This window comes from Actinacidiphila epipremni (assembly GCF_012034175.1).
GTDB lineage: Bacteria > Actinomycetota > Actinomycetes > Streptomycetales > Streptomycetaceae > Actinacidiphila > Actinacidiphila epipremni.
On sequence record NZ_JAATEJ010000022.1, the window covers coordinates 1 to 57,671 of the forward strand.

Below are 57,671 nucleotides of genomic sequence, written 5' to 3' on the forward strand. Positions count from 1 at the left end.
CCCGCCGTCACCCCCAGCGCCGCCAGTACGGACGCGATCTGCTCGGCATACGACGGCGACGTGGCCGCCGGGCCCGCACCCAGTTCCGTCACGGAAGGCTGCCGGGCCGCCAGTAGCACATAGCACGCGAGCGGCAGACGGCAACCCGAAGGTGCACGGTCCGCGCGACTCGACGTCTCTTCATGCGACGCCACGACCCGCTCCTCCCGACTGCCGTCCGAGCAACGCGTCCCGCTGCTCCAGATGTGCATTACTGACTCTGAGCAAATTTTGCACATGCCAAACATGCCCAGCTCACAGCTCGGAACCTGTCGCGCCCCGCTCCCCGCGCCGAAGAGGCTTGCTCGGAACCGATCTCTCCGCGCAAGCCGGCCCGCACGGCACGTGGGTCCTTGTGGTTGCACCGTCACGACGGGTTCCGGAGGACCCCGATCCGTGCCGCCGCTACAGTCGTGAGGACGGTACGGTCCAGGGAGGGCGCGCTCGTGATCGAGCTGGCGAAGGTCATCGAGGAACTCAGAGGCGAGTTGGACGCCGCGGTCCTGGCGGGGGCGGGAAAGGCACTGCGGTTTGACCTGGGCCCGATCGAGCTGGAGGTCGCAGTCGCCATCACCAGGGAAGCCGGTGCTGGTGCCAAGGTCCGTTTCTGGGTGGTCGACGGTGGCGCGGAAGGCAAGGTGTCCGGCTCTTCTACGCAGCGGATCAAGCTGACGCTGGAGCCCAAGGTCGCGGCCACCGGCAGGCGACCCGAAGTCTCGGGAGGTGCCGTTCACGGTGAGCGATAGCGCGGCGATCGGGATACGGCCGTAGGCCGGGCGCACGGATATGGGCCGGTGGGAGAACGACGAGTCCGGATTGGACCCGGACCGGGTTGCGGAAGTCATCGTGGAGGGCTCGGAGGAAGCGATCGGCCGGCGCGGAAGCGGGTATTTGGTGCGCGCAGGCGTCGTTCTGACAGCAGCTCATGTCGTACGCGGCCAGGAGGCGGTACGGGTCCGTTTCAAAGCGGACCGCCCAGGGGAGTGGACGGCAGGCGCAACCGTGGCGTGGAGTGAGCTCTCACTCGATGTGGCAGTACTGGTGATCGCCCGGACCGACCGTCCTGAGGAACGCGTGGCGCCGGTGCGGTATGCGCGGGTGGGCGGACGCGACGGCGGGTTGCCGTGCACGGCGATGGGGTTCCCCCGCCACAAGATCAGGCAGGACCCTCCCGATGCCGCCGGATCGCCGGCCACGTCCTTCTACCGCGATTCCGCCCACGTCCTGGCTGTCGCAAGCCCGTGGTCCAACCTGCGCGAGGGGACGTTGTCGCTGCGCGTGAGGGCCCCGGACCACGACCCGGATCCGTCTGCCTCTCCGTGGGAAGGCATGTCCGGCGCCGCTGTGTGGAGCAACGGGTATGTGATCGGGCTGATCCTCCGCCATCACGCCACCGACGGACCCGGCGAACTGGCCGCCGGCCGGGTGGACCGCTGGTACGCGGAACTCAGCGAGGCGCGCCTCCACGAACTCGCAGCGTTCATCGGTCTGCCCAGCCGTGGGGGGCTCGCCACGGTCGGGCCGCCGCCGGACCCGGATCTGCGGTGGCGGGAGGGCCTGCGCGCTCTGCGGGCGGCTGAACGGGCCGCCGCAGGGACCAGCCCGTACCGTCTCGGCCGTCCGCGCTCCGGGCGGCATCAGGTCCACGTCGAGCAGACGGTCACCATGGCGGTGGCGGACGGGAGCGGCACCACACATGCCGGATCCGAACGGCTGCCCGCGGCCCGGGCGCTCCTCTCCTGCCGTCACCTGGTGCTCGAAGGCACCTCCGGCGCGGGTAAGTCCACCTTCGCCCGCCACCTGGCGGGGTCGCTCGCCGACGACTCGCCGCACGACCGCTCGCGAAGCAGGGCGTTCGCAGACATACCAGGAGTCGGCGTCGTTGTGCCCGCAGCGCACCTGCTGGGTGACGCTCCGCTGCCGTCACTCCTGCGCGGATCGGTGTACCGGCGTCTGGGCGTCCGGCTCGCGCGTGAGCTGCCCACCGACTTCTTCGAACGGTCGCCGGGTGCCGACCCCTGGCTGCTCCTGGTCGACGGGCTCGACGAGATCCCGGACCAGGCCGACCGTGCGCGAGTGGTGGACACGGTGGCCGCGGACGCGGCCCGCCCGGACAGCCCGTTCCGCTGGATCGTCACCACGCGCCCGCCGGCGTCCGGGGAACTCGAACCACTGTGGGACGCGGGATTCGGCCGCTGCATACTGATGCCCTTCCGGGATGAGGAGTTGCGCCTTCTCGCGCAAGGCTGGCTCGCCGGGCCCGATCCCGGGAGCGGCACCCGAGCCACCGCGGACGAGCAGGTCGAGGAGTTCTTCAGGCAGACCGAGGCCAGTGGCCTGCGTCAACTGGTCAGGACTCCGCTGCTCGCGGCCATCGCCCTTGCCGTCTTCCGCCAGTCGGACGGGCGAGGTCTGCCCTCCGGGCGGCCCGGGCTCTACCGGGAGTTCGTCTCCTACCTGCTCACCGGCAGGGACAGCGAGGGCGAGCGCCGGGCAGCGTTCCGCGTGGCAGCCCTCGCCGTGGGCGTCAACGGCCCCGCGGCCGACTGGCTGTACGGCCACCGCGGCCTACTGCTCCAGCATCTCGCGAGCCGGACGCCGACGGGCAACGCCTCACTGCTGGACCTGGCCGAGTCCTGGACGCGCAACCACGTGCCGGAACTGCCCGCGTTCCTCGTCGGATGGACCGACCTCGTACGCACCCTGCTGACCGGCACCGGGCTGATCGGCAACGACGAGGCCACCGGCACCATCGAGTGGGCACACCGCAGCTTCGCCGACTACCTTGCCGCCCGTGAGGCGGCCGGGGAGCTACCGGACGACTGGACGGGCGGACTGCCGGGTGCCGATCCCCTGCTGCGGCAGGCACTGGAGAGCGAGGGCCAGGAACAGGCCGTCCTGACCATCGCCTGCTGGGCGGAGCGTCACGCCACTGCCGCCGAGAGGTTGTTGCGGCAGCTGCTCGCAGCCAGCGACGCCTTCGATCCCCTGGCTCTCAAAGCAGGAGACATCGCCATAGACGGTGACAGTACCCTCGTGGACCGCCACGCGGCGCTTGCCGGCAGGCTTCTCGCCGAGGGCGTCGGCACGACCGAGCTCCTGGCGGAACAGATCATGGACCGGCTTGTGGAAAGAGCCCGCTCGGTCTTCAACGGTGAGTCCTTCTGCCGGATCGTCGCCGCGCAGCCCCGGCGTGAGCGCGCCAGACAGGCACTGCTCGCCACCGCCCAGGACGGAGCACTTCCGCCTGCCGCCCGTACAGACGCCGCCGTCGCGCTCGGCCGCCTCTTCGGCCTCCGTCTGCTCCGCGAGATGACACGCCCTCTGCTCAGCACAGATGGATGGGCCCAGTACACCGAGGCCACGGCCCGGGGTTCGCTGTGGGTCCCCGTGTCCGACGTGCGTGTTCTGGTCGCCCACAAGCTCTCCCGGCTCGGCGCCGGTGCCCGTCCGCTGGTGAACGACTTCCTCGACCGGCTCGCTCTGCCTGCGAACGACGCCTGGGGCCGCTTCGTCGCCGCCGACGCCGCGGTTGCGGTGGGCGATTCCGCCCGCGCGCTCTCCTTCGTCTCGCCTCCCGCGTACGGAAGCGAACGGCTCTACGCGCGAGAGATCTCGGTTCTGCTGCGGGTGGGCGCGCACACGCAGGCCACAGCGGCCATAGACGACCTGTTCGCCGCTTGCGCTCCGGACAACAGCCGAGGCGTGGACCAGTTGGGTCAGGAGATAGGGGGAATTGTCGCGAGCTATATGGAGGCGGGTCTCACGCACGACGCGAGGTCGATCGCCGACCGGGCCGTTGCCATGACGACGGGGCGCGCGAGGGTGACGGCTCTGCTCGCGTTGGCGAACGCCGGTGATCCCGCACCCGCGGTGCGGGATCTGGTGGCCCGCGCCGAGGGCGACGCCGGCCCGGAGGCCGATGGCATGGCGCTCGCCGCGTGGATCATGCTGGCCGACGGGCTCTGGGAACTGGGCAGGAAAAGCGAGGTATCCGGGGCCTGCCATACGCTTCTGGAAGGCCGGCTCTCGGTCGACGATCACACTGCGATGGCCCTGGCAAGGATCCTACAGCGTGTCGGCGACAAGCGTGCTCAGCAGATCATGCGGCTGCTCACGGCCTCCGGCTACCGGGAGATCCGCTACCGGGCGGCCAGGGAACTCCTTGATTCCGGTGACCGGCAAGCGGGCCTTGACGCGCTGCGTGAACTGTCGAAAGCCGACCCGGCCGATCTGTGGGATGTGCTGGGCGTGGCGCGCTCACTGCTTGAGGTGAACGCGGAGGAGGACGCCGTACGGCTGCTCGTGCGTCTGGTGCAGCAGACGCCCGCAGGCCGCTGGGAGTCGTGTTCCGGCGCGATCGAGCTCCTGTGCCGGCTCCGGCCCGCCGAAGCACGCAGAGTGTTGTTCGGCCCGGCGGTTGACCGCGGCCTTTTCGATGTTCCGAACAGCCGCGTTACAAACGCTCTGCGTCGTCTCCGGACGGAAACCGACGGTTAGGGCGCTCCGGTCGGCATCGTGGGAGGCAGGTGCGCCCACGCGTCGGCTCCCGGAGGCTGTAGAAATGGACCATGGTCGACTCAAGCGCCGGCTCCGAGCACGATGCGGACACCATGGTCAACGCGCTGCTGACCGCGTCGCGGCTGCTGGTCGCGGTTTCCGCGCGGTCCTTGGCATCGGTCGAGGAATCCCTGACCCTGCCGCAGTTCCGGATGCTCGTGGCACTGCACACACGCGGCTCCTTGAGCCTGTCACTGCTGGCCGCCGAGTTGGACGTCCAGCCCTCGACCGCCATGCGGATGATCGACCGGCTGGTGATCGCAGCCATGGTCACCCGCGCCCCTGCACCGAACGACCGGCGCACCAGCAGCATTTCACTGACCGACAAGGGCCGGGTGACCGTCACGCGGGCGACCGAGCGCCGGCGCGCCGAGATCGCGCGGATCGTGGACGCCATGGACCCACCTCGGCGTGAGGACCTGGTCCGGGCGCTGCGCGCGTTCACCGAGGCGGGGTCAGAGCCGTCCGTACGCGCTGCCGCACCCCGGCACCTCGGCTGGTGACCCTGGCCGGACGGGGCAGCTGGAAGAAGTCCCGCCCGACCGGTACGACGTCCTGGCCGGCTTCCCCACGAGCCCTCCTTCCAGCCGCATCCCCGGGACCGTCCCGTCCCTCGAAGCCCAGCCTAGGCAAAATTTGCTTAGGCCAAAAGTTTTGTAGCAGCTCTGTTATATGTCCGATGCCGCCGGACGAGCGGCGTCCGGCCGGGCCAGGCCGTCTGCTCCTTTCCACTCGCGGTGCCGCAGCAGCAGCATCGCGGCGTCGTCGTGGAGCGGCCGGCCCGCATGACGTACGAGGTCGGCCCGCAGCGCCTCCAGCGCGTCGTCGGCGTCGACCGCCAGCAGAAGGTGCGCCTTGTTCCCCAGCGGGTAGAAACCGCCGCTCTCATCGCGCGTCTCCGTAACCCCGTCGGTGTAGAGCAGCAGCTGGTCACCCGGCGCCATGGGCACCTCGAAGGGCACCGGGGCGTCGTCCGATCCGGTGCCCAGGCCCAGCGGTACCGCGTACTGGGCGGGTTCCGGGAAGGAGGCCCCGCCGTCCGCCGAGACCACCATGGGTGCCGGGTGGCCGTAGTTCATGACGCTCGCCGCGGCGCCGGGACGCATCTCGGCGATCACCGCGGTGACGAACTTCTCCTCGTCCACCACCCGCTCGGCCGTCCGCCGCACCCGCTCTCCCACACCCGGCAGGTCGGGCTCGTCGTACGCGGCCTCCCGGAACGCGCCGAGCACGGCCGCCGCGATCTCCACCGCGGCCAACCCCTTGCCCTGCACGTCGCCGATGATCACCCTGACACCGGCTGGAGACGCCACGACCTCGTAGAGATCACCACCGATCCGCGCCTCGGCCACCGCCGAGGTGTACGAGACCGCCACCCGCAGGTGACCGGCGCTGCGCGGCACCGGTCGCAGCAGCACTCGTTGCGCGACCTCGGCGATCGAGCGCACGCTTGCCAGTTCGGCCTCCCGCCGCTGCCGCGCCATCGCGGCGACCACCGCGGCCACGGTCACGCCCGCGACGGACGCGATCGCGGTGAAGCCGCGCTTCTCCTCGAAGAGTCCGTCGTAGATGCCCAGTGCGCAGCACGCCACGACGGCGAGCAGTCCCACGAACGCGGACCGCCGCCATCCGCTGGCAAGACCCGCGAACGCGGGTCCCAGCGCGGTCATGGGCAACAGGCCGACGCTCGGCCCCGCGGCGACGTCCGCCACCACCACGACGGCCATGACGACATAGGGGAGGGACACCAGGGCCGCCTGGGCGGCGCTCGCGATCCCGTCCGCCGAGCCCGCGTCGGCCGTTCGCCGCTCCCCGGCCTCCAGGGACGCCCGTCTGGACCCCACCCCTGCCGACATGCTCGCCCTCTCATTTGCCTTGTGCAAAGATTTACTGGAGGACGATCCTCCCATTCGAGGCTACCCAACAAGGCCGTCGCCCGAAGCCCCTGCTCCAAAGGAGGCAGACCATGTCACCGCAAGCCCTACCCCGTCCGCGCCGCAGACCTCCGACGGGGCTGACCCGCTTCGCCGCCCGCCTACCCGTCCATCTCTACCGACTGGGCATGGGGCCGCTCCTGGGGCGGAGGATGATGTTGCTCACCCACACGGGCCGGATCTCCGGACGCCGCCGGCAGGTCGTCGTCGAGGTGGTCGCCCACGACCCGCACAATCGTTGCTGGACCGTAGCCTCCGGCTACGGGCCCCAGGCCCAGTGGTACCGCAACCTGCGCCACGTCCCGGGCGCCACCATCCAGACCGGCCGGCACCGGCACCATGTCTCGGCCTACTTCCTGAGCCCCGACGAAGGCGCCGAGGTGATGGCCGAGTACGCCCCGCGCCACCCCCGTGCGGCCCGGCTGCTGTGCCGCTACCTCCGCCTGCCCTGTGACGGCACCGCGGACAGCTACCGGGCGGCGGGCCGGCAGATCCCGTTCGTCCGGCTGGTGGAGTTCGGGGTACGAAACGCCTGACCGGGAACACGCCGGAGGAGCCATGCCCGCCCAGCAAGGGAAAGGACGACCGTACGGTGCCACCGACCTGGCTGACCGCCGTTGCCTGGTGCTCTCTCGCCCTGGCCTTCGCCTGCGCGGGATGGATCCTGGTGGATGTCTACCTCCGTGGCTTCCGCCAGCCCATGGGGGTGATGGAGGCGGTGTGGCCCGTCACCGCGCTGTACTTCGGACCGGTGGCCGTATGGGCATACCGGCGGTGGGGCAGAGTGCGGTCCCCGCGTTGGCAGAAGCGGCATGGTCCTCCGGACGACCCACCGCGGTGGGTGACGACAGCGCTGGGAGTCTCCCACTGCGGGGCGGGCTGCACGCTGGGGGACGTCGCGGCGGAGTTCGCCGTGTTCGGCGCCGGTTTCACCCTCGCCGGCGTCGCCCTTTTGCCCGAGTACATCGGTGACTTCATCCTGGCGCTGGCCCTGGGCATCGTCTTCCAGTACTTCGCCATCGCCCCCATGAGGGGCCTTGGACTGCGCGAGGGACTGACCCAGGCGGCCAAGGCGGATGTGCTGTCGCTGACGGCTTTCGAAGTCGGGCTCTTCGGCTGGATGGCCCTGATGTTCTTCGTGTTCTTCCCCGGCCCCCACCTGCATCCGGACGAGGCGGCCTACTGGTTCCTCATGCAGATCGGCATGGTCGCCGGATTCTTCACCGCCTGGCCCGTGAACTCCTGGCTCATCCGGCGCGGGATCAAGGAGGAGATGTGACGCCCCCGGTACGAGTGTGGTGATGCAGGAGGTGCGATCGGGAAACCCCGGTTGTGCGGCTTTGCATGTTTTTCGTACACGCTCCACGGCATTCTGATAGAGGTTGTCACGCACGCGGGGGGCAGCGTGCGGTGACGGCGAGGGTGCAGGGGGGCGGATGAGTGGTGCTGACCGGGCTCAATTGCTGTTCGTACACGGCATCGGAGGTGTACGTGACACGGCCGAGTCGCGCCGGGAGTGGCTGGTCGCACTTGCGGAGGGCGCGCGGAGAGCGGGCCACGCGGATGCGGTGTCAGGGCTGACGCAGGACTGGCTGGCCGAGACGCGGTTCGCCGACTACAGCAGGCTGTTCCTGGACCCCGGTGCGCAGGGGGACAACGGCCGGCTCGAAGAGCAGAGCGACTTCCTCGTCGCCCTGGTGGCGGAGATGATTACGGAGTTATCGGCCCAAGCTCACGACTCCGGTGACCAGCAGACCTTGTCGGTCCTGGAGGCGGCGCGAAGGAAGCTGCCCGGGGCTACGGGAGAACCGCAGGGGGCTCCTGAGGTCGTCCGAGTGCTCGGCAGGGCCCTGACCACGTTCCTGCAGATCCCGGGGCTGCGGAAGTCCGCGCAGTGGGTCAGCGGCCGTCCCCTGCTCGGCCAACTCGCGCAAGTGGGGCGCTACCTGGGCCGTGGTGAGCCGGACGACGCGGGCATGGCACTGGACGCCAGGATCAGACGGTGTGTGCTGCATGGGGTCGACCCGTCCAGACCGCTCGTCGTGGTGGCGCACTCGCTGGGCACCGTCGTGGCCTATGAGGCACTGCACCAGTACCCCGGTCAGGTGGCCCTGCTGGTGACTCTGGGCTCGCCGCTGGCAACAGGAGCCGCCGTGCTGCAGCGAGTCCGGCCGCGGCCGGCCCGCACCCCTGAGGCAGTCGAACGCTGGATCAATTTCTGGGACCGGGACGACATCGTGGTGGCCCGGCCGAAGATGCACAAGTGGGTTCTGCCGAGCCGGACCGGTGTGGTCCCGGTGACGAGCAGGATCGACTCGGACGGGGTGTGGGTGCATACGGCAACCAAATACCTTTGCCAGCCGGCCGTGGCAGGGCCCATCGTGGAAGCGCTCAAGAAGTGACGGACGTGCCGGCAGCGCGGCATGTCCTGGTCGTCGGCGCGCAGTGCCGTGCGATGGGAGAGCTGTCACGGCTCGACGAGGCCGCCAGGAAATTACATGATGTCATGGTCGCGCCGGCGCTGGGCGGCTGTGCAGAGCGTTCGGGAGAGTACCCGTCGCTGCTGTTGGGCGATGATCTCAAGCCCGATGATGTCAAGAATGCCGTTCACAAGGCGGCACTCGTCGCCAAGGAGAGCAACGCGGTCCTCGTGATCGCACTGCTCGGCCACGGGTTCACGCCCACGCAGCAGACGAATCTGTACTACATGGTCGCGGACTCCACCACGCAGAGCACGGGTTCTGCCGTGGAGGTCGGCCCGCTTCTCGCCGACGCGGCGAACGAAGCCGGCGTGGACGGGGTGATCGCGATCATCGACACCTGTTGCGCGCTCGGAGCTCTGCCGGACGCGGCACGGCTGGTGGGCGGGACGCGGGAAGGGCGGTCGCGGCTGGCCGTGATCACAGCCGCCTCGGCCGACGAGCCGGCCCGGGACATGCGGCTGAGTTCGGCTGTGGTCGAGGTGCTCACCGGCGGGGTGATGGGCGCGGGACCGGACCTCTACGTCGACCCGATCTTCGTCAAGGCGCTCCGCGACCTGGTCCTCGGCCAGGACATCGGCTACCTCACGTACGACAACGACCCGTTCGCCATGGAACGGCTTTGGCTCGCCCGCAACAGCAGCCATGCGGGCAGCGGTGTGGACGAATGTGTCGGGCCGCTCGGCCGGGAGGAACTGGAAGACGTGGTCGGGGCATGGCGGGGGGAGCGCACCATGCCCCAGCGACTGTCGCGCTCCGCATTGGACGAGCTGAGCCGTTTCCTGGAGGAGGACGGCGAAGGAAGTGGAGCGGACGCGCTGTGGCGTGTGCGCGTGGTGGAGGTCGTGGAGGCGCTTCAGGAATGCACGACGACCGCGGATCTCCTCGTCCAGACTCTCCCTGAACTCATCACCGGTGAATTGCTGCGCTCGGCCGGACGTCTGGCCGGATACCCGGTGCGGGCCGTCGGTGCGGCCCTGTTGCGGGACCTGCTGGAGTATGCCGCGCTACGGGCCAGGCCACTCAGCGGGTCGCGTTGGGCGGGAACCGCGCGATTTCTGGCAGCCGTCCAGAGCTGCGCCGGGAGCACTGCCCTGGACGGACGACTGTCCGGGTGGGCCGTACAGCATGGGGCGCTCGTGGAGTTCAACGACGCGCTGGCGGAGTTCGACCAGGCTCGGCAACAGGATCGTGTCCGCCTGGTCATCAGCCTGGCGGGCGCATGGACCGACTGGCCCGAGGAGCTCGACGCCTGGCTGCTCGGCGGACAGTCCCCAGTGCCCTTGCACCACAGCTTCGGCTGTGAGAACGCGGACCGTGCCGGCGTGGGCAGGGCCATCGGCGAGGCACTGGCCTGGGCCCGCAGCCAGTTGCTCTCACCGGACATGCTGGTGAACGTGGATGTGGCAGCGCCCGCCCATCTGCTGGCGCAATGGCGTCCGGAAGAGGAGAAGATCGGTCGGTTCCTCTTGGGCGCGTACCACTCGGTCGTCATGCGCTGGAGCGGCAGGATGGACCCGGCCGAAGGCAGCGCCGAGATCAACGACGCCGCGCGCAAGGCGCTCAAGGCCGTTGCCGGCTGCTGGCCCGTCCCGGTGGACTGGATAGATTCCGTGCTGCTGAACGATCAAGCGCGGCTTGAACACAAACTGATGTCAGGCGGCTACCCGGCCGCGGTGGGGGTCGACCACCATCCGACGGGCCTGGATGACGCGCTGGAACTCCTGCTGCCCTACATACCGATCGTCCTGTGGCCGAGAGCGGACGCCGGCCGCGACAATGGCCGCCTACGTGAGCTCGTCAAGGAATCCTGGTACACGCTGCCCCACGCCTTCACCGACGCCTACCGTGCGCGCTGGGGCACCCATGAGGACTGCACTTTGTGCCTGGGAGATGTACGTGCCGTCTGGCACGACGAAGCATGGCTTGAGTTCTGCCGCCCGTTCGAGAACCGGATCGTGGCCGCCATCGAGGAGGAGCAGTGACGTGGAGCCCGTACTACCGCGGAGACGGTGAGCAGCGACGGACCCCGATCGCGAGCCCACCGCCGTGGCGGGTTTTCCCCCGCAGGTCGGAGCACGAGCAGTACCAGGCGCCGCCCGGGCTGGTCGACGCCGTCAATGCGGCGTTGCACCTGCGGCGCCCGCTGCTGATCACAGGTCCCGCCGGCTCGGGGAAGTCAACCGTCATCGAGCAGGTGGCCCACGAACTCGCGCTGGGTGACGTACTACGCTGGCACATCACCTCGCGCAGCACCCTGCACGAGGCTCTGTACCGCTACGACGCGCTCGGCCGTATCCACGCTCAGAACCTGCGCACCGCCCTCGGGCGCACAGGGGCACGAACACGAGGCCCTGGTCGGCGTCCCAGTCAGGATGACATCGCCCCCTTCCTGCAACTCGGCCCGCTGGGCACCGCGCTTCTGCCCGCGGACCGGCCACGTGCGCTGCTCATCGACGAGATCGACAAGAGCGACCTCGACCTGCCGAGTGACCTGCTGGAGGTCCTGGAACGCGGCGAGTACGAAATCCCGGAACTCGTCCGCTACTGGCGCCCCAAAGTCGGAATTCGGCAGTGGGCCGGCGCAGAGGGACATGTGATCGAGGACGGGAGGGTGCGGTGCACACAATTCCCGTTCATCGTGCTGACGAGCAACGGCGAACGTGATTTTCCCGCTGCCTTCTACCGGCGCTGCATCAGGTATGCGATGCCGCCCATCACCGTCAAAATGCTGGAGACAATCGTCCGCGCTCACCTTGGAAGCGCCGGCGACGGTGACGGTGCACGAGACCTGATCGAGGAGTTCGCCGACCGAGTGAGCCGGGGTGACCGTCTGGCGATCGACCAGCTCCTCAACGCGGTCGTCCTGCTGACAGGTGACGACGCTCCGCAAGGGGAGCAGCGCGACGGACTGCGTGAACTGTTGCTCCGTGAGCTCTCCCATGCCTGATTCCTTCACCGGTCTCCTTGCCGCGTGCCGCGCCGTCGCCCCGGACAGCACGGACCCGCGGGTCATCGCCGACGCACTGTGGCTGGCCACCGCCCGTTCAGCGGACGAGACCGCATCCGAAACCAGCGACGCCCCACCCACCGATCCCGAGGAAGAGGGCAGCTCACCGCCTGTCGACAACGGCGGTGCGGTGGAGCACGACAACCCGGTCACCGGGGGCTCCGGCATGCCGAGTTCCGTCGTCTCGGAGACACACCCGGACGGCAGTGCCCGAATCCGGGGCGTCCCGCTTTCGTTGGGCCGGGCCGACCCGCTCCCGGGGGCAGTGGCCGTCAGCCGAGCGCTTCAGCCCTTACGGCGTCCCTGGTTGCATGGGACCGCACAGCAACTCGACATCGACGCAACGGTCGAGCACTACGCTCGCGGAGGACCGTTGGTACCTGTCTTCGGCTCCGCCCCCGAACGATGGTTCGAAGCGGTGCTCGTGGTGGACGGCTCACTGTCGATGGCCGTGTGGGAGGAGACTGCCGACGCGCTGACCGGTGTGCTGGAAGGACTGGGTGCGTTCCGAAGCGTGCGCAAGTGGCGATTGGCGTGGGAAAGCGGGCAGCCCCGGCTGATCGACCACCAGGAGCGGGAGGTGCATCCCGATCGCGTCCCGCACAGCGGTGGCGGGGCCCACGGCCGACGGCTGGTCGTGGTCGTGTCCGACTGCGTGGCCCAGGGCTGGCTCCGACCCGGCCCATGGCAATTTCTCGCGGACTGGGGCCGGAAGGTCCCCGTGCTTCTGGTGAACCCGCTTCCCCAGCGGCTGTGGCGACGCTCGGCTCTCAACCTGCCGGCGGTTCGCGTCACGGCGGGGCGGCCGGGCGACTGCAACGCCTCCCTGCGGTTCCGGCCGCCGGCACGCCTGCGGAGGCGGATCAGCCACGAGGACACGAGCCGCTGGCAGGCGCTGCCGGTGGCGGCGTGCACTCCCCATGCGCTCGGCTCATGGGGACGGACCCTGATGCGTGCCGATCCACGCGGCTGCGACGCGGTCCTGATCCCTCCTTCGGGGCGTCTGCCGCAGCCCGGTGGCCGTACCGCCGTGCAAAGTGACCCGGCGGCACTCGCCGACGCATTCCTCCGCACCGCGCCCGCCGCCGCGGTGCGGCTTGCCGTCCTGTGCTCACAATTCCCCGAGATCACCATTCCCTTGCTCCACGTATTGCGTGACCGCTCCGTGCCCGAAGCACAGATCTCCGATATCGCCGAAGTCCTCACCAGCGGGCTCTTCACCGTCACGCGAAGGCCCGGGCACGACCCCTTCATGTCCTGGCGCCCGCCGGCCTCGGCCACTCTCCAGGCCCACCTGACGACGCACGACGCCTGGCAGACCCTGCGCAGCCTCGATCAGCACCTCGCCGTGCACCTGGACAGCCCGCGCGGTCTGGCCGCGGTCCTGCACGACCCACGCGCACCCGAGTCGCTGCCCGCCGCGCTTCAGCCCTTCGCCCGTGCGTCCGCCGCCACGCTCCGGCTGCTGGGCATCAGCAGCACGGACGTAGCCGCGGCGGCAGACCAGCCACCGGGACGGCAAGCGGACAGGCTCGAAGGCGAGGCTGAAGGCGGCATACCGGCGGGGGCGACAGGGCTGGACCCTGCGGACCCCGGTCAGCCGCCGACCGACGAACCGGCAGAGCTGCCGATACCAGGGCGGCGCCGACCCGCGTACCGGCTTGTCCACTTGACGCCCTTCGCGGACAACACCTCTCGGCCCGGAGCCTCACCTCTGCCGTCCACGCCCGCGCGGCTGCTTCATCCCCGGTATGGGGCCGTGCCGTTCACCGGGCGGCTGGCCGAGATGGCTATGCTCTCCGAATGGCGGCAAGGGGCGCCCGAAACAGCCATGTCGGTGTTGTTGATCAACGCACCAGGCGGGTACGGCAAGTCGCGACTGGCCGTGGAGTTCGCCCGCGACAGCGAGGCATCCGGCTGGACCGTGCGGCAAGCGTTTGAGCCGGACGCAACGGGCACTGCGGACGGCACCGCGGACCCGACACCGGCCGACCAGCTCCTTGTCATCCTGGACAACGCCGACGCATGGCCTGCGCAGACGCTGAACCTGCTGCTCCACCATCTCCGTTCGGGACGCCATGGCAGCCGAGTGAGAACGCTTCTCCTTGCCCGCGCCAAGGACCCCTGGTGGCAGCGGCTGAGCGACGAGGCCTCCGGGCTGCTCGGTGTCCCCGTCACGACCCATGCGCTCAAGCCACTGGCCAATACACCCGAGCAGCAACTCGCTCTGTTCCGCGAGGCAACGGAGAGCCTTGCCCGGATCCTGGACCTGCATCCCAGTGAGATCGCGACGCTCCCCGCCCCCAGGGATCTCGGCCACAGCCCCGCCTACTTGCGGGTTTCGACGATTCACACTGCGGCGCTCGCCGCCGTGCTCGCCTTCGTGAGAAACGACGTCCGGCCGGCCGATGCCCTGAAGGCTTCGATCTACGTGCGGCAAGCCGAATGGCGGCCACGGCGCTGGTTTGACAGCCAGACCGTCCTGGTTTTCCAGAGTGCGAAACAGCTGTTCGCCGGGAGTCGGCTTGGGCCGGTCGGAACCGGCATCCTGCTCGGACCGCGCCTGGTCCTCACCACCTCGCGCCGCGTTCCGGAGGGGGATTCGCGTGTGATCAGGGTCACGGCGAAGCGGGGCGTGCTGACAGCCGGCGACTGGATCGACTGCCGTGTGCTTTGGGCGCACAGGGACTTGGGGGCGGCACTCCTACAGACCGACACCGATGTCCACCCCGACCCGGCCGGTCCCCCCCAGCCCTGGACGGACTCGTCGGTTCGTCCACGCTGGGCGGAGACTTGGGGAAGACAAGCACTCCCGTGCGAGATCTTCCCAATCACGCGAGTACGGACCGCTTCTCAGCACCCGCTCATCGGTACCGTTCATCCGGCCAGGACGGGGCACCGGCTGGACCTCTCGGCCGATCTGGGGCGACGGGAGTTCTGGGAGCCGTTCGTACTAGGAGCCCCGGTCTGCCACGGTGCTCTGCTCACCGGCATCGTCACGGGACGGGAACCTTCCGGGTTCACCGTGACAACCATGAGCGAGCTGGCGCGCGATCCCGGCTTCGACGCGATCGTGAAGCGCCACATGCCCCCCCCGCTCCTGGTCGACCCCTTGTCCGAGGCCACGACGTCTCCGACAAGTCTGCCGCCCGGCGCCGTGGAACAAGCGGATCCGCCGGGCGACCTCGAACCCACCGCCGCCGCCGAGGTAGCGGTCCGCTGGCAGCATGCCTATCGGCGGGACGGAAGCCGGAACGACTGGTTCGATGTCGTGGCGCTGCGGGACGACCGTGCGGTGCTCATCATCGGTACCGCGGTGGACCTGCCGTCGAGTCGTAGCGCAACCGCGCGGCAGTTGCGTGCGTACGTCAAGGGGCTCGCCGGTCTCGGCGTCCGCCCGCGAGCCGTCATCCAGCGCCTTCTCCGGCAGGCCCATTTGTTCGAAGACGTGATGGCAACCCTCGCCATAGCCGCCTACGACCCGGATGCCGCGACCCTCACCATCGCCACCGCCGGCCACGAACCACCGGTGCTTGTGGACGGGAGAGGCAGACCGAAGGTGCTCGGACCACCGGACAACGTGGGATCAGTCGGTGCCGGAGCCGAAGGTCCGGTGGACGAGATGGAGGTGCCAGCACCCCCAGGGACTACATTGCTCATGTTCACCGATGGTTTTCTCCGGGACGCCAGACACCACACTTCTGACGCAAGGGGCGAACTGGTCCGACATGTTCGGGCCGCGGTGGGCGCCGGCCCGCAACCGCCTTTGCACGATCTCTGCGACAGACTTGTGGAGATCTCCGGCGAGGACTGGCGAGACGGCGACGCCATCCTGCTCGCAGCCCGCTTCGGAGCACCCGAACCGTTACAGGACACCGCCTCCGATCAGGCCACACCTCGGTTACCTGAGGTGAAGCCTGGCGCTCAGGAGGACGTTGCCCCTTCCCAGGACCCGCCACCTGCTGTCCCGAACCTCCTCGACGTAGCCAACCGCTGGAGGAACGCACCGCCTTCGCAACGACTTCGAGGACGCCAGGTGCTGAGGGATGTTGTCGACGCCCTGGAACAGCGGCCCACCGACGCAGAGCGCCGCGGCGCCCTGGCGACAGCGCGCGATCTCGCCGAGAGCCTGACACGGGACAGCCGGTTCGCTCGCGGGACGGCTCTGGCGAACGCCCTTGCCGTCGGTGCCAAGCAGGCGACCGCCCTCCTGTCAGCGTTCCGCAAGCCCGATCCCGCGACTGAGCAGGAAGCCCTCGGGCCCATCCTGGTGGCTGCGTCGTTCAGCCTCGCTCTCGACTTCGCCCTCATGATCTCCGCGGCACGCCACAACGAGCGCGGCCGTGACCTCGCGCAAGCAAGCGATCTGGCCAACACCTTGGCCGTGGTGCTCTCCGGAGCAAGCGTTCTCCCGCCGGCGGAGGAGCAACTGGCCTGCAGGCTCCTCCAGGAAGCCGCGGACGACTTCACTGCGGCGGACCTGCGCCGGGCCGAACTCGCGAAAGCCGAACTCGTCGCAATCCGGTGGGACGAGGAGACCCGATGGCCGAATGCCCGATGGGCCTCGCTCATACAGGCGGCCTCACGCGAGACCGCGCCGGGCAGTGGCGTCTACGTCGTGACATCCGTTCCGGGCGGAGAGCAGACCGATCCGTCCGGCTGAGAGGTCGTGCCATGGAGCTGGTATGCCGACGCAGGTCAAAAGGTCAGCTGTCGTACGCCCAGGCCCTGCCGGTCTGCCGGTATTGCTCAACGGGGATCGGGTCGACGCCCGGGCGCATACGGTCCAGGTAGAGGTGCCCGTTGAGGTGGTCGATCTCGTGGGCGATGAGCCGGGCCAGGCCCTGCTCATAGACCTCGGTCGTCGTAGTGCCGTCGAGTGTCGTGGCCTCGACGGTGATCTCCAGCGGGCGGGGAACCATGCCGCGGACGTCGAAGAAGGACAGGCAGCCCTCGTACTGCTCGTCGGCCCGGTCGGAGGCGGCGGTGATCCGCGGGTTGAGCAGCACGATGGCGCCGGCTCCTTCCTCGGCCGGTTGGACGATGGCCGCGGCCCTGCCGATGCCGATCTGGGGGGCGGCAATGCCCATGCCCTTCGCGAAGGGGTGAACTCGCGCGATGCGCTCCATCGACGCGAGAAGCCTGTCCACGATGTCCTCCGCAGCCTCCCGCTCGGCGGGGAGAGCGAAGAGCCGAGCGGGTTCGGTCAAGGCCACGGCCCCTTGCTGAAGGACGCCGAGGGCGCGCATCTGCTCACTGGGCCGCACGTCGGTCACCTGGACTCTCCTTCCGTCGCGTCTGACTCGGGTCGGGCCCGGAATCGCCATTCCAGACGATATCGGGCGTGCAGTACGGGTTGAGTGGTCGACCAGGTGAAGACGGACATCTGGTTGTCCTCGCGCCGGCTCGGGGCGGACCTGAGAGCGGATGCCTCGGCCGTCATCGAGGTCTCCGTACCCCACACGACCGGGTCGAGCACCGCAGGAAACGCCAGCTCGACCTCAAGGTGCTCGGTGGGCAGCCGTACCGCGCGCTGGAACCAGCGGCCCCACTTGTCGTCGCTGACGGTGTAGGCGTACTCGATCCACACCGACTCACCCGGGTAGAGCGGGAAGCGGCCACGGTCGTTGTCGAATAACAGCCAGACTTCCTTGAAGGCGTCCCGGTCGTGCTTGGCCTGCCAGCGCATTTTCTCTCCGCGGCAGGTCGCGTCCAATGCCAATTCGTCCCAGGTCAACGGGTTGGCCCGGTAGTGCGCGTTGGAGCGCTCCGGCTCACCGGGATAGCGGTCGACCGAGATACGGATCAGGTAGCGGGTGATGGGCTCCGAACCGGTGTTGCGCAGGAGCCGGCGCATGGTGAGCCGGTAGGAGCGGCCGTCATAGTCGAGCCGGGCGGTGTCGTGCTCCACGACGATCGCCGAACCGCCCGCGTACGGCTGCTCGTTCCGCCTCGGCGGCGAGCTCACGGCGCCGGTGGCCGCCTTGGCCCCGCGGGCTCTGGCGGTCTCGTAGTCGCGCCACCGGCGCCATATCGCCTTCCCGGCGTTCAGAGTTTCGTCCGCGCGGCGGGCGAAGTCCTCGGTCGGCTTGTGCCAGCCCGATTCGACGTGGCTGATGTACGAGGGGTGGAAGCCCATGAGTTCGGCGAGGGACTTCTTCGACATGCCGCGGACCTCGCGCCAGTAGGCGACCTCGGCCGCGAAGTCCTCGCCGGCCTGGTCCATGGTCACCGCGTCGCGCCCCGCTTCCATCGAAACCCCCGCCTGCCAGGCGACCTGAGTACGTGAGTGAACCGTGAGTGAGGACAGTTCACCATTCCGTCGCTGCTTCCGCCGCCGGTTTCCTTCCCTCACCGGCCCGGGTCGACCCGTGGCCGACGAGAGGGGATGCGCGATGCGCCTGCTGTACCTGCTCAATGTCTCCAATCCCCATCGGCTCTCCGCCGACTCCGGGTTCACGTTCGCCAACGTCCTCACCCCGGCCTTGACCGACGCCGGAGCCGAGGTGACGGTGGCGGCGCCGGTGGCGGTCGGGGACACCCGGGTGGAATTCGAGCCCACCGTCTCTCCGACGACGAAGTACCGGGCACGGTTCGACCCGGGGCTGAACGGACTGGTCGAGCTGATCCGCCGCACCAGGCCGGAGGTGGTGGTGGCCAACCAGATCGAGGTGGCTCCCGCCGTAAGGGCGGCCCTCCTCGAAGCCGGCAGAGACGCGCTGATCGCCGGATACTGCCACTACCTGCCGTTCTCCTTCGGCACGGACGGCCGGCTTCAGCTCGACCCGTCCCTTGACGATGGCGGGTTGGGACGCAGCGTGCTGCTCTCCTTCGTGGCAGGGCTTGCCGCCTGCGACCGGGTACTGACCCACTCCCGTACCGCCGCCACGTGGACGGTTGCCGCCGCCGCGCACGCGAGTGTGGACCTCACCGGGAAGCTGCGCATCGTGCCCGCCCCGCGCGACGAACTCCTGCTCCGCGACCCCGTGGACGCTGCGGCGCCGGACGGTCGGGCAGTCGCCGTTTACAACCACCGCCTCTACCAGCACTACGGAACCGACCGGTTCACCTCCCTGGCCGGACGCCTGGTCTCGCAAGCTCCGGTCGCCCTGATGGTGATGGACATGTTCGGCACCCGCAGCGCTGCGCGGGTCCGGCTCGATCCCAGCCCCGAGCGGTACCGTGCCGAGCTCGCCGCCTTGCCCGGGGTCGCGGTCGTCTCGGATCGCGGCAGCCGGCGCCGCTACCGCGGCCTTCTCGCCGGCGCTCGCTTCGGGATCGCGCCTTTCCGCGTGGGCTGCCCCTGGTCGATGTCAGTCATCGACTGCGAGGCGATGGGACTCCCGGTCATGGCGCCGCGTACCGGGTGGCTCGCCGAGCACATCGACGACGACCTCCTCTTCGACACCGCCGACGAGGCCGTGGCCATCGCCACCCGGCTGGCCACTGACACGGAGTTCCACCGCGTGCACGCCAAGCGCGCGTTCGCCGCCACCGCGGACCTGGCCCCGCCGGTCGTCGCCGCCCGCTACCTGGAGGCCTTGCGATGACGACGCCCTTCGATGCGGTGATGCTCTCGTACGACGAGCCCCTGGCCGACAAGCTGCACGCCCGCCTCCAGCGGGTGTTGGGCATCCCGGTGAAGCGGCTGCACGGCGTTCACGGAATGCGCCGGGCGTACCGGCTCGCTGCCGAAGTCGTCGACGCCGAGCAGTTCCTGCTGGCCGACGCCGACTTCGTCATTGCGACGGAGTTCCGCCTCCAGGCGGTGGAGCCGCTGGCGGACGGAATCTCGATGCGCGTGTGGCGCGCCCGCAATCCGCTCAACGGCCTCATCTACGGCTACGGCGGCCTCAAGCTGATCCGCCGCGCGGCCCTGCGCCAACTCGGCGCTGCCGTTGACGTACTGGCAGCGCTGCCGGGGCGTGCGGACTTCACCCCGGACATCGCCGGAACCACGCGGATCAACCAGTCGCCCTACCATGCCTGGAAAGCCGGGTTCCGCGAGTGCGCGATGCTCTCTCGCGGCAGCGAATACGGCATGGACATCGCCGAGGCTGCCGAGCGGATCGCAGCCTGGACGACCTCAAGCGGCGACGGTGAGTTCGGGCAGTTCGCGGTCGCGGGCGCTCGCGAGGGAATCGTCTTCGCCCACCAGGCGGCTCACTGCCCGGCCTTGTTCGACAAGCTCAACGACCCGGGATGGCTCCACGCCCGATTCACCGCCGGCCACGGTGAACAGGCCGTCTCCGGATGACCGCCCCGGCTCTCGTACTCGTCGAACCGGGCGCCCACCGGGCGGGTGGACACCGCCACCGCACCCTCACGGCACTCGCCGCCTCCCACGGCAACACCGTGGTGGTCGCCCCGCGCGAAGTCGCCGCCGAGACCCGGGAGGCGCTGCGGGCGGCCGGCGCACGCACCACTCGCCCTCGCGGGGCTTTGCCCACCCTCCTTGTCGCCCTCGGCCTCGCCACGGCAGCGACGGCAGAAGCCGCAGTGCGAGCAGTCGCCCTCAGCGGCTCGTCACCCCAGTCCGTACGACGGTTCCCGCACCAGGTGATGCTTGTCTCCCGGTGCCTGATCGAAGCCGCTTGCATCCGGACAGGCCGCCGGCTCGCGGGCCCGTCGAGCGCTGTCGTCGTACTCAGCGCCAGTGAAGCCCTGCATGGTGCAGCTGCACTGCTTGCAGGCCCGCACACCCGGTTCGTGCACGAGGTCGTCACCACGGAGGACACAGCGCTGCGGCTGGTCGGCCGCTTGGCCCGCCGCGGCGAGCGACGGGTTCAGATGCTCGCTCCTACGGAGGCGGTTCGGGACGACCTCGCGACCCGCTTCCCGCGCTTGCCGGTCCGGGTGCGGCCTTTCGCCATCGCCGACGAAGGCGATCGGCTCGCGCGCCCCGAGCGTGAGCAGGCGCGGAAAGCCCTCGGGATTCCTTCCGCTGCGGCGGTGGTGTGCCTGGTGGGCGGTTGGTGGCCGTACAAGGACTTCGCTGTCGTCGAGACGGCCCTCGCGCAGTTGGACGTCCCCGTGCATGTGGTCGTTGCCGGGGCCCCGCTCCACACCTCCGTGCTCGATCGGTGGTTTCTCCTCCCCCGTGTACGACTTCACGTCGTTCCCGGGCCGGTGAGCGAACCGGACATCCGGGCTGTATATGCCGCCTCCGACGCCGCGCTCGTGACCCGACGCCCCGGCACCGAAAAGGAATCGGGGCTTGTCGTCGATGCACTCCGCCTCGGCGTGCCGCTCATCGTCTCCGACCACGACGCTGCTCTCGCCGCGGCCCTGGCCGGACGCGGCTGGGCTCGCGTCTTCCGGTCCGGCGACGGTGCCGCCCTGGCCAGAGCGCTGAACGGCCTGGCGCGGTCCCCGCTCCCACGACCGCCAAGGCGCGGCGGCGCCGAGTTCGGCGTGCCCACGTCCGTCGAGCAGGTCCGTTTCCTCACCTTGCCCGAGGAGTTGCGCTGATGTTCGTCCCACCTGTGCTGATCGCCGTCATCGGTCCCGTCGAGCCTGCCCTGCTGACCGCATGGGTCGCGCACTACCGCAGCCTCGGCATAGCGCGCTTCCACCTGGCCTTCCACTTCCCCGACCACGTCGCTCCCGACCGGCGCCGCCGTGTGCTGGCCACAAGCCACGACCTCGGTATCGGCCCGGAGGCAATCAGCACCGGGCCATGGCACGAACACACCAACACCGACCTGCGAAATGCACTGCGCGAACGGGCGGGGACGGGCTGGCATCTGCTCGCCGACTCCGACGAATTCCAGTCCTACTCCGCCCCGATGGCCGAGCTGATCGCCGCGGCGGAACTGTCGGGTACCGGAACGGTGGGCGGCTTGATGCTCGACCGCGTAGCCTCCGACGGTGCCTTGGCGGGCTTCGACGCCGAGCAGGAGCTCGACACGGTCTACCCGCTCGGCGGCTTCCTCACCCACCGGCTGCTCCGAGGTGATCCACGCAAGATCGTCCTGGCTCACTCCGGTGTCCCGGTCGCATCGGGCAACCACCGCGCCGAAGGACATCGTCCCGTCAACCGGCCGCCCGTCCTCGTGCACCACTTCAAGTGGCGCTCGGGCGTGCAGGATGACGTTGCACGGCGGGCCGCCTATTCCGCCGACGGCACATGGCGGGCCTCTTCGCCGGCGCGGCTCAGCGAGGCCCGGCGTCTGCTGGACCACCTGCGACGCCACGACGGCCGGATCGCCGTCGACTCCACCGACATGATCTTCCGGCCGGTATCGCTGGTCGCCGTGCCCTCGTGGTGGTCGGGCGAGGCCACGCGCCTGGTGGACGCCTGGCGGCCTCCGTCGCCTCCAGCCGATCAGAGCCCGTCTGCTTCGACGATCTCCTCGCCCTCGTCGTGAGGGGGCTCGAACCGGGCGTAGAAGTCGTCGAGCGCCGCCTCCGTGACGGTCAGCGCGTTGGCGTCGCTTCGCCGGTTGCGTTCTTGGAGACGGCGCAGCAGTTCCTCCCGCGGCACGGGAAAGTACAGCAAACGCCATCGACCGCCGGCTTCCTCGACGAGTTTCTTCCACTCGTCCCTCGCCGCGCGTGTCCACAGACCATGGTCAAGGACGACGTCACAGCCGGCCGCGATCAGCTCGACCAGACGCTCGCGCACCTCGGCGACCACCGGGGCTTCCAGCGCGAAGTAGTCCCGCTCCGGGTAGTCCACACCGTATCGGCCGTGGCGGGCATGAAGCAGCTCGTCCACGGAGAGGCGTACCGCCCCAGTCGTTTCCAGACGCTGAGTCGCGTACGTGGTCTTGCCCGATCCGGTCAGCCCGACCAGCAGGAATACCACCGGTCGACGGTCGTGACTGCCACCGGCGAGCCGGCGCGGTGCCGCGGCCACCACATGTGCCTCCTCTTCCACCTGCAAGAACGGCTTCCTCGGCCAGCCTGCCACTCATGGACATCCGATGCGGTCGGACAGGCCGCGCCCTCGCTCTCCGGAGGTCAACCGTGATCCCTGCACCGCTGCTGCGGCTCCTGCGCTGCTATGTGCGCTACGTGCCCGGCCCGTTCGGCAAGCCGCAGCTGGCGGAACACCTGAGCGACTACCTCAAACACCATCCGCTCGCTGTGACCGCGCGCACCCGCGACGGGTCGGTCTACCCCGTGGTCACCAGCGATGTCATCCAGCGCTATCAGTGGTTGTTCGGGGTCTGGGAGCCCCACCTGACCGCTTGGATGCGCTCCCGTCTCACTCCCGGCGACGTGGTGATCGACGTGGGCGCGCACACCGGCTACTTCACGCTGCTGGCCTCTCGCCTTGTCGGCCCCACTGGCTCCGTCATCGCGATCGAGCCCTCGCCGGCCTTCCACTCGGCGCTGAAGGCGAATCTCGCGGCCAATGGGTGCAACAACGTCCGCACGATCAACGCCGCCGTCTCCGACACCCACCGGCGGATGACGTTCTACCTGGAGCGCGCCACGAACCTCGGCGGCACCACGGCCGTCCGCCCCCGTTCCGTGACGGCTACGTTCGAAGCCGACGCCGCCCCGCTCCCGACGCTTCTCACTGCGAGCGAGCTCGCAGCGGCCCGCGTGATCAAGGTTGACGCAGAAGGCGGCGAGGCCGGAGTCGTACAGGGCCTCGCTCCCGTCCTCGGCCTGCTCCGCCACGACGCGGAACTGGTCATCGAGGTCTCGCCCGGACTGCTCGCCAAGCAGAACCGGAGCGTCGACGAAGTCCTCGCGCCGCTACACAGGCACGGCTTCCAGCCCCACCGGCTGGCCAACGACTACGCCGCCTCCAGCTACCCCGCCGCTCTACGCCGACCTGCGTCTCCGGCTCGGTGGCACGGCCCCATCACGGAGATGAGCGACCTGGTCTTCAGCCGGAGCACAGGACACCGTCCATGAGCAGCGCGCCGCACCGGGAGCAATATGACCCGGCGGCTAGAAGCCGGCGGCTGCAAGCTGCGGTTCCCGCTTGAGCACGCCGTCCAGGAAGAAGAGCCACTCGCGGTGCGTGTAGTGCAGGGCAGGGAAAGCACCGCCGGTGAGAACGACGCCGTCAGCGGTGATCTCCGCCCGTATATGTGCAGAGTCACTCGGGTCGCCGGCACGCAAGCTGTCGAGGAAGGCCGCCCAGTCGCTCGGCGAGTAGAGGTGCGCAGGCCCGTCGGGGTCCTTGCTGTCGCGGACCGCGACCAAGGCGTCCGCGAGGATGGCGACCTCGACGCAGCCTTGGGCGCTCTCCGACAGTGACGCCTTGCGCCATATCGCATTGGTCAGGTCAGGGACGCTCATCGCACATCACATCTCCTCGCGTACAGCCCGCAGGAACCGTACGGTCTCGGTTTCGTCCAGTGCGGCTCCGCGGAGCCGGCCGTGCAGTTGGTCAAAGCGACGGGTGTCGGCGGGCTTCTGCATGTACAGGTTGCCCCCAGGGGTGTCCAGGTAGACGACCGCCGGATCGGTGGGGTCCGGGAAGTCCAGGATCGTGAACGCTCCGTTCATCGCTCCGTGTGCTCCCTTGCTGAACGGCAGGACGTGCACTGCCACGTTGGGGACGTCGGCGCCGAACTCGATCAGCCGATCCAGCTGGGCCCGCATGACGTCCGGTCCGCCGACCTGACGCCGCAGGCTCGCCTCGTCCAGGACGACGACGAGATCGAGCGGCGATTGCTCGCGGGTCAGGACGTTCTGTCGCGTCACGTGCAGGGCGGTGAGCCTGTCGATCTCTCCTTCAGGAGCGCTTGACCAACCGGCGCGGAGGATCGCGCGGATGTAGGGCTCGGTCCGCACCAGGCTGTGCACGGATGCGAGTGCGAAGGTACGGAGGGTCGACGCGTCCGCTTCCAGACCGAGATAGGTGTCGAGCCGCGCGGGCATGGTGTCCTCGTACTCGGTCCACCATCCCTGGTCCGGTACGTCCTTGAGGAGCCGAAGCAGGAAGTCGGAGACCTCGACGGTGGCGTTGTAGACCTCCAACAACCCCTTGAGTTCGATCTGCTGGGGCGGGCGCACACCGTTCTCGATCCGGCTGATGGTGGAATCGGAGCGCTGGATCCGCCTCCCGGCCTCCTCGATCGTCAGTCCGGAAGATTCACGGAGCTTGCGCAGTTCGCGACCGAGGCGTGGTACCGCGACCGTGCCCGCCTGGTCCGGTGGGCCTCCGCCCTGATCACGCAGGCGGTTGTCCTGACGATCGGCGGGGTGATCGCGTGGCTCGTGGCGGAGTACGGAAACGCGCAGTGGGGCGGGCTGCTCAGCGCGTTCGGCGTCCACCACCCCGAGTAACTCGCGCAATTCGAGGCCTGACAAGGGCCCCGGACGTGCATCGGCACGCCCGGGGCCCGTTGCCTTCGCCACCTCTGCACCTCCGTGCCCCCGTCCAGCTCCCCTGGCGGGGGCACGGGCCCACCATGTCGCCCCTCAGCCAAGAAGGGAGTTTCGCAGTGATCCCCGTCGACGTACTCGAGGAGACCAAGGAACAGTACGTGCAGAACATCGTTGCGGTGTGGCAGTCCGCGACGCCGGAGCAGATGTTCCGCGGACGAGCCTGGTACCGGACGGCGCACGACCTCGCCAAGACGATCGCCGGCGGGAACGCCCGTACCGGCGCCGGCGTGATCGCCGCGCTCTCGGCCAACAAATCCTGGTCGGAGAACTGCCGTCTGGCGCGGGTGGCATGCGGTACGACGGGCCTGGCGTCCGGGCACTTTCCGGACGCCCTGCGGAAAGCGACGACCATCCTGGCCGGCACCGACCCGCAGGACGTACTGCCGATGGAACGGAAGACCGGCCACTTCTTCCGCTGCATCGCCGACCCCGACGACCCCGAGGCCATCGTCGTGGACCGGCACGCGCACGACGTAGCCGTAGGGCAGACGTACGGGAACCGTGAGCGCGGACTGTCCGCCGCCCGCCGGTACGAGTTGCCGGCGCGGTGCTACCGCGAGGCAGCGGAGCGGCTGGGCGAACTGCCCAGCACGGTGCAGGCGGTGACCTGGGTTGTCCATACCGACCGCGTCGCCGGTACCGGTACCCGCGCTCCGCGGCCCAGCGAGGTGATGGCACTCGCGGCCTGATCGCTCTGTGCGCCCGCGTCGCAGCGTCTCCTTGGTGAGCCCGCGGCCCATAGCTTCCGCCGCAACAGGCCACCACCTCCACGGCTCTGCTGCCCCGCAGGCAGAGTCCTTCCCACGCCTGGGCACCTCCGTCCCTCCCTCACCCCCCGGAGGTGCCCGGGTCCTTTCAGCAAACGGAAAGAGAGTCATGCCTCGGACCGGTGCTCCACCGACATCCGTCAGGCCATCCGCGACCGCGAGGCCCCCTCGGTCGTCGCCCTCCAAGGCGACGGCCTCGTCGTCTTCTCCGACTACGACTACCACCGCGACCGCGACACCGCCGCTGCCTTCGAACGCCGCGCCGCGGACAAGGCCCACGAAATCCACGCCGTCCGTTTCGCCTTCGCCGTCCCCCAGATCTGGCGCCCCACCGACACCGGCATCAACGCCCGCGGCGTCTCCAACAACCCCCTGCGCGAAGACGAACGCGAAGTCATCGCCTGGCTGGCCTACGACGCCACCGAGGGCGTCGACTACGGCCACGTCCCCTACACTCGCCGCCCCAACGGCAAGCCTGTCTTCGACGACCCCGAAATCTTCACCGACCCGGTCCAGCCCTTCGAGCGCTACCCGGGCTGGCTCCTCCTGCGCCTCGTACTCAACCACGAAGACGAACGCGATGGCTTGTGAGGTGTCATTCTTTGCGACACTTTGTATGTGTTCACTTGAACTGATTCCCTTGTCATGTCCCAATAGCCGCTCAGATGACCGCCGCTCGCACGGCATGCGCCCCTAACCTGTGATATCGCGCCCTTTAGCCACCATTGGCCGCTTACACTCTGGCTATGAGCGAGCCGTTCCTCCAAGCACGTGACCGACCGGCAGGGGCGGAAGCGCCAATTGGCAAAGCGATTGCAAACCGCTCCTGACATCGCAGGTCAGCAAGGGTCCTCTCCGCGCGAGCGGAGGTGCTCCGTGAAGGAGCCGCCGGTGGCGCCGGTGCCCGTGGTCCTCTCCGCGCGAGCGGAGGTGCTCCGGGAGTGGCCATGGCGGCATACAGCGGCGCGTTGTCCTCTCCGCGCGAGCGGAGGTGCTCCGATGCCGGCGGCGCGCTGCCGCTCGAAGAGAGCGTCCTCTCCGCGCGAGCGGAGGTGCTCCGGCGCCGTCGATTCGTGTTCTTCCTGGCTGGTGGTCCTCTCCGCGCGAGCGGAGGTGCTCCGTGGGCCCAGGACGAGCTGTTCTTCCTGCGGATGTCCTCTCCGCGCGAGCGGAGGTGCTCCGTGCTGGCCCTCCCCTTCGCCGAAGTGCTGGTCGTCCTCTCCGCGCGAGCGGAGGTGCTCCGCCGAGGCACTGCGGGAGAAGGAGCGGGCCGCAGTCCTCTCCGCGCGAGCGGAGGTGCCCCGCTGGAGGGCGTTACCCCGGCCGGCGGCGTCGAGTCCTCTCCGCGCGAGCGGAGCGCGCCGCCGGGACGTCCAACTACCCTGCCCAGGCAGCGGGTCACCTCGGCTCGCGCGGAGCGCGCCAGGTGCTGACGTCGCTCACTCGTGTAGCGCGCGGGTCACCTCCGCTCGCGCGGAGCGCGCCCGCCGTTGGCGCCCACCTGCGGGAGCGGATGCGGGTCACCTCCGCTCGCGCGGAGCGCGCTCTTCCTGGCGTGGGCCGTTAGAAGGGCTTTGCCGCTTCTTGGCTTTCCCTGCGGAAGGCGATGAGTGTCATGCCGTCGAAGTCGAGGGGTTCGCGGCGTTGGGTGCCGGTGGTGCGGAGGGTGAAGCCTTGTTCGTTGTCGGCGGGGTGGGCCAGGACGGCGGTGCCGGCGGCGGTGGAGGCGGAGACGGCGGCCCAGAGTTCTTCGCGGACTTTGGCTGAGACGGAGCCGATGTAGAGCTCGGGGGTGACTTCGAGGAGCCAGCGGGTGAGGGCGCCGCGGAGGTGGTCGGGGACGGCGGTGGCGGCGATGACGGTCATGGAGGGCATGGCAAGGGCCTCCCGCAAAAAGGTCAGGTGGCGTGGTTGGTGCCGCCGGGGATGGGGCCGGTGACGGGGTCCCAGAGGTCGACGAGGGTCTCTTCGGGGTCGGGGGCTTCGTGGTGGGTGTCGGGGTCGAGGAGGTGCTGGATGTCGGTGACGATGCGCGGGAGGAGTTGGAACAGGCGCAGGCCGTCGCGGAAGGAGCGGCGGGCTTCGGCTTCGGGGTTGGTGGAGGCGTGCAGGGAGAAGGCGAGGGGGATGGTGAGGTCGGCTTTGTAGAGGTCGGCGATGTCGTAGACGAAGGCTTGCTGGTTGCCGTTGTGGACAAAGCCGAGGGCCGGTGAGCAGCCCAGGGCGAGGATCGCGGCGTGGACGATGCCGTACAGGCAGGTGTTCGCGGCCGACAGGGCGAGGTTGACGGGGTCCTGGGTGTCCCAGGAGTCGGGGTCGTAGGCGCGGCGGAACCGGCCGATCTTGTACTGGCGGGCCAGGAGTTGGTAGTGGGCGCGCACCCGTTGGCCTTCCATGCCGCGCAGTTGGTTCAGGGTGCTGCCGGCCGGTGCGGTGCCGGGGCCGAAGCGCTGTTCGTACATGGCGTGGGCGACGGCCAGGCGGCGGGTGTCGTCGGCCCAGGCGCGGACCTGGCGTTCCAGCCAGGTGGTGGTCAGGGAGTCCGGGAGGGTCGCGGCGTAGCAGCGCACTCCGCCGGATCCGGTGATCAGTACGGTCGTGCCGTGGCGGGCGAAGGTGGCCAGCGCCCGGGCGGTGATGGAGGTGCCGGGCCCGAGCAGGACGCAGGCCAGTGCGGCGGTGGGCAGGTAGAGGGTTTCGGTGCCGCGCTGCGGGCTGCTGACCTCGGCGCACACCCCGGTGTCGTCCTGGTGGATCCGGACGATGTCGAGGTAGAGGAAGGACAGCGAGTCCGCGACGCGCGGCAGCATCGCCACGGTCGGCGCGGCCAGCTTGCGCCGCGCATCCCCCGGGCCGAGCCCGCGACCGGCGGCGGGGGGCCGGCGGCGGGCGGGGGCGCTCACCCCACCGCCCTGGCGGGGGCGATGGACAGCAGCCCGCACCCGTACGCCTTGCCCCGCCCGATCCCCTCGACGATCTTCGCCCGCAGCAGGTCGGGGTCGGTGATGGTGGCGGTGCCGTCGAACCGGGTGCGGTTGTGGCGGATCCGCTGCTGCGCCGCCGGCCCGCTCCTCCCCCGCTGGGCGCGGATGGAGTCCAGAGGCAGCGAGGTGAGGGTGGCCGGACGCAGCCCGCAGGTCTCGGCCTGGCGCGCCCACCACTCGTCCGCCGCCGCGCCGCCGAGCGCGACCACCGCGGGCAGGCCGTAGGCGGCGCGGGTGGTCGCCCCCGGTTTACGGACCGGGCTCGCCACACACCGGTACCGGACCGCGAGCCCGGCGCGCAGGGCGTCCAGCAGCGGGTCCAGCGGGCGGGAGAGCACGGTGCCGTAGCCGTCGGGCAGCCGGGCGGTGTCCGGCTCGTACGTGGACTGCAGCAGGATGTGCGTCCCCGCAGGCGTGTCCTCCGCACGGAACAGCACGCCGAGCTTGGCGCGGGCGTCCGAGCCGAGACCGTCGGGGAACATCGACATCAACCGGCGGTGCAGGTGCACCGCCGACCCGCTGCCGGTCAGGTCCTGGCCGGCCGCGCGGTTGCGCGGGTCGGGGATGATGCGCGTGAGCCAGACGTTCACCACAGCCCCCCATCGGTCTCGGTGGAGCGGTTGGTCGTGAGGTAGTCGGCGAGCGCGCCGAGCGCGTCCGCGCCCAGGCCCGCGTACCGGGCGTCGGGCAGCAGCACCGCCCGCCGGTAGAGCGGCCGGGCCCGATACGTACGCTGCCCCGGCGCGAACGACACCGGGTCGTCACCCATGTCCGAGACCGGAACCGTACCGTCGTCGCTGCCGGGGGCCGTCGCCGAGGCGGGAACCGGCAACCGGTCCAGCGGCTGGTCGGACACGAACTCCACCGCACGGCCCGCACCCCGCGGGACCCGCGCCGACAACGGCAACCCGACCAGATGACGCAGCACGTCGCCGCTGCGGCCCAGCAGCAACGGCCCCTCCGGCGGACACGCCCTACGCCCCAAGAACAGCGGCCACCGCGGGCACCGCAACGCGGCAGCGCACTCGTCCAGCAACACCTCGTGCGCCCCCGGGCCTCCGCCGGGCGGCACGGTGACCGCGGCGGTGAACGCCGCATCGGCCAGATAGTGACGGTGGCTGACCAACGTCCCCGTATCCCCCGGCCGCTTCCCGCCCTCGGCCGTCGTGACCGTCCGGTCCGCCGGCAACCCGCCACCGACCGTGTGCAGATCACGCAGCAGCACCCCGGGCCGGTCCACCCGCACCGTCACCGACAACCCCGCCAGATCACCCACCGACTCCGTACGCGCACGGCCCAAAGCCGCAGCCAGCAGACCGACAATCCCCGAACGGGTCGGGAAACCGGCCGTGTCACGGTCGTTGAAATAGCTGTGCTCACCCCACGACTGCAACGGCCCCGTCAACCGCAACAACAACCCGGACACCGCAGCCACACCGGCCGGAGCGAGAGCGGTCTCGGTGGTCACGCCGCGGCCTCCGCCGAGCTGCCGTCCAGCGCGGAATCGACGGCCTCACGCACCAGAGCGTCGAAGGACGTCTTGCGCGCACCCAGCCCCGACAGGTCGGCAGCCGGGATCTCGCCCGCGGGCAGCCCCGCCCAGGACGCCGCCAGCACCCGGTCCTTGCCGAGTAGGCCGTTGGCGGCGCTCGCATACGCCGCGAGCTGGCGCACCGACGGCTGCACGTAACCCCCCTCCGGCGTGGCCGCGACCGGCTTCTCGAACGCCGCCGCAAACGACAACGGCCGGTCGGAACGCACAGCGACATGCACCAGATCAGGGATGGTGTGCGGGGCGGTCGCGTTCTTCTTCGCCTGTGGCAACGACGTGATGAACGACGACAAGAACGCCCCCGCCAGATCCCGGGCCGCCTGAACGTCCGGCCCGAGATTGGCCGCCAGATCCCGCAGGTCGATCGTGGCGTAGCGGTAGAACGTGCCCGCGCTGAACTCCGCGTTGCCCATGTGACCGCTGCCGGTCGCGTCGTTCCACGAATCGGTGATGTCATCGACCGCGGAGAAGTAGTCGAGCTCGACATCGGAACGGTGCGTGGTCAGGGCGTGCGCGACCTGGACCGCACCGTCGACACCCGCATCATCAACCTCGGCGAGCATCCGCCCGAACAAGTCGACGACCCCGTTACGCGTACGCAGGATCTCCTCGACGCGCTTCTTGGGCAGCACACTCTTGTCGCCGGCCTTCTTGACGTCCTTGGCCTTCTCCAACTCCTCGCGGTGCTCCTCGACCAGCGCCACCAGGTCGGCGACTGCCGGCTCCGGCAGGTAGATCATCGCGTTGGTCAGCACCTTGTTGACGATGACCTGATTGTCGCGGTCCTTGCCCAGCTCGAACTTGATGCTGCTGCCCGCCGCAACATGCGCACCCGCCCGCCGGGCCAACGCCTCCGGCCACTCCTTCACCACAAGCTCACGGGTGACCCGCTCCCCGATACGACGCGTACGCAGGGTGTACTGCCCCGTCAGCTCCTCGAACCGCTCCCGCACCGCACGCTTCCACGACTGACTGCTGACGCGCGTGCGCAGCGCGTTGCCGTACTGCACGGTCTTGACGGAGTTGGTGTCGTCCCGGTTGAGGTTGGAGAACGGCACGGACTGCAGGATGTGGATGTCGACGAAACGGGCGTGCTCTGTGCTCATGGTGTGACTCCGTGGTGAGGAAAAGGGCTGTTCGTGGGGTGACCGGTTGCTGGCCTACTGGTCTGTGTCGGGGTTTTGGGACTCGTCGGCGTCGGCGGCGTTCGCGGCGTCGTTCCTGCTCTTGGCGAGGGGTGAATAGAAGTCCTGGAGCCAGCGGCGCGAAATGCGTCCCTGCAGGGCCGGCCAGACCGTCAGGTCGGCAATCAGTCGGGCGTAGTCGACCGGCGCGTCGGCGTCACGCAGGAACCGCACGGCCGACGGTAGATGGCGGTGCAGGCCGTCCAGACTCTGCCGGGTCAGCAGGTGCAACCGCGTCTCGGCGGTGGACTGACGGATCTCGCGGCTGTTGCCGCCCGCGAGGACTGCGGCGGCGAAGGCGGCGCCGAGGCTTTCGCCTTGCAGCTTCCCGGTGATACCTGTCTCGGGGGCGTCGTCCGGCTCAGCCGTTGGCGTCCGGCCGTCGGCGTGTTCCGTGCTCGGCTCCGGTTCGGGTTCGTCGTGGGCGAAGCTGTGCCGGGGGCGCTCGGCGATCAGCGAGGCGACGGTGTAGTACGCCCGCTGCTCGGCGGCGGGGGTGTCCGCGCCCTGGGGCAGCCACCGCGTGAGGATCCGGTGCATCCCGCGGACGTAGCGGACGTCGTCCAGGCCGCGGCCGAGCCCCTTACGCAGGATCGTTCGCGCGCCAGGGTCGGTGCGACAGATGTACTCGACCCATCGCACGTACGCCTGGTAGCGGTTGGGGCGGTCTACGGAGCTTTTGGGCTCGGTCATGGTGGTCATAGGGGCCTTCCAGGTCAATGAGGTTGGAGAGCCGGCTCGGGAGTAGTGAGGGCGGGGGCCGGCGGCCGGTTCAACGGCGGCGTGGTCCGCCGTACAACTCGATACGGGCGTCGGACACCGCCTGGGCGCCGCGCAACGTCATGCCGGCCCGCTCGGTGACGGTATCGTAGGCCCGCTCGGCAAGCCGCAGGAATGCCGAGCGGGTGGCATCGGCATCGAGGCTCGCATCGGCTGCCGAGTCATCCTGCCCGGCACTGTTTCTGCGCTGGAGTTGTCGGAAGCGGTCCCAGAACTCCCGCTCAGCCGCCGGCCAGTAGCGTGCCGCCGCGTCGGCCGACCACGCTCCGGCGTCAGACTTCTTGTCGTCGACGTAGGTCCGGTACGCCCGTCGCACCGCCCGATCCAGCCGCCGGCCGTACCTCTCGCCCAGTTGCCGAAGCCGCGCAACCTCCTGGCGGGAGGATGGGCGTAGCTGTTCCTCCTTGCCGAGGATGGGCGGTGTCGCTGCCTCGACGAACTGGACGTTCTTGGCCTGTCCCTCTTGCTCGAACCCCAGTGCCCGTACCCGCAGGTGCGGCCACAGACCGTCGGCGGTCTCGAAAACCAGCGGCGGCTGCGAGCCGTCCGAGTCGCTGACGCGGTGTGCAAGCAGCGCATCGACGTCCCGCCACAGTGCCCGCTGGGAATCCGCCGGCCTCGGATAGCGGTTGCCCTGCTGGCTGATCTGCCAGATGAGGTACGGGTCGTCGCGCGGGATCCGGCCCTCCCGGTACGCCCACGTGATGTAAGCGTCGGCGGCCACCTCGCCCTTCTCGCCACCCGGCACCAGCAGCACGGCGTGCTGCGAGCAGGCCGTCAGCCGTGCGCAGGGCCCGGTCGGAGCGTCGGGCACCTTCTCTGGGTCGGGAAGCTGCTCCCACTCCCACGGGCACAGGTCCGCCTCACGCCGCACCACCGAACTGGGCTGGACGAGCCCTGCGAGCAGCGTTTCGAAGAGCGTCGCCCCTTCGGGGTGGTACGACAGCGCCGTCCGCAGCGGCCCGGCCGTCGTACTGGCCGACTTCACGCCGTTGACCTCGCGCGAGGAGCAGCGTCCCGACGGCCCGTAGTAATGCCATGTCAGCAGATGCAAGGCCGCGTCGGCGGACGAGGGAAGGTCGGGCGTGCTGTCGCTGCCGTGCCGGAACCAGGCATGGTTGTTACCCGAAGGGCGGGTCATGATCAGCTTGTTGACGCCCGCGGTGTTGTGCGGGTCGCACTGCCTGGCCAGCCGCGGATCCTGCATCCAGGGACGTCCGCCGTCCTCGTCGTACAGGAAGAAGCGGTCGTGGAACCGGGCGAGGTACGCATCGACGGCGGCGGCAGGCAGCTGGCCGGCGTCGATCACCTCGTCGCGCCTCTCCAACCAATCCCTTGCCGGCCCCTGCTCGTCCAGCTCCGTCACCCGGGCGGTCAAGGCGTACAAGTTGCGCAGCAGCGCGGCGTGGACGTGAGGGTGCGGGGGCGCAAGCTGTTGGATCCGGTGGGCATTGACGAGCACCGACCGCAGTCCGACCCGGCCGGGGGGCTCGTCGCAACGAGCGGAGGGAACCCAGCGGACAGGGATCCACGGCTCGGTGAGGAGATTGAACATGCTGGCCACGGTGGGCGTCATCCTTCGTGTGCGTCACAATGGGGTTCAGTGCTCCGCGAGAGCGGAGGAGCATCCAGACTTCCTGGTGACAGCCGACGCGATGTCGGCGCGCTCCGCGCGAGCGGAGGTGACCCGCCAGCAACGGTAGGGGAGATGGCAACTCGGTCACGGCGCTTCAAGGCCGACCTCCTCCGAGGCCACGATGGTCTTTGTGCTGTGCCGCCCCGCCCACGCCCCAGCGCCCTCCGGCCGCATGCGGAGTGGTACGAGGTCTCGCAGCAGGGTGTGCTTGCGCCATGTCGTCGGAACCAGGCCCTGCTCGCTGTCGCCCCTGAGCCAGTCTCCGGGCACCGGGGCGACGTGCGAGACGATCTGCGTCAGTTCCTCGCGCGAGGTGCCTTTGGGCAGCGGGGTGGTGCCGTCCGGGTCGAGGGTCAGCGTGCCGTCGGGCTGCTCGTACAGGCACAGCAAGCGTCCGGTGTCGGCGCCCAGGCGCGTCGTCAGGAGTTCCTCGGTGATGCCGGCCTCCCGGCGGCTGAGCGCGTGGAGGTTGCCGTCGATGTCGGCGGGGCGGGGGATGGTGGCGACCTCGGCCATGTGGGAGGCGGCGTGCTCCTGGGCGCGGAACTCGGCGTCCTTGGCTCGGAGTTCGGCCTGTGCGCTGTCGTCCAGGTGGTCGACGAACTCCTCGGCGTAGACCGCGTCGACGATTTCCTGTACGTCGCCGGGCACGTGGATGCCGCCGGTCCGCGACCGAAGTAGGTGGGCGGTGCGGATGAGGAGTGAGTGGTGGTAGACCGCCCCCCATGTGGGAGATGGCGTGGTGCGGTCTTCGTCGTTGACCGGTTCCAGTACGACGAGTTGGGGTCGTGCCTCGTTGCTCGCCCAGGCCGGGCGTCCTGCCGGCCCGCGGGCATGGCGGCGGGCGCGGCCGGCGCGCTGGAGAAGCTGTGCCAGCGGGGCGAGGTCGCTGATGATGAGGTCGAAGTCCAGGTCGAGCGACTGCTCCACCACCTGCGTGGCGACCAGGATCGATGCGGGACGCGGATGGGTGGGGGGTTCTGCGTCGGGGTCCGGTTTGCCGTAGGCGACCTCGCATGCGGCGCTGATGCGCTGGCGGAGGTAGGCGGGATAGCGGGAGTGGAGAAGTCGGATTCCTCCTTCGGTCGCGGCGAGATCAGGAAAGGCGGCGAGCAGGTCGCGGTAGGTGTTCTGCGCCTCGGCCACGGTGGTGCAGCACACCAAAGCGGTGCCGCCGTCTTCGGCAACCGGACGCAGCAGCGCCCGGAGTTCGCCCCGGCGTCCCCCCGACCGCGGGGGAGCAGATGGATCGGCCAGGGCGTCCCAGCGAACCCGGTGCAGTTCGACGTCAAGTACACGTTCGCGGTTACTGGGGTTGTGGCGCGGTGTGCACGTGGCACCGGTCTCGGCGTCGACATAGAGCCAACCGGGGTAGCAGGGCGTGAGCTGTGTCGGCTCCGTGAATCCTGCTCCGCGACGGTACGCATCGACCAGTGATGTCGCCGTGCGGCCGGTCAGGGTGGCTGACAGCAGCACGACCGGGGCGCGGAAGGCGCCAAGCCATTCGAGCAGGGTCGTCAGCAGTTGGTGCATCCAGGGCCCGTAGGCGTGCGCCTCGTCGACGACGAACACCTTGTCGCTGAGGCCGAACAGGCGCAGGGCGTTGTGGCGCAGTGGGAGGACTCCGGCGAGCGCTTGGTCGATGGTGCCCACACCCAGGGGCGCCAACAGCGCGCGGCGGGGACTGCGCAGCCAGGCATTGGCCTCCAAGGTGGTGGGGTCGTCCGCACTGATCGCCAGAGCGGCGTCTTGGGCGCTCAGGTCCGGATCCTCCGGCCCCGTGGCGAAAGCGCCGACGACAGGGCCGTCGGGAGCGGCGTACAAGGGGCTCAGCCATGCCATGGAGTGCACGAGGGCCAGGGCGCGTTCACCGCCGAGTGCCTTTCCGGCGAATTGCCGTACGCGCGGGAACATACCGTCAGCGGTCGCCATGGTGGGCAGCGCGAAGTACAGGCCGCGTGCGCCGGAAGCTCGGCCGAGGACGGACGTCGCGTGCAGGGCGGCCTCCGTCTTGCCGTCGCCGGTGGGAGCGGTGACCAGGACCAGCCCCCCGGAGCGTCCGGCAACGAGGTGGGGCAGGTGGTCGGCGATGTCCTGCTGGAGCGGGTTGGGCGGGAAAGGGAACATCTCACCGAACGCCTGGGCATCGAACGTCACTCGCCCTATCCGCGCATTACGCACCAGGTCAGCGGCAGCGGCGTTCGTCAGCTTCCAGTGCGCGTCCAACTCCTCCGGTGCACCGCGCCACCCGTGCGCGGGAAGCAACGTGAGGATGTGCTGCGTACTGCTGGCAAGCCAGTCGGCGAGAACCACCAGCCCGAGGATGACCACAGCCAACTCGGCGGGGAGCAATCCGTCCGGTACCGCTGTCCCGCCGGTGACCCGGCGCAACTCTTGGAAGTGTGCGCGCCGCTGATCGGCCCAGCCCTTGCCGCCGAGCCCCGGCTGGTACCCCGAGGCCTGCGCCACCTTGTGGCGGCTGAGCGCCGAACCCACGACTCCGTGATGGCCGCCCAACAACTGGGCGATCTGGTGACTCACCGCTCTCAGCAGCATGTTGCCGGTCCCGGCGGGATAGCCCGCTTCTGCCAACAGCCCGGCCAGTGCCCAGTGCGTGGCCACTTCGTGCCGGAACTCCACCTCACGCTCGGCTCCACGAGCGAATGCGTAGGCTGCCTCCTGCTGCAGCTTCGCGAACTCCTCCGGCACCTTCACCTGGAACGGCGGAGAGATCTTCCCCAAATCGTGCAGCCCCGCCCAGAAGGCCGCCACCGCCCGCGCGTCCGCCTCACCCAGCCCGAGTGCCGCCGCAATCCGCGAGCGCATCCCCGGCCCCAGGACACCGTCCCAGAGCGCAGCGAACACTGCGGCGGAATCCAGCATGTGACACACCACCGGGTACACCCGCGGCAAGCCCTGCGCCTTGCCCCACATCCGGCAGTCCACACTGTCCCCCGGCGCCGCGCCGGCCACATTCGCTTCCATGGCTCCACTGCTATCACCCCCCTCCGACAATCCAGCCTGACCTGCACAAACATCCCTAAGCCCTTACTCCTCGCCCTATACTCGCCTTCGTGCGCACGGAAGCCTTGCGTTGGTCCGATCACCTGCCGGACCCCGACAACCCCAACCGCAAAGAAGTTGCAAACCCTCTCTAACGCCGCAGGTCAGGAAGAGTCCTCTCCGCGCGAGCGGAGGTGTCCCCCGAGTCCCAGTTTTCCGTCAGGAGTGAGAGACGTCCTCTCCGCGCGAGCGGAGGTGTCCCGGCGCATCCCGTTACTGCGACGGGCAGCTGCGGCGTCCTCTCCGCGCGAGCGGAGGTGTCCCGGCCACCCACAGCAGCGTCAGGGCGCCGTGCCCGTCCTCTCCGCGCGAGCGGAGGTGTCCCGGCCGAGCCTGCCGCGCGCGGCCCCGTCGGACGGTCCTCTCCGCGCGAGCGGAGGTGTCCCGCCGGGGTCTTCGGGGGCGCCGGCTTCGGGCTGGTCCTCTCCGCGCGAGCGGAGGTGTCCCGTCGGCGGGGTCGTACATGGCGCGCTCGTGGGTGTCCTCTCCGCGCGAGCGGAGGTGTCCCGCCCGCATCCTCGCCGAATACGCCCGCGGCGGCGTCCTCTCCGCGCGAGCGGAGGTGTCCCGCTCCAGGTCCGCCGCTAACTACCCCAGCACCAGTCCTCTCCGCGCGAGCGGAGGTGTCCCGTTCATCCGGCGGCCCGCAGGACGTCGGCCCGCGTCCTCTCCGCGCGAGCGGAGGTGTCCCGCATCCGCCACGTCAGGTATTCAAGCGTCGTGGGTCCTCTCCGCGCGAGCGGAGGTGTCCCGGAAGGAACCCCGACCCATGGCCACCCACCGCAGCGCTGTGCGTCCTCTCCGCGCGAGCGGAGGTGTCCCGCCGTGAGCGCAATCGACGTGGGCAGCCCCACGGTCCTCTCCGCGCGAGCGGAGGTGTCCCGCCGTCGCGTCCGCGGGGGTTCGGTGCGTGGCGGTCCTCTCCGCGCGGGCGGAGGTGTCCCGTTGTGGGCATGGGCGATCGTGCTGTCCGAGCCGTCCTCTCCGCGCGAACGGAGGTGTCCCGCGGCGCGCGTGGGCGCCGCTGGTCCCGCCGGAGTCCTCTCCGCGCGAGCGGAGGTGTCCCGGCCATGGGGGTGTCCTGACGGTGGTGGGGTGGGTCCTCTCCGCGCGAACGAAGGTTGTCCCGTCGGCTACCCGGTCAGGCCCGGGCCATTTCGGTCGCGGCGGTGGGTCGCGTCGCGCCGGCGTAGTCGTCGCCGGGGTAGTGGTACGGCTCGATGCGGATGGTTGCGCCGGTGTGCGGGGCGTCGATCATTTGGCCCCCGCCGATGTAGAGGCCGACGTGGTGGATGTGGGTGGGGGTGCCGTAGAAGACGAGGTCGCCCGGGCGCAGGGGCTGTCCCGGGGGGACCAGGGGGCCGCGGTTGTACTGGGCTTGGGCGGTGCGGGGGAGAGGGATGCCGGCGGCGGTGTAGGCGGCTTGGGTGAGGCCGGAGCAGTCGAAGCCGGCGTCGCCGTGGGTGGGGCCGGTGCCGCCCCACTCGTAGGGGAGGCCGAGTTGGCCTTGGGCGTAGTTGATGGCTTCGAGGGCCGCCGGGGCCGGGTCCGTGGTGGCGCCGAGGCTGCCGGGGCTGGCGTAGAGCGCGGCCTGGGTGAGGACCTGGGAGACGTACCACTCGGCGTGGTTGTAGGCGTAGACGGCCCTGTGGATGTCGGTGGGTGCGCCGGAGCGGCAGAGGTAGGTGGCCGCGGCGTAGATCGCGTCGTGGGGATCGTACGGGGAAGGCGCGGGACTTCCCGGCGGGCGGCTGGTCACGGTGGTGAAGGTGGCCGGAAGGAACTGCATCGGGCCTTCCGCGCCCGCGTGGTTGGCCCCGGCCCGGACGCCAGGGAGGTCCGAGCGGCCGTGGTCGCTCTCGACCTTGCCGATGGCCGCGAGGACGGTCCAGTCCAGCCCCGGGCAGGTCTGGGCGGCGTCGATGTAGAGGGTGAGGTAGTCGGGTGGGATGTCGGACAGCGCGGTGGCACTGGCCATGCTCGTCGTTCCGGTGAAGGGCGAGAGCAGGGAGGCGGTCCCGGCGGCGGCGAGCGCCATGAGGAGGGTGAGGCAGGCCAGGACGGCGGCAGTCGCCTTCGCCATGGGCTCAATTCCCGGCTCGTAGGGAAGCCGACGGGGGCATCGGCGGCGGGGGCAGGAGTTCGCCGTGGTCGGGCTCGACTGCCGTGGCCGTGCCGTCGATCGGCGCGATCTGCGGCCACGCAGCGGGAAGTTGGACGAGGCGCACACGGCCGGGCGCCGCCCCGTAGGTGCGTAGAGGCAGCCAGTGCGCCCCGGCCAGGCCGTCGTCGACCGTGAGGTGGTCAGCGGACGCGGTGGCGACGGGAACCTGTGCGGGATGGTCGAGCTCGGCCAGTGTCGCGCTCACAGCGCGGCGGACCGCGGCCTCACGTCGGACGGTGGGGAGCCAGATCAGGACCGGGGTGATGATACCGGTGGTGGTGGCGAGCTTGTCGTAGGCCGGAAGCTTCGCGGCGACGCGGTCCGGCCGTTCGGTGGCGAGATCGTATTCGAGGAACCACTCGATGCCGGCGCTGCCCTCCCGCCAGCGGGCGTACGCGTCGGGGCGGACGATGTCGCCGAAGTGGCGGGTGCAGCGGGCCTCGGACCACCAGGTGGTCAGCCGGCGGTTGCCGGCGCGCCGGGCGTCGGCGATCAGGGTGGTGAAGAACTCGTTCGTCCCGACGGTGTGGGCCAGGCGCAGTGAATGGGCGATGCCGATGGCGCGCTCGTGGCGGTAGCCGAGGTCGCGCGGGTCGAGGCCGTCCTCGTGGGCGAGGATCGCGGCGCCCGCGGCGTCCAGCACGTAGTGCATGGGGGCCGTGCCGATGGCCGCGTAGGGCTGGAAGCGGTCGATGACGCGCCAGGTGAACAACTCGCGCAGCCGCGCGTTCGCCGAGCGGAGCGACGGCCATGCCATGGCGGCGATCTGGGCGCTGGTGAGGACCTTGTGCTCGTGGAGCATGCGGGTCAGCCAGCGGTCCCGGGCGGTGAGGCGGGGCGCCAGGCGGGCGAGGTTTTCGGCGGTGGCCGCGGTACGGGGGCTGAGGCGTGGGGGCCGGTGGGCGCGGAGGGCGCGTTGCGGGGTGGGGTTGGTGATCACGAGTGGGTTCGCCTCCGGCGAGGGTCAGGTCGTACGGCGGGGGTCCGCGGTGGACTGGGCCGGCTGCCCCGCCGGGCCGGCCGCGGGCAGGGCGTTGCGGCGGGCGGCGGCGCGGATACGGCGGGCCCGGCCCGGAACGGGCGGCGGGAGCTTTTCGGTGACCGCTGTGAAGGCGGGAGCCTCGGCGCCGTGCAGGACGGGACGTACGACGGCGTGGAAGGCGTCGAGGTTGGACAGGTCGTGCCCGGTCAGCCGGGGTTCGGTGTGCCGGGCGAGGCGGTGGGCGTCCTCCGGGGAGGCGTTGAAGAAGATCTTGGTGCGGGCATTGGTGCTGACGCCCTCTTCGAGTTCCTTCGGCAGCTGCCGAAGGTGCTGGTGGGCCAGGGTCATTGCCAGCCGGTAGGCGCGGGCTTCGGCGAGCATGTCCTCCAGGGCGTAGGGGAGGTTGAGGAAGTTGTGGGCTTCGTCGAGGTAGAGGCCCGCGTCGTGGCGTCGGCTCTGGGGAATGTGGGCGCGGCGGGTCGCTGCCTGCCAGGTGGCTGCGACGACGATGGAGCCCATCAGGTGGGCGGTCTCGGTGCCGAGTGCGTCTTTGGCGATACGGACCAGGCAGATACCGCCGTTGAGGACCTCGTCCATGTTCACCGTGGAGGGTCCGCCGGCCAGTGCGGCGCGGACGAAGGGGCGGAGCAGGAAGCCGCGGAGCTTGTTCATCAGTGGCGCGGTGACCTGGGAGCGAGCCGGGGCGGACAGGTCGTCGTACCAGGTCCAGAAGCCGCGCAGGATGTCGTCGTGGATCTGGGCGGTGGCCCGTTGCCGGAAGGCGGGGACCGTCAGCAGTTGGGGTAGGTCGCTGAGCAGCGGGATGCCGGGCAGGGCACGCAGGGTGAGCAGCCCGGCCCGCAGAATGTCGTCGGTGCGCGGTCCCCAGGACGCGGAGTAGACGCGGGAGAAGATCGACACGAGGTTGTCGACGGTGGCGGCGGCGTCGTCTCCCTGCAGCGGGTTGAGAACGGGCGGGCGGGCTTTGCTGCCGGCGTCGAAGAGGATCACCTTGTCGCCGACTTCCTCGGGCAGCCGCATCAGGATGTCCGTGATCAGGTCGCCTTTGGGGTCGACGACGACCAGCCCGCGGCCCGCCGCGGCGTCCGCGAGGATCATGCGGGCCAGCAGTTCGGACTTGCCGGAGCCGGTGGCACCGAGGACGTGCAGGTGTTGGCGTGCGTCCGGGACGCGCAGACCGACCGGTCGGGAGTGGCCGGAGTCGGTGACTCCGATGGGGCGGATGTCCGGGCCGGTGGTCGGCACGCCCGGCGGAGGAGGGACCGCTCGGGCGCCGGCGCGTTGCAGGGCGGGCACGGCGTCGTCCCAGGGCAGGTGGGCGAGCGCGGCCAGCTCGGGGACGGACAGCAAGTCGCCGTGGTCGAGCCGGCGTTCGTCGATGCGGAGCTCGGGGTGGCGCAGCCGGACACGGCGGTAGTGGTTGTGCTCGGTGTACACCGCGAACGCGGCAGCCATGGCGTGGGCGCGGCCCCGCAGATTGTTGCGGAGGGCGGCCCGCTTGTCGGGGCTCAGCGCCACGGGCGCAGCGGCGCTGATCGCGTAGCGGACCCGGGTTTCGTACGACGCCCCGCGTTCCTTCGCCACGACGGCCCGGTCTTCGGCGGAGGCCGCGAGCGCGCTCCGCCGGTCGGGCGGCGGGACGGAGGGCCGGCTGCCCCGCGGCGGGCCGGGAGTGAGCAGGCCCAGCAGCCGGCCGGCCGGACCAGGGGAGCCGCCGCGGGAACGCCGGGCCGCTCGTCGCGCCTTCTTCACCCGGTGGCCGGTGACCGGCCGCGCAAGGACCTGCACGATGGCCCGCTCCGTCACGCCCAGCCCGGCCGGTGCGCCGAGCAGTGCGCGGATCGGGTCGGCAGGGAAGTCCGTACGGATGGGCAGCGCCTCGCTCCGCGCGAGTCGCAGCTCGCCGCCGGCTGTCTCCAGCAGGGCAGCGGCCGTCCAGGAGACGGCGGCAGGTGCCGTACGCGTACGGGCGCCAGGCCAAGCGGCTTCGATCGCGCGCTCGACCATGCCGGGCGGGACGACACCCGGAACCCACATGCGGATGCGGATGGTCTCGCGGTCGAAGACGTATTCCCAGGCCAGGTGCGGCTGCCCCGTCCAGTAGCGGCGCCAGGCCGGGCGGAGCAGGCCCAGCAGATTGGCCCACAGCGTTGTGGCACCGGCCGGGTCGGCTCCGGGCGGGGGAAGGATGCTCACCAGTCGGGCGTCGGCGGTCAGGTGGTGGCGAAGCCTTCGGCGCCACCGGTACCGACCCCATGCAGCGGAGCCGACGGCGACAGCGAGCGCCGGGACGGCGACCGGCGCCCATGCAGCCGCCGCCATCACCGCGTGCTGCCGGAGGTCGTGCAGTGCGCCGGTCGGGTCGAGAAGGAAGCGGCCCAGCGGAGAAGGGGCCGCCGTGATCAGCATGTCGGCTCCTCGGCGGTCAGGCGGCACGTCGGCACGGTGCGGGTGCTGCGGGAGTCGAGCGCCCTGAGGCCCTCCGCCCGCCCTCGTCGCGTCGCGCCCGGCGCTCGGCCTCGACTTCCGCCTGCCAGGAACGGAACGTCCTGTTGCCAAGGCGCTTGAGGTAGTGCGGGATGCGGTTCGCCGGGATGCCCACCAGCCGCGGCCCGAGGACGGCCAGGAGGTCGCTGGCCTCCTGGGAGTTCCAGCCCGCGTCCCGGATCGCCTGCTCGTCGGGGAACACGTCGGCGACCCGGTCGCGGGTGTCGTCCAACGAGGTGTCCTGGGTGCCGCCGAAGCTGTACACCCACAGGAAGTTGTCGGGCGGGTCGGGCTCCACCTGCTTGCGGAAGCGGCGAACTTCCTTGGTGTACGCGTAGAAGTTGGTCCTGCCTCGGTTGCGCATGATGCGCAGCCAGGCCAGCAGGTAGGCGTCGGAGAAGAAGTCGCCGCTGTCGTGGATGCGCACCCACGTGCCGTGGAAGCGACGAGCGTCGAGTTCGGCGGTCATGGCGCGCTCCCACCCGGCCAGGTCGTCGAGAACGAAGGCGAGGTTGGCGTGGTGCTTGGCGAGGACCTGCGGCCAGCGGTAGGTGCCGTGGAGGGCATAGCAGGCCTGGCGGCAAATACCTGCGGACGGGCAGGTGTTGTACGTACGCCCGTCCGGCAGCCGGCCGGCCCAGGCCGGCAGCGTCCAGTTCCAGACGCCGATCGCACGCATTTCGCGGTTCTGCGTCAGGAGCCGTAGCGGACGTCCTCGGGGGGAAGTGGGCGGTGCTGGAGGCATGGTGAGCCCTTCGCAGCAGTGATACGGGGGTCGGGGGACCGCTGGCGCGGTCAGCCGGGGCCGAGGTCGACGTAACCGTCGTCGTCCGGTCCGAGGTCGTACGAGTCGGCGGCGCCTCCCTCGGGGTCGAGGGCGAAGTCGTCCACCTCCCCCGAGTCGACGTCGTAGGCGGCCAGTTCGGCGGGGTCGGTGGTGACGAGGGCGTGTTCGGCGGGCGAGGCGATGGCCTGGAAGGCGACGCGTTGTGTGCCGGTGGACAGCAGTCCCTGGCCTCGACCGGCGGAGAGCAGGAACTGGCGCTCGCCGTCGGACAGGTTGAAGGTCGCGGTGATCTCGTCGATCGCCTGTGGCGCCTGCCGCAGCAGGATCTGGGTGGCTGCGTTGGCGACAACTGCTTTGCCGAGGTCGGAGCCGAGGACGTCCGCGGTGTCCTGGGTGGCGACGGTCAGTCCGGCCCAGCGCTTGCGGCTCGCCTTGGCCATGCGGAACAGGAAGTCGGCGCCGGCAGGCTCCTTCATCAGCAGCCACGCCTCGTCGACGACGACCAGGCGCGGGCGGCGCAGCGCGGGGTTGGAGACTTGCCGCCAGACCGCGTCGAGGGTCAGCAGGGTGCCGATGGGTTTGAGCTCGTCGGCCAGGTCGCGCAGGGAGAACACCACGAGATGCCCCTCGGGGCGGGTGGTGGTGGGCACGTCGAACAGGCCGGAGAACGCGCCTTCGACGTATGGGTGCAGGCGGGCAGCCAGGTCGTGGGCGGTACGGTCCTGGGCTCGGCTCAGGACGTCGGCGAGGTCGGCGAGCAGCGGGGCCTGCCGGGCCCAGGTGCGCGGATCGGCGGTGATCCCGGCGCGCTGGTAGGTCGCGGTGATCGCGCGGTCCAGGACGGCCCGCTCGCCGGGAGCCAGTTCCGTGCCCAGCAGGACGGCAAGGGCGGTGTGCAGGAACAGGGACCGGCGCAGGAGTGCGTCGCGCGGTGCGCCGCGGCGGCCATCGGGCCGGGTGTGCAGGGGCAGGTCGAAGGGGTTGATGCGTACGCTTTGGTCACCGAGTCGGATGTGCGTACCGCCGACCGCGATGGCCAGCCGGGCGTACTCGTCTTCCGGATCGATGACGTGGACCTCGACGCCGCGGTAGAGCGAGCGGAGGAGTTCGAGCTTGACCAGATAGGACTTTCCGGCGCCGGAACGGCCCAGGACGACGGAGTTGTGGTTGTCCAGCGCGAAGCGGTCCCAGTGGACCAGGCCCTGCGAGCCGATGTTGTAGCCGTAGAGCACACCGCTCGGAGCGGTCATGCTGGCCGGGTCGGGCGGCGGCAGGTCGGGGTTGGTGAAGGGGAAGCTCGCGGCCAGGGCGGCGGTGTCGAAGGTGCGGCGCATCCGGATCGGATCCAGGCCGAGGGGCAGGCAGGTGATCCAGCCCTGCAGGCTTCGGTACGTGGTCGGCTTGGCGTCCATCAGCAGGCTCGCGGCGAGCGAGCGCACGGCGGTGACCTCGTCGGTCAGGGCGTCGGCGGTGGCGGCGTGGACGGTGAGATAGAGCCCGACCCGGTAGAGCTTTCCTTCGCCGCGGGCCACCCAGGCGGACAGCTCGTAGGCGTCCTCGGTCGCCGCTTCGACGTGCGGGTCCAGCAGTCGGCCGTGCTCCTGGGTGTGCCGGCGGCCGGACTCCATCTTGGCCAGTTGGCGCTTGAGACGGTTCGCCGCCGTGACGGGGTCGATGGGTCCGATGTGCAGCGCAACGTCGACCCGACCGGGATACGTCAGCAGCGGCTGCAGCCAGCCCGGGTGGACCTCGCGCGGGTAGCCGGTGACGGCGAAGGAGGCGACATGGTCAGTGCCGACCTCCAGGTGGCGGGGCGCGACGGCGAGCGTGTCCGGGGCGAAGGCGCTCGCGGCGTCGGGGGACTTGTGCGTGCTGCGAGCGCGTTTCCGCACCGGGGTGCGGGGCATCTTCGTCACGGCCGGCTCCAGTCGTCCTCGGCCTCCGGCGTCTGATTCGTCGACCAAGCGGAGGCCCCGGTGATGACGTCTCCCGGCGCGGCCAGGGCCGACGAGGGCGGGAGGAAGCTGTCCGGGTTGCAGGCGCTCGCGAGCACGGCAGCGGCCTGGGAGGCATCCAGCGGCGTGACGGTGATGCCGGTCGGGCCCAGCAGCTCGGCCGCTTCGCCAAGGCGCCGGGCCAGGCGGTTCTCCGCCGCCCGCCGCACGGCGTCCGTGACCGGTCCGGAGCGGCGGGCTGCCCGCAGTTGCGCAAGCGCACCCAGCGGAGAGGCGCCGCCCAGGCCGTCGACGGGCTCGGCTGCCCCCAGCGGCTCGCGCAGTACGAGCAGGACCTGGCGGCGCAGAAGAACCGAGGAACGGCCCAGCTCGGCAAGGTAATCGGCATGGGCGCGTGCTGCGTCCTCCAGAGCCGGGTGCGGCAATCCGGGTGCCTGCGCGAGGAGTTCTGCGATCTGCGAGGACAGGTCCAGCCGCTCGGTCCTGACCAGGACCTGGACCGGCGCGGTGAGCGAATGCAGGTAGCGGCCGAAGGCTGCGACGAGGGCTTCCTGTTCGGTCGGCGTCCGGAGCGCGAAGTTCACCGTTCCGCAAGCGGCGACTGCTGCCAGGCCGTCGGCGCCGAGGTCGATGACTCCGGCCTCGCTCACTCCGGTGACCGGCAGGCTCGGCGCCCCGGCTGCGGCTCGGCCGGCGGCGTGCTCAGCCCCCGAGCTGATCCGGGAGGCGAGCCAGGCCGGGGCCGGGTCGGTGCCCTCAGCGGCGGCAATCCGCAGGCGCGGGGAGATGCGTTGCCGTCCCGCCGCAAGCACCAACCGGTCCATGGGCAGTCCGTCGCGGCGCCCGAGGGCCAGAAAGGCCGCGGCGCCGGAGAGCGGAACCGCCCCCAGCAGGAACACGGCCGGCGGGACGAAGCTCCGGCTCACCGACCAGAAGGCGTAGAGGACGATGCCGGTGACGGCGAGGATGAGCAGCTGGCGTGCGGTGAGGTTGGCCAGCACGGTGTCCTCACGGTCGACGTCGGCCGGGATGCGTACGGGCTGGCTCACTGGCGATCACCTCCGGACGGTCCTCCGTTACGGCGGGTCGGGGGTGGCAGCGGCGCCGGCGGACGGGCACGTACGGGCGTCCGCGTTCGGGTGGAGGGTGTGGCAGCTGTCTGAGGCCGTTTGAGGGTCGGTGCTTGGAAAGTCGCAGGCGGAGGTGGCGTCGTCGCTCGCCGGGGCCGGACGGGCGGCGTCGGTGCGGGCGACTGGAAGTGCGGCTGCCGCGGAGGTGGACCGGCCGGCCGGGCTGCCGGGCGGACTCTTGGCGCGGCTCCCGGCGCCTGGAACGTCGGCATGCCCGGCGGCTGCGGCGGACTCGGCGCTGAGGCAGCCGGCCCGGGGGCGCTCGGGGCTTGGAACGTCGGCATCGGCGGCGGCCCGGCTGCCTGGCGCGGCCTACCGGCAGGGGCCGGCGAGCCAGGCCTCGGCGGCAGGAAGACCGGCGGCCCGGGAGGCTGTCGGCGCGCCGCGGGAAGGGCCGGGTTCGCTCCTACAAGCCGCCGCGCGCCCGCAGGTGTAGCCCCTCCGCCCTGCCGCCGGGCAGCCGGCGGCAGGGCACCCGCGCCGGCCATCGCCGTACCCTGCCGTCCGCCGCGGGCAGCGGCCCCCGCGCCGCCGGCACCGCGCAGCATCCCCAGCGTCTGGTACATCAGGTACGCCCTCGCCGCCCGCCCAACGAACGACCGGCCGGGGCTGACCCGCACCGATCCCAGGATCCAGAACGGGATCTTGAACAGGATGTACGTCAGCGCGAGCGTCACCAACAGGTTGATCAGCCCGCTCGACGCCCCGCCGAACAGCCCCTTACCCGCGAGGCCGCCGGAGTTGAGGAAGACCCGGATGCCGGTGATCAGGGTCAGCGACTGCGCTACCTGGATCGCCAGCACCCCGCCGAACGTCCGCCACCACCAGCGGGCGATCCCCTCGGTGTACGGCGTGGCGTGGCACATCAGGCACAGGGGCGCGCCGGCGACGAGGATCACCGTCAGCGCGACCCGTACGACGTAGGTCAGCAGCAGCGCCACCAGCACGCCGATGACGACGACCCACATGATGTCGGTAAAGAGGTCCGCACCGGGTACGAAGCTGGTCAGCACGAAGGTCGCCAGTGTCGTCCCGGCGCCTTCGCCGTCCGCGCCGGCACCCATCACCGCGTGCGACAGCGCGTTGGCCAGGTCGACGGCCTTGCCCGCCAGGAACAACGACAGCCCCGCGGCCAGGAACCCGACCGGAATGCGCGGAGCGATCTCCTTGATCGAATACCGGCTCTGCAGCGATTCGTACGACATCAGCACGACACCGGCCACCGCGATGAGGATGGCGTAGACGGCCAGCACGATCTGCCACGAGTTCTGCCACAACTCCCCCACCCGGGGCAGCGACGACAGGCTGGGCGTCGCCAACAGGGTGTCGCCGAGCAGCTTCAGCAAGGGATTCAGAGCCGCGGTGATGATGGTCTTGAAGAAGGCGCCGATCGCGGCGTTGATGCCCTTGGTGATCCACCCGGTGATCCCGCCCGGGCCACCGCCGACGTCCGGCGGCGGAGATGTCGTACCCGACGCCGGCGTCTGCGTCGGGGCCGAACTTCCGGGCTGGGGGATGCAGTCCTCCGGCGCGCACGAAGACGGCGCGGGGGTGGGGGTGGTGCTGGGCGCCGGCATGCTCGGCGAGCCGGTGGTGGGCAGCGGTGCGGTGGTCGTGGTCGTCGGACCCGGCGAGGGCACCGGATCCGCGCGTGCCGGAAGTCCCCCGACGACGCCGACCACCACCGTGACGGCGAGGGCAGCCACAAGGCCGCGTCGCCGCCGACCCCGTCGACGCCGTACGAACGAACCGCGCCGGGCCCGAAGGCCCGGCGCGGCGCGGTGAGTTGTCACGAGGCGCCCACGATGCTCTTGAGCACCTGAACGATCACCGGCGCAAGCGCGGCCAGCCCGTACCCCCACCCGGCGCTCTTGAACGCCGTCTTGGCCTTCTCGACCTCGCCCGGGTCGCCGCCCGCCATCAGGTAGCGGACGCCCCCGATGGACAGGAACACCGTCGCGAGACCGGCCAGGACGCCCATGATCCAGTTACGGATGTTGTTGAGGACGGCGTCGACGGAATCAGCCAGCGCCAGCACCTGCGAGGGCTCGGCGGCGGTGGCCGCCGGCACCGCCGCCACGGACAGGGCGAGAACCACGACAGCCGCGGCAAGAGCGCGGCGGCGCCGGACGTGGTGACGGTACGGACGGGCAGCGGGCAGCAGACGCATCAGCGGTCCTCCGAGACAAGGGGCGGTTCGGGGCGGGCGGAGTGCTCCCGCGCCCCCAAAGGCCCTAATGCGCGGCCGTTTTGGACACGCCGGCTGCGGCCCGCCGCTGATGCCCGGCGGGGTACCGGTCGGCCAACCGGTGCAGAGCCTCCGTTGCGGCCGGGTCCTCCGGATCGGCAGCCTGCGACTCGTCCCGGATGAATGCCACGAGCCGGGCCTCCGCACGGCTGCGCGCCTTGTACGCAGCAGCCACCGTCATGGCGTGGCCGTCCGCCCACACGGACACCGGCACGGCCTCCAACCGCGTGGCCCCGATCAAGTCGGCATCCCCCGGCGACAGGACGTCGGCACGCACCGCCCTCGCCAACACCAGATCCGGGTGCCCCGCCGACGCCCGCGGCGCGAGCGACCGGAACCCGTCCGCCCTCACCGGCACCGGCGCGTCCAACGCCTCCATCAGCGCCGCATAGCCCTGCCGGTAGGCCGCCCACCTCAACCGCGGCAGCACATGCGGTCGGCCCAGATCGACCCTGGCCAGCCCGCCCAGGAACCCCGAGAGCACCTCGGCATGCACGTCGAACACGTCCCCGGGAAACCGCGCCCCCAGCCACCGGGCAACCCCGCTCAACGCCGGCAACGCCATCCCGGTGCACGCCAACGTCCAGGCCGCCCCTTCCCGCCGCGACCGCCGCACCAGGTACGACCACACCTCATCGCGCGCCGCGGCGGGGCACCGCCGCCGCAACATCCACTCCCGCACCTCATCCAGCGGCACCCGCCGGTTCGGCAACCCGCTGAACCTCCGCCCGTCCAACGCCAACGGCGCCGGCCCGGCCACCAACAACGCGAACGACGTCCTCGCACTCTCCAGCGGCAACAACTCCCGCTGCCCCACATCGATCCCTACCCGACGAGCACCCATGACGCGGCGCCTCCTGGTTCGACGACGAGCTGACGCCCATCACCGAGCCAGAACCGCGACAAGGAACCGCCACCACAACGCCAAGACGGCGGTTGTTAACCGTCACGAAGTCGGCGCCGGCCAGAAGGATGATGGCTTGCCCGAGCTGCCGACAGCCCAGCCGACCGGCCCTCCGCGCCGGTCAGGGCGCACGTGCGAACCCGTGGATGTGCAGTGGTCCAGATCGGACGACCGGCTGCTTTCCGCCTCGGGCACGAACGGCGTCGGCCAGCACGGCCGTCGAGCGTGCTTGTTCGTTCTCGGAATGTCTGCGAAAGGACAAGACGCACTGTCAGTCCCCAGGCGTACCGTTTTTGACACGCGGGGAGTTGGGTGGGAGGAACCTGTGGCCAACATCGTGTGGCACGCCAAGTTCAAGATCCGGCTCGATCTCAATCAAGACGATCTAGGGCATCCACAGTTCGAGGGATTGTGGGAGCGCCTGTACTGGTACGACCGGGCCTGCGGCGTGCGTGGGGTGCCAGTTGCCGAGCGTGGGCTGCTGTGTGGCGGCGTCTGTCAGCAGGCCGGCGTGGAGGCGTGGATGTACCTGCGCGAGCGCAACGGGCGGCGGGAGGCGGTCCACGAGCGTGCGGAGGACGAAGAGCGCCATCAAGTCGTCGTCAGTCCCGAGCACCGGGCGTACCAGGAACGCATTGTGCGGACCGCCGAGGAGGCGGGATTCCGGGCGGAGAGCGAGGTCGTCACCCCGTTCGGCCGGAAGAGCTTCATCCGTACCGACACGCTCGTCGACAATGGCGACGGCTTGAAGATCGGCTGGGAGGTCCAGCTCTCCGACGTCGGCATCACCGGGCCGGGCAGCGTCGGCGACCGCGTCGGTAAGGCCAGGAAACTCGGTATCACTCCTGCCTGGCACACCGACCGTCCCCGGTTCGCCCAGCGCAACGACACGCAGTGGACGATGAGCAGTCACCTACCAGCAGAAGTCATCGCCCGGACAGGCGACCTGCGGGTGGTCTCCGGCTTCCGGGTCCTGGACTTTTTCACCTGTGACCTGACCGCGGTCTACCAGTGCCCAGACGGAGTGCGGCGCTGCGGCAAGATCCACGTGTTGCCCAAAGTACGCGACATCATGTTCGACGACCTGGTCCGCAGGACCGCAGCCGGCGCCATCGTGCCCATCGAGCACCGCGTCAGCACCCGTACTCTTCACCGCTTCTGGGTCACCAGCACCGACCACACCCGGTACCTGGCCACCTTCGGCCCGGCGGAGTTCGCCGCAGTGGCGGTCCCCGTGGTGCAGGTGCAGCGTGGAAGCAGTGCAGCGCCCACGTGTCGTCCTGCCCCTACAACCCCTACTCCCACACAGTCGGCGCGAGCGGTCCTGGACTGGAACGACCCTTCGCATTGGGCACCGCAGCCGGGCCCCTGCTGCCATTGCGGTAAACAGGCGCAGCTTCTCGACGACCTCGGCCGTCACAGTCACAAGGTATGTGCCGAGCAAGTGTCGGCAAGAGAGTGACACCGAAGACACGGTTGTGCAGTGAGCGCGTACACGAATACTCTCTGTAGCCCATTCGTGGTTCGGCCCGTGCGAGGAATCCTTGAGCCGTCCGTCCCCCCGATCGCAGGGGTCTCCAGAGCCCGATGACCAGTCGCCGCTGTTCTCCGGCGGCCCCCACCCCGGCGAACCGGCATCCCGGCGACCGGCGAGGCCGCGGTCGATCGACTGGAACCCACAGGCTGAACTACGCCGCCTCGTGGGCGAACTGGCCCGCGCGACCGCCAAGAGCCAGGGCTCGGTCAATGCCGAGATCAACCGTCGGCTCGGTGTGCGCAGTCATGCCGGCGCCGACCTGGATCTAGTCCGCAAGGCCGTCGACGTCGCTACAGCCTGGCTGGCTGACCTCGCCGAGCAAGCTGCGGCTCCCGATATGGCATTGCTCCGCGGCGGCGCTGGGGCTTGGCCGACGGCGAGCCGGACGGCGGCATCCCACAAGCCGACCGCGGAGCAGGAAGTTGCTGTGACGGTTTTCCGGTCGGGACAGCACCTCGCGCTGCAAGCCGGCGCCGGCACGGGCAAGACCACCACACTCACGTTGCTCGCACGCGCCGATCGCCGCCAGGGCCGCTACATTGCCTTCAACAAGTCCATCGCCGCCGAGGCGGCGGGGAAGTTCCCCCCGAATGTCGCCTGCCGCACTGGCCACTCCCTCGCCTACGCGGAGGTCGGACGCCGCTTCGAAACCCGGTTGCGATCGCCCCGCAAGCCCGCCTGGCAGAGCGCCGCGGAGCTGGGGCTCTCCCCGAAGACCGAGCTGCGGATCGGCGACCGGACAGTCACCAACAAGGGCCTGGCCTACGCTCTGGTCCGCACGGTCCGCAGGTTCTGCTACTCCGCCGACGCCACCTTTCAGCTCCGCCATGTGCCGGTGCTCCGAGGTCTGCAGGAAGAGAGCCTCCACCACCAACTGGCGCAGTTCATCCTGCCGTATACCCGCAAGGCATGGGAGGACCTACAGAACCCGGCCGGCGGCGCCATGCGCTTCGAACACGATCACTATCTCAAGATGTGGGCCCTCACCGAGCCGACCATCCACGGCGACTACCTGCTGCTGGACGAGGCCCAGGACACCAACCCGGTCCTGGAGGAGATCTTCAACAACCAGCGCGCGCACGCCCAGCTCGTCATGGTCGGCGACTCCGCACAGGCGATCTACTCCTGGCGCGGCGCCCGCGACGTCATGACCGACTTCGACGGCGAACAACTCGCGCTCTCACAGTCCTTCCGGTTCGGCCCCGCCCTCGCCCGGGAAGCCAACCGCTGGCTGACTCTCGTGGAGTCCCCGATCAGGCTCAGCGGCACCCCTGCAATCACCACGACCATCGGCCCCGCTGAATCGCCCGACGCGATCTTATGCAGGACGAACGTCGGAGCGATGGTGGCGGTGATGCAGTTACTCGCGGACAACCGCCGCGTCGCCTTGGTCGGCGGCGGCGCGGCGCTGGAGGAACTCGCGATCGCCGCAGGCCAGCTCAAAGCCGGCCGCCGCGCCTCCCACCCCGAACTCCTGCTGTTCAGCACTTGGGGCGAGTTGCAGGAGTACGCCGAGTTCGACCCGTCCGGGCAGGATCTCCTGCCGCTGGTCGACATCATCGACGAGCACGGCGTCGAGGTCATCCTGAATGCCGTACGCAAACTGTCTGAGGAGCACGACGCACAGATCGTGGTCTCCACCGCGCACAAAGCCAAGGGCCGCGAATGGCCCTGCGTGCAGATCGCGCCCGACTTCGAGCCCGCACCCAGCGAGGAAACGGACGCCCACGGCCGGCCGGTACCGATGCCGATCCTGCCCGAAGAGGCCCGGCTGGCCTACGTCGCCGTCACCCGCGCCCGCCGGCACCTCGACCCGGCAGGCCTGACGTGGTTCGACACCCACCCGGACGCCCCAGCCCGTCCGCCGGCTACCCATCGGCCCCTACCGGGGCCCGAAGGCTCCGTCGGCGGCGTCGATGTCTCCGGCGGATACACCTCGCCCTGGGACCTGTTGGGGCCACCACCCGCCCACTAGCTGAGGGCCCTCCTGCATTCCACCGTCCGTTGGTCGCGGAGCGGTGTCTCTGCTCTCACCGACGGCCCGACGATTGGACACCACTTGTCTGTCGTCCTTGGCGTCCTTCGAATCGGTCGAGCCACTTGAGTCGTTACGGGTTTGGCCGTGGCCGTCGCCATTGGGGTCGACTACCCCAGCCGTCTTTGGGACATGCAGGCCCGCCAGGTGGGCGGCCTGTTCTGCGGATTAGGCCCGCCGGATCGGCAACCGAGGCGGCGCGAGGGGCCTGGGCCAGGGTCCAAAAACGACCTCGCCCAGGCCGCTTTTGCCCCGCCGCCCGGGTTCATTCAGCCTGCCGTTCAGCAGGCTGGGTGTCCTGGTCTACAGCAGCCTCAAGTGTGGCAATGGAGGCGAATACTTTCGGCCACAGGTGGCTGACCCGCTCGGATTGCATCGTCACCAGGTTGTGCTCGCACAGGATGTAGTGCCGCACTGCAGCCAGGCTGAGGCTGCTGGCCTGCTTGGCGAGGATGGTCGAGAGCAGGCTCGTCCCGGACTGCTCTTGCAAGGCCTCAATCATCTCCAGTTCCTCGACGTCGAGGACCTCGACCGGCAGGACGTCATCGGCCTGGAGTAGTCCCCGCCCACGTGCGCGCTCGCGGAACACGGTCAGGCTCACCGGATTGACCGGGAAGCCCTCAGTGAGAAGCAGAAGCGGAAGGTAGCGCCTACGGATCGTGGATGAGACGCCGGTGGGTCTGCACTCCTCCCGGCGCAGTGCGTCGATCGTCCCCTGGATCTGTTCAAGTTCGCCCAGAAGCTTGTCTATATCCTCGACCTGCGATTCCTCGGTCACTGCGAGTGCGGCGTCCCGGCGCAGTTGGGTTGTGGTGACCTCGACGACCACCCAGGTGTCGCCATAGTCGACTGCGGCATCGGCGATCCTCTGGCCGGGCCGCTCGAAGGCTGCCTTAAGGTCGGCGTCGTCGTAGACACGGCCAGCCCCACGGTCACCGGATATGCCGCGCAGAACCTCCAGAACGTATGCCTCGCTCGCGCGTTGCAGCGTGGTGGCAGCCCGCGCGGCGAGCTTTCGGTGACCGCCGGGCCGGCTGCGCCCAGGGGGTGGATTCTTGATGTCGTTGAGGGGGAGCCAGCCGAAGGTCCGGTCGACCAGGAGGCGGTGGTCCAGTACCAGCAGCATGCCGTCGCTGATCCGGATCACGGGCCACCGCTGGAAGGTGTCGAAGGTCCACTCAGTGTGCTGGTGGTCGCGTTCCTCGCGAACGCCCTCGCCGAATGCGTTCAGATCTGCGCTGATCAGCGACAGGACCATCTCAGCCCGCCCCTGCGGAAGCGGCAGGTCCTGCAGGACCCTCAGCGGAATCACCGGTTTTCCACCGATGGCGTACGCCCACAGCAGGACACCCACGGTCGCCAGGTCGTCCAACGAGACTCCGGTGCAGGTTTCGTAGGCCTCGGCCAAGTCGACGATGCCGTTCTGCCCGGCCAGTTCACCGGGAATCTCCCGCCAGCGGCGCACGAACCGCGCGAGCGTGTACGGCACGAACGAGACTTGGTTGAAGTACTGGTTCGCGATGAGTTCGCGTCCCAGATCGCCCGGCTGGTCGCTGATCACCGATGGTCCCGTGTGACCACGCCCCAGATCTTGTGCCAGCACCAGCAGCGCACCGATCACATTCCCCGGCGCCGCGCCCGCGGGCACTGCGCGCGGGCAGTGCTCGAACGCCGACCTCGCCAGCAGCATGACCGCCTGCGGGACGATCAGCCCCCGGGACCTGTCCCGCAGGAGATTCAGCACGCGCGAGCGGATCGGCTCGGACAGCCAGGACTCGGCGAAGAACCGGTCGACGTCACGGCGATCAGCATCCGGCCGACCCACCACGTTGAGCACGAGCGCGCAGAATGTCAGTACCGTCACCAGAGGAAGCGCCCTCAGTTGGCGCACCAAGTAGCCTGGCGGCAGCGGACCGCCGAAGATCTCCTCAGGAGTCAGGTAGGCCAGGACCAAGTCGATCGGGCCCGGCGAGGGAAGATCCGGTACGAACAGCCCGCTGCCGTGCTGCCGCCACCGCGAGACCAGCAACGGAACCGTCGATCCCTCCACTACCGGCCGCCCCCCGGACGGCACCGAAAGATACCCCCTGAGATCCCCCGGCTCCTCTTGCGCAAGAAGACGTCTCATCGACTCGATCTGCTGCGCGACCCGCTCCCCGGCGTCCACACGTCCTCCCCACTACAGCCAGGCCTTCCCCGCTCCCTACGCAAGCCCACCCCAGGCTGGCAGTTCGAACAATGCCAGTCTCGCACCCGGCACCGACTCAATCGGTCTGAAACAGACCAATCCACATTCTGTCGGCGCAGCCCTAGAAACGACCGACTTTCCCGCGCCCCTTTCCCAGTTCATCCCGGATCCACCCCTTTGAAGCCGGGCGGAGGAGCCCTCAACTGCGTCCACACGCTCAGGGCCAGCTGGCTCTGGATCCTCAAGGACCTCGTGTAGCCGGGGCCACACGTCGGCTTCGGTCCAGTTCCGCAGCCGCCGCCAGGTCGTCACCCCGCTGACCCGGCCCGCTCTGGGGGCGCGTCCCGCCATCTCACGCACTCGCACAGCACGTGAACGATGCCGCGAAGCGCGGCTCGGTCGGCCGCCGGAAGCCGGCCAGGGTAGCGGTGACACCTCGGCGGACGCTGCGGCAGCAGCGGTGCCACTAGCTCCCAGAGGCCATCAGGCACAAGATCATCCGATACGAGCAGTACCCTGCCGCCCGAGGGCCTTATCGCTAAGCCCCGAAGCGACTTCGCTGAAACGATCGGTGAGGGACCCGGCACGGCCGGGCGGAGCCGGAGTAGGACATCGCGCCAGGCAGGCCACATCCCTTCCGCCACCAGCGCCACGTGTTGCACGGCCACTACGATGCGCCCTCGTCGATTCCTGACATTCAAGGGTTGTTGGCGGTTGGATGCACGAGACTGCCAAGGTACTGAACGGTCTCCTCTTCGCGATCACTCCGTGGCTGGTCGTGGTCGCAATGGCTCTGTTCGTCATTCCTGGACCGGTTCAGCGCTGGGGAACAGCGTCCTTCGAGCAGCTGCAGAGGTGGCGTGCCGACTCGGGGGTGCGTCGAGCTGGTCCACTTCTGAGGCAGATGCTGCTGTTGCCACCACGGGTACGAGACCGGGTCGGCGGCCACGGATTGGCCGCTGGGTACGTCGTGCGGTGGTGGCGTGCCCGACCTCTGGCTGGACCGTTCAAGATCATCCGGTTTGTGCTGCTGTTGTACATCGTGGGCCACGTCGACAACATGGCCGACTGGGAAAATCTGCGGTGGAGGCCAGCCCCCGGACCGCACCCTGGTGTGACGCAGGAACTGCTCAGCAGCATCGCGTCCCTGCCGATGTCCGTCGTCACCTGGGACCCCTCCACAATCAGCAGAGTGTCAGCGCTCTTGTTTTGGGCCTTGATCCTGATCGCTGAGGTGCGGCTCATCAAACGCCTGAACCTGACAAGCTCCGGCACAGGCACGACAATGGCCGCCTACGACCTGGAGGGTCTCACCAGGCACGCGGACGGAAACAGTTTCCTCGTGGAGGACCGCCGCTGCTGGCCGGTCGTCACCCTGCTGACGGTTGCTGCCCAGTGCGCCACGGTCCTGCGGCACTGGGAGGAAACCCAGCCGAACTGCCAGATTCCACGCGTCTCCATGCAACCGGTCGAACGCGCCATCTGGAGGGCCCACCGCACCCGCCGCGCCAGAGCCAGACGACACAACGAACGGCAGTTCAAAGCCCATGCCGCCCTGGTGGTGGGCGCGCTGCGACAGGCCGAGGCACAACAGGACTCCAAGCCGGGCGCCGCTCTCGAAGACCTCACCGTGATGCTCCTGACCATTGCAGAACGATACGCTGAGGGGCGTATCGACGACCTTCTCGACGCAGACCACCTCGTAGGCGTGGCTCCGGCCACACCGAGAGAGCGGCTGCGGGCCCTCGTAGTGGGGCTCACCGTCGTCCTAGTGATGGCCAGCGCAGCGTTCCTCGGATTGCCCGACGCGGCCCTTATCCCTCTGCTGCCGGTCGTGGTCATCTTCGTCGCAGTCGTCGTCAACCACGGGCGGATACCAACTGCG

The 57,671-nt window shown here is 69.9% G+C and carries 43 protein-coding genes and 2 CRISPR repeat arrays (1 of these 45 running past the window's edge); of the genes, 18 read left to right on the forward strand and 25 right to left on the reverse strand.

Features of this window, described 5'->3' with window-relative positions:
* Window positions 1-485 precede the first annotated feature (485 nt).
* The 3 genes from HCN08_RS24130 to HCN08_RS24140 all read left to right on the forward strand — a co-directional run bounded on the left by HCN08_RS24130 (window position 486) and on the right by HCN08_RS24140 (window position 5,102).
* Window positions 486-785 carry a trypco2 family protein gene (locus HCN08_RS24130; protein WP_167985336.1) on the forward strand — a complete coding sequence of 100 codons (300 nt, stop codon included), beginning with the start codon at window positions 486-488 and terminating at the stop codon, window positions 783-785.
* 40 nt (window positions 786-825) lie between these two features.
* Window positions 826-4,539 carry a serine protease gene (locus HCN08_RS24135; protein WP_167985337.1) on the forward strand — a complete coding sequence of 1,238 codons (3,714 nt, stop codon included), beginning with the start codon at window positions 826-828 and terminating at the stop codon, window positions 4,537-4,539.
* 71 nt (window positions 4,540-4,610) lie between these two features.
* On the forward strand, window positions 4,611-5,102 hold the full coding sequence (locus tag HCN08_RS24140) for a MarR family winged helix-turn-helix transcriptional regulator (protein WP_167985338.1): 492 nt from the start codon (window positions 4,611-4,613) through the stop codon (window positions 5,100-5,102).
* A 165-nt stretch (window positions 5,103-5,267) separates the two neighbouring features.
* Here HCN08_RS24140 and HCN08_RS24145 read toward each other — a convergent pair whose 3' ends face one another.
* A complete protein-coding gene (locus HCN08_RS24145; protein ID WP_240970401.1) occupies window positions 5,268-6,326 on the reverse strand; it encodes a PP2C family protein-serine/threonine phosphatase in 1,059 nt (352 codons plus the stop codon).
* Between the two features lie 335 nt (window positions 6,327-6,661).
* On the opposite strand from HCN08_RS24145, the gene HCN08_RS24150 reads away from it, so the two are divergent.
* From HCN08_RS24150 to HCN08_RS24175, 6 genes are all read left to right on the forward strand, one after another.
* Entirely contained in the window at window positions 6,662-7,069 is a 408-nt protein-coding gene (locus HCN08_RS24150) for a nitroreductase family deazaflavin-dependent oxidoreductase (RefSeq protein ID WP_322974646.1), read from the forward strand.
* Window positions 7,070-7,374: 305 nt separating this feature from the next.
* Window positions 7,375-7,812, forward strand: a complete 438-nt coding sequence (locus tag HCN08_RS24155; protein WP_322974647.1) for a DUF4396 domain-containing protein — start codon at window positions 7,375-7,377, stop codon at window positions 7,810-7,812.
* 157 nt (window positions 7,813-7,969) lie between these two features.
* Window positions 7,970-8,935: an alpha/beta hydrolase gene (locus HCN08_RS24160; protein ID WP_167985342.1), complete on the forward strand. Its 966-nt coding sequence runs from the start codon at window positions 7,970-7,972 to the stop codon at window positions 8,933-8,935.
* A complete protein-coding gene (locus tag HCN08_RS24165) occupies window positions 8,932-10,998 on the forward strand; it encodes a vWA-MoxR associated conflict system protein (protein ID WP_322974648.1) in 2,067 nt (688 codons plus the stop codon). The genes HCN08_RS24160 and HCN08_RS24165 overlap by 4 nt, the downstream gene beginning before the upstream one ends.
* Window positions 10,995-11,963, forward strand: coding sequence for an AAA family ATPase (locus HCN08_RS24170; RefSeq protein ID WP_167985343.1), 969 nt, complete (start codon window positions 10,995-10,997; stop codon window positions 11,961-11,963). Before HCN08_RS24165 ends, HCN08_RS24170 begins: the two co-directional genes overlap by 4 nt.
* Window positions 11,956-16,686 carry a PP2C family protein-serine/threonine phosphatase gene (locus tag HCN08_RS24175; protein WP_167985344.1) on the forward strand — a complete coding sequence of 1,577 codons (4,731 nt, stop codon included), beginning with the start codon at window positions 11,956-11,958 and terminating at the stop codon, window positions 16,684-16,686. Before HCN08_RS24170 ends, HCN08_RS24175 begins: the two co-directional genes overlap by 8 nt.
* 43 nt (window positions 16,687-16,729) lie before the next feature.
* Here the strand turns inward: HCN08_RS24175 and HCN08_RS34835 are convergent, their stop codons facing one another.
* On the reverse strand, window positions 16,730-17,239 hold the full coding sequence (locus tag HCN08_RS34835; protein ID WP_322974660.1) for a peptide deformylase: 510 nt from the start codon (window positions 17,237-17,239) through the stop codon (window positions 16,730-16,732).
* A 56-nt stretch (window positions 17,240-17,295) separates the two neighbouring features.
* Window positions 17,296-18,276, reverse strand: coding sequence for a helix-turn-helix domain-containing protein (locus HCN08_RS34840; RefSeq protein WP_206319178.1), 981 nt, complete (start codon window positions 18,274-18,276; stop codon window positions 17,296-17,298).
* A 142-nt stretch (window positions 18,277-18,418) separates the two neighbouring features.
* Between HCN08_RS34840 and HCN08_RS24185 the strand changes: the two genes are divergently transcribed.
* Genes HCN08_RS24185 through HCN08_RS24200 form a run of 4 tightly spaced genes read left to right on the forward strand, consistent with a single transcriptional unit; the run spans window position 18,419 to window position 22,393 of the window.
* Window positions 18,419-19,573 (forward strand): glycosyltransferase family 4 protein, encoded by a 1,155-nt coding sequence (locus HCN08_RS24185; protein WP_167985345.1) that lies wholly within the window; start codon window positions 18,419-18,421, stop codon window positions 19,571-19,573.
* Window positions 19,570-20,280 (forward strand): hypothetical protein, encoded by a 711-nt coding sequence (locus tag HCN08_RS24190; RefSeq protein ID WP_167985346.1) that lies wholly within the window; start codon window positions 19,570-19,572, stop codon window positions 20,278-20,280. Before HCN08_RS24185 ends, HCN08_RS24190 begins: the two co-directional genes overlap by 4 nt.
* On the forward strand, window positions 20,277-21,494 hold the full coding sequence (locus HCN08_RS24195; protein ID WP_167985347.1) for a glycosyltransferase family protein: 1,218 nt from the start codon (window positions 20,277-20,279) through the stop codon (window positions 21,492-21,494). The genes HCN08_RS24190 and HCN08_RS24195 overlap by 4 nt, the downstream gene beginning before the upstream one ends.
* Window positions 21,494-22,393 carry a glycosyltransferase family 2 protein gene (locus tag HCN08_RS24200; RefSeq protein WP_240970395.1) on the forward strand — a complete coding sequence of 300 codons (900 nt, stop codon included), beginning with the start codon at window positions 21,494-21,496 and terminating at the stop codon, window positions 22,391-22,393. The genes HCN08_RS24195 and HCN08_RS24200 overlap by 1 nt, the downstream gene beginning before the upstream one ends.
* On the opposite strand, the gene HCN08_RS24205 is transcribed toward HCN08_RS24200, so the two are convergent.
* A complete protein-coding gene (locus HCN08_RS24205) occupies window positions 22,351-22,905 on the reverse strand; it encodes an AAA family ATPase (RefSeq protein ID WP_322974661.1) in 555 nt (184 codons plus the stop codon). The genes HCN08_RS24200 and HCN08_RS24205 overlap by 43 nt on opposite strands.
* An 89-nt stretch (window positions 22,906-22,994) precedes the next feature.
* Between HCN08_RS24205 and HCN08_RS24210 the strand changes: the two genes are divergently transcribed.
* Complete coding sequence (locus tag HCN08_RS24210) at window positions 22,995-23,897, forward strand: FkbM family methyltransferase (protein ID WP_322974649.1); 903 nt, start codon at window positions 22,995-22,997, stop codon at window positions 23,895-23,897.
* A 36-nt stretch (window positions 23,898-23,933) separates the two neighbouring features.
* Here HCN08_RS24210 and HCN08_RS24215 read toward each other — a convergent pair whose 3' ends face one another.
* Both HCN08_RS24215 and HCN08_RS24220 read right to left on the reverse strand, forming a co-directional pair.
* On the reverse strand, window positions 23,934-24,287 hold the full coding sequence (locus HCN08_RS24215; RefSeq protein ID WP_167985349.1) for a DUF397 domain-containing protein: 354 nt from the start codon (window positions 24,285-24,287) through the stop codon (window positions 23,934-23,936).
* A 6-nt stretch (window positions 24,288-24,293) separates the two neighbouring features.
* Window positions 24,294-25,352: a helix-turn-helix domain-containing protein gene (locus tag HCN08_RS24220; RefSeq protein ID WP_167985350.1), complete on the reverse strand. Its 1,059-nt coding sequence runs from the start codon at window positions 25,350-25,352 to the stop codon at window positions 24,294-24,296.
* Window positions 25,353-25,438: 86 nt separating this feature from the next.
* Here HCN08_RS24220 and HCN08_RS34845 point away from each other — a divergent pair, with 86 nt between their 5' ends.
* On the forward strand, window positions 25,439-26,071 hold the full coding sequence (locus tag HCN08_RS34845) for a DUF7178 family protein (protein ID WP_206319180.1): 633 nt from the start codon (window positions 25,439-25,441) through the stop codon (window positions 26,069-26,071).
* A gap of 926 nt (window positions 26,072-26,997) precedes the next feature.
* Window positions 26,998-27,453: direct repeats of the CRISPR family, unit length 29 nt; unit sequence GTCCTCTCCGCGCGAGCGGAGGTGCTCCG.
* Window positions 27,454-27,712: 259 nt separating this feature from the next.
* Here HCN08_RS34845 and cas2e read toward each other — a convergent pair.
* The 17 genes from cas2e to HCN08_RS24310 all read right to left on the reverse strand — a co-directional run bounded on the left by cas2e (window position 27,713) and on the right by HCN08_RS24310 (window position 49,966).
* Window positions 27,713-28,024 (reverse strand): type I-E CRISPR-associated endoribonuclease Cas2e, encoded by a 312-nt coding sequence (gene cas2e, locus HCN08_RS24230; RefSeq protein ID WP_167985351.1) that lies wholly within the window; start codon window positions 28,022-28,024, stop codon window positions 27,713-27,715.
* 23 nt (window positions 28,025-28,047) lie between these two features.
* On the reverse strand, window positions 28,048-28,959 hold the full coding sequence (gene cas1e, locus HCN08_RS24235; RefSeq protein WP_167985440.1) for a type I-E CRISPR-associated endonuclease Cas1e: 912 nt from the start codon (window positions 28,957-28,959) through the stop codon (window positions 28,048-28,050).
* A gap of 89 nt (window positions 28,960-29,048) precedes the next feature.
* The gene (gene cas6e, locus HCN08_RS24240; RefSeq protein ID WP_167985352.1) at window positions 29,049-29,723 is read right to left on the reverse strand and encodes a type I-E CRISPR-associated protein Cas6/Cse3/CasE; all 675 of its coding nucleotides are present in this window, start codon (window positions 29,721-29,723) and stop codon (window positions 29,049-29,051) included.
* Complete coding sequence (gene cas5e, locus HCN08_RS24245) at window positions 29,720-30,601, reverse strand: type I-E CRISPR-associated protein Cas5/CasD (RefSeq protein WP_322974650.1); 882 nt, start codon at window positions 30,599-30,601, stop codon at window positions 29,720-29,722. The genes cas6e and cas5e overlap by 4 nt, the downstream gene beginning before the upstream one ends.
* Complete coding sequence (cas7e, locus tag HCN08_RS24250) at window positions 30,598-31,791, reverse strand: type I-E CRISPR-associated protein Cas7/Cse4/CasC (protein WP_167985353.1); 1,194 nt, start codon at window positions 31,789-31,791, stop codon at window positions 30,598-30,600. Before cas7e ends, cas5e begins: the two co-directional genes overlap by 4 nt.
* A gap of 54 nt (window positions 31,792-31,845) precedes the next feature.
* Window positions 31,846-32,571: a type I-E CRISPR-associated protein Cse2/CasB gene (gene casB / locus HCN08_RS24255; protein WP_167985354.1), complete on the reverse strand. Its 726-nt coding sequence runs from the start codon at window positions 32,569-32,571 to the stop codon at window positions 31,846-31,848.
* A 70-nt stretch (window positions 32,572-32,641) separates the two neighbouring features.
* Window positions 32,642-34,204 (reverse strand): type I-E CRISPR-associated protein Cse1/CasA, encoded by a 1,563-nt coding sequence (casA, locus tag HCN08_RS24260; RefSeq protein ID WP_240970406.1) that lies wholly within the window; start codon window positions 34,202-34,204, stop codon window positions 32,642-32,644.
* A 165-nt stretch (window positions 34,205-34,369) separates the two neighbouring features.
* The gene (locus HCN08_RS24265; RefSeq protein ID WP_167985356.1) at window positions 34,370-37,270 is read right to left on the reverse strand and encodes a CRISPR-associated endonuclease Cas3''; all 2,901 of its coding nucleotides are present in this window, start codon (window positions 37,268-37,270) and stop codon (window positions 34,370-34,372) included.
* Window positions 37,271-37,461: 191 nt separating this feature from the next.
* A CRISPR array of direct repeats spans window positions 37,462-38,415; the repeat unit is 29 nt; unit sequence GTCCTCTCCGCGCGAGCGGAGGTGTCCCG.
* Window positions 38,416-38,489: 74 nt separating this feature from the next.
* Window positions 38,490-39,431 carry a C40 family peptidase gene (locus HCN08_RS24270; protein WP_167985357.1) on the reverse strand — a complete coding sequence of 314 codons (942 nt, stop codon included), beginning with the start codon at window positions 39,429-39,431 and terminating at the stop codon, window positions 38,490-38,492.
* A 4-nt stretch (window positions 39,432-39,435) separates the two neighbouring features.
* Window positions 39,436-40,452: a replication-relaxation family protein gene (locus HCN08_RS24275; RefSeq protein WP_167985358.1), complete on the reverse strand. Its 1,017-nt coding sequence runs from the start codon at window positions 40,450-40,452 to the stop codon at window positions 39,436-39,438.
* 24 nt (window positions 40,453-40,476) lie between these two features.
* Window positions 40,477-42,924, reverse strand: coding sequence for a helicase HerA domain-containing protein (locus HCN08_RS24280; RefSeq protein ID WP_167985359.1), 2,448 nt, complete (start codon window positions 42,922-42,924; stop codon window positions 40,477-40,479).
* A 16-nt stretch (window positions 42,925-42,940) separates the two neighbouring features.
* Window positions 42,941-43,747 (reverse strand): GP88 family protein, encoded by an 807-nt coding sequence (locus HCN08_RS24285; RefSeq protein ID WP_167985360.1) that lies wholly within the window; start codon window positions 43,745-43,747, stop codon window positions 42,941-42,943.
* Between the two features lie 50 nt (window positions 43,748-43,797).
* Entirely contained in the window at window positions 43,798-45,696 is a 1,899-nt protein-coding gene (locus tag HCN08_RS24290) for a VirB4 family type IV secretion system protein (protein ID WP_167985442.1), read from the reverse strand.
* A gap of 5 nt (window positions 45,697-45,701) precedes the next feature.
* Window positions 45,702-46,793, reverse strand: a complete 1,092-nt coding sequence (locus tag HCN08_RS24295; protein WP_167985361.1) for a PrgI family protein — start codon at window positions 46,791-46,793, stop codon at window positions 45,702-45,704.
* Window positions 46,790-48,220: a hypothetical protein gene (locus tag HCN08_RS24300; RefSeq protein WP_167985362.1), complete on the reverse strand. Its 1,431-nt coding sequence runs from the start codon at window positions 48,218-48,220 to the stop codon at window positions 46,790-46,792. The genes HCN08_RS24295 and HCN08_RS24300 overlap by 4 nt, the downstream gene beginning before the upstream one ends.
* Before the next feature lie 443 nt (window positions 48,221-48,663).
* The gene (locus HCN08_RS34850) at window positions 48,664-48,972 is read right to left on the reverse strand and encodes a pilin (protein ID WP_322974651.1); all 309 of its coding nucleotides are present in this window, start codon (window positions 48,970-48,972) and stop codon (window positions 48,664-48,666) included.
* Between the two features lie 136 nt (window positions 48,973-49,108).
* On the reverse strand, window positions 49,109-49,966 hold the full coding sequence (locus HCN08_RS24310) for a hypothetical protein (protein ID WP_167985335.1): 858 nt from the start codon (window positions 49,964-49,966) through the stop codon (window positions 49,109-49,111).
* A 385-nt stretch (window positions 49,967-50,351) separates the two neighbouring features.
* On the opposite strand from HCN08_RS24310, the gene HCN08_RS24315 reads away from it, so the two are divergent.
* Window positions 50,352-51,488 carry a hypothetical protein gene (locus HCN08_RS24315; RefSeq protein ID WP_167985363.1) on the forward strand — a complete coding sequence of 379 codons (1,137 nt, stop codon included), beginning with the start codon at window positions 50,352-50,354 and terminating at the stop codon, window positions 51,486-51,488.
* 412 nt (window positions 51,489-51,900) lie between these two features.
* Window positions 51,901-53,538, forward strand: a complete 1,638-nt coding sequence (locus HCN08_RS24320) for a UvrD-helicase domain-containing protein (protein ID WP_167985444.1) — start codon at window positions 51,901-51,903, stop codon at window positions 53,536-53,538.
* A gap of 325 nt (window positions 53,539-53,863) precedes the next feature.
* Here HCN08_RS24320 and HCN08_RS24325 read toward each other — a convergent pair whose 3' ends face one another.
* Together HCN08_RS24325 and HCN08_RS36955 are read right to left on the reverse strand one after the other, a co-directional pair.
* A complete protein-coding gene (locus HCN08_RS24325) occupies window positions 53,864-55,765 on the reverse strand; it encodes a hypothetical protein (RefSeq protein ID WP_167985364.1) in 1,902 nt (633 codons plus the stop codon).
* A gap of 329 nt (window positions 55,766-56,094) precedes the next feature.
* A complete protein-coding gene (locus HCN08_RS36955; RefSeq protein ID WP_407648878.1) occupies window positions 56,095-56,418 on the reverse strand; it encodes a transposase in 324 nt (107 codons plus the stop codon).
* A gap of 392 nt (window positions 56,419-56,810) precedes the next feature.
* On the opposite strand from HCN08_RS36955, the gene HCN08_RS34855 reads away from it, so the two are divergent.
* Window positions 56,811-57,671, forward strand: the 5' portion of a protein-coding gene (locus HCN08_RS34855; RefSeq protein WP_240970397.1) for a hypothetical protein. It continues 33 nt past the right edge of the window; only the first 861 of its 894 coding nucleotides appear in the window; its start codon is at window positions 56,811-56,813; its stop codon lies beyond the right edge, outside the window.

Coding starts and splice junctions, on each gene's coding strand:
- cas2e (WP_167985351.1), bottom strand. CDS start 28,024: ATGCCCTCCATGACCGTCATCGCCGCCACCGCCGTCCCCGACCACCTC.
- HCN08_RS24200 (WP_240970395.1), top strand. CDS start 21,494: ATGTTCGTCCCACCTGTGCTGATCGCCGTCATCGGTCCCGTCGAGCCT.
- HCN08_RS36955 (WP_407648878.1), bottom strand. CDS start 56,418: ATGTGGCCTGCCTGGCGCGATGTCCTACTCCGGCTCCGCCCGGCCGTG.
- cas1e (WP_167985440.1), bottom strand. CDS start 28,959: ATGCTGCCGCGCGTCGCGGACTCGCTGTCCTTCCTCTACCTCGACATC.
- HCN08_RS24160 (WP_167985342.1), top strand. CDS start 7,970: ATGAGTGGTGCTGACCGGGCTCAATTGCTGTTCGTACACGGCATCGGA.
- cas7e (WP_167985353.1), bottom strand. CDS start 31,791: ATGAGCACAGAGCACGCCCGTTTCGTCGACATCCACATCCTGCAGTCC.
- HCN08_RS34840 (WP_206319178.1), bottom strand. CDS start 18,276: ATGGAAGCGGGGCGCGACGCGGTGACCATGGACCAGGCCGGCGAGGAC.
- HCN08_RS24285 (WP_167985360.1), bottom strand. CDS start 43,747: ATGCCTCCAGCACCGCCCACTTCCCCCCGAGGACGTCCGCTACGGCTC.
- HCN08_RS24195 (WP_167985347.1), top strand. CDS start 20,277: ATGACCGCCCCGGCTCTCGTACTCGTCGAACCGGGCGCCCACCGGGCG.
- HCN08_RS24310 (WP_167985335.1), bottom strand. CDS start 49,966: ATGGGTGCTCGTCGGGTAGGGATCGATGTGGGGCAGCGGGAGTTGTTG.
- HCN08_RS24140 (WP_167985338.1), top strand. CDS start 4,611: ATGGTCGACTCAAGCGCCGGCTCCGAGCACGATGCGGACACCATGGTC.
- HCN08_RS24280 (WP_167985359.1), bottom strand. CDS start 42,924: ATGCTGATCACGGCGGCCCCTTCTCCGCTGGGCCGCTTCCTTCTCGAC.
- HCN08_RS24145 (WP_240970401.1), bottom strand. CDS start 6,326: ATGGCCGTCGTGGTGGTGGCGGACGTCGCCGCGGGGCCGAGCGTCGGC.
- HCN08_RS24185 (WP_167985345.1), top strand. CDS start 18,419: ATGCGCCTGCTGTACCTGCTCAATGTCTCCAATCCCCATCGGCTCTCC.
- HCN08_RS24175 (WP_167985344.1), top strand. CDS start 11,956: ATGCCTGATTCCTTCACCGGTCTCCTTGCCGCGTGCCGCGCCGTCGCC.
- casA (WP_240970406.1), bottom strand. CDS start 34,204: ATGTTCAATCTCCTCACCGAGCCGTGGATCCCTGTCCGCTGGGTTCCC.
- HCN08_RS24190 (WP_167985346.1), top strand. CDS start 19,570: ATGACGACGCCCTTCGATGCGGTGATGCTCTCGTACGACGAGCCCCTG.
- HCN08_RS24320 (WP_167985444.1), top strand. CDS start 51,901: ATGGCATTGCTCCGCGGCGGCGCTGGGGCTTGGCCGACGGCGAGCCGG.
- HCN08_RS24135 (WP_167985337.1), top strand. CDS start 826: ATGGGCCGGTGGGAGAACGACGAGTCCGGATTGGACCCGGACCGGGTT.
- HCN08_RS24270 (WP_167985357.1), bottom strand. CDS start 39,431: ATGGCGAAGGCGACTGCCGCCGTCCTGGCCTGCCTCACCCTCCTCATG.
- HCN08_RS24215 (WP_167985349.1), bottom strand. CDS start 24,287: ATGAGCGTCCCTGACCTGACCAATGCGATATGGCGCAAGGCGTCACTG.
- HCN08_RS24265 (WP_167985356.1), bottom strand. CDS start 37,270: ATGGAAGCGAATGTGGCCGGCGCGGCGCCGGGGGACAGTGTGGACTGC.
- HCN08_RS24290 (WP_167985442.1), bottom strand. CDS start 45,696: ATGCCCCGCACCCCGGTGCGGAAACGCGCTCGCAGCACGCACAAGTCC.
- casB (WP_167985354.1), bottom strand. CDS start 32,571: ATGACCACCATGACCGAGCCCAAAAGCTCCGTAGACCGCCCCAACCGC.
- HCN08_RS24150 (WP_322974646.1), top strand. CDS start 6,662: ATGGGGCCGCTCCTGGGGCGGAGGATGATGTTGCTCACCCACACGGGC.